Annotated in this window: 54 protein-coding genes; 25 read left to right on the top strand and 29 right to left on the bottom strand. The window is 49.3% G+C overall.

Annotated elements, in window-relative coordinates; genetic code table 11:
* Positions 1 to 115: 115 nt before the first annotated feature.
* A complete protein-coding gene (locus tag NZM05_11565; GenBank protein ID MCS7014251.1) occupies positions 116 to 997 on the top strand; it encodes a UbiA family prenyltransferase in 882 nt (293 codons plus the stop codon).
* Positions 998 to 1017: 20 nt separating this feature from the next.
* Here the strand turns inward: NZM05_11565 and NZM05_11560 are convergent, their stop codons facing one another.
* The 6 genes from NZM05_11560 to rpsA form a co-directional block, all read right to left on the bottom strand.
* Positions 1018 to 3081: a tetratricopeptide repeat-containing sensor histidine kinase gene (locus NZM05_11560; protein MCS7014250.1), complete on the bottom strand. Its 2064-nt coding sequence runs from the start codon at positions 3079 to 3081 to the stop codon at positions 1018 to 1020.
* 56 nt (positions 3082 to 3137) lie between these two features.
* Entirely contained in the window at positions 3138 to 3998 is an 861-nt protein-coding gene (locus NZM05_11555; GenBank protein ID MCS7014249.1) for an ion transporter, read from the bottom strand.
* On the bottom strand, positions 3998 to 5674 hold the full coding sequence (locus NZM05_11550; GenBank protein MCS7014248.1) for a CTP synthase: 1677 nt from the start codon (positions 5672 to 5674) through the stop codon (positions 3998 to 4000). Before NZM05_11550 ends, NZM05_11555 begins: the two co-directional genes overlap by 1 nt.
* Positions 5675 to 5834: 160 nt before the next feature.
* Positions 5835 to 7040, bottom strand: coding sequence for an ArsA family ATPase (locus NZM05_11545; GenBank protein ID MCS7014247.1), 1206 nt, complete (start codon positions 7038 to 7040; stop codon positions 5835 to 5837).
* 289 nt (positions 7041 to 7329) lie between these two features.
* A complete protein-coding gene (locus tag NZM05_11540; protein ID MCS7014246.1) occupies positions 7330 to 8619 on the bottom strand; it encodes a Glu/Leu/Phe/Val dehydrogenase in 1290 nt (429 codons plus the stop codon).
* A gap of 286 nt (positions 8620 to 8905) precedes the next feature.
* Entirely contained in the window at positions 8906 to 10732 is a 1827-nt protein-coding gene (gene rpsA, locus NZM05_11535; protein ID MCS7014245.1) for a 30S ribosomal protein S1, read from the bottom strand.
* A 292-nt stretch (positions 10733 to 11024) separates the two neighbouring features.
* Here rpsA and NZM05_11530 point away from each other — a divergent pair, with 292 nt between their 5' ends.
* The 5 genes from NZM05_11530 (at position 11025) to NZM05_11510 (ending at position 16779) form a co-directional block, all read left to right on the top strand.
* A complete protein-coding gene (locus NZM05_11530) occupies positions 11025 to 11306 on the top strand; it encodes a DUF427 domain-containing protein (GenBank protein ID MCS7014244.1) in 282 nt (93 codons plus the stop codon).
* Positions 11307 to 11411: 105 nt separating this feature from the next.
* Positions 11412 to 13325 (top strand): ABC transporter ATP-binding protein/permease, encoded by a 1914-nt coding sequence (locus NZM05_11525; GenBank protein ID MCS7014243.1) that lies wholly within the window; start codon positions 11412 to 11414, stop codon positions 13323 to 13325.
* On the top strand, positions 13315 to 14397 hold the full coding sequence (locus NZM05_11520; protein MCS7014242.1) for a glycosyltransferase family 9 protein: 1083 nt from the start codon (positions 13315 to 13317) through the stop codon (positions 14395 to 14397). The genes NZM05_11525 and NZM05_11520 overlap by 11 nt, the downstream gene beginning before the upstream one ends.
* Positions 14390 to 15763, top strand: a complete 1374-nt coding sequence (locus NZM05_11515) for a hypothetical protein (GenBank protein MCS7014241.1) — start codon at positions 14390 to 14392, stop codon at positions 15761 to 15763. The genes NZM05_11520 and NZM05_11515 overlap by 8 nt, the downstream gene beginning before the upstream one ends.
* A 2-nt stretch (positions 15764 to 15765) precedes the next feature.
* On the top strand, positions 15766 to 16779 hold the full coding sequence (locus NZM05_11510) for a glycosyltransferase family 9 protein (protein ID MCS7014240.1): 1014 nt from the start codon (positions 15766 to 15768) through the stop codon (positions 16777 to 16779).
* On the opposite strand, the gene NZM05_11505 is transcribed toward NZM05_11510, so the two are convergent.
* From NZM05_11505 to NZM05_11460, 10 genes are all read right to left on the bottom strand, one after another.
* Positions 16776 to 18299 carry an ATP-binding protein gene (locus NZM05_11505; GenBank protein ID MCS7014239.1) on the bottom strand — a complete coding sequence of 508 codons (1524 nt, stop codon included), beginning with the start codon at positions 18297 to 18299 and terminating at the stop codon, positions 16776 to 16778. The two genes, NZM05_11510 and NZM05_11505, sit on opposite strands and share 4 nt — an antisense overlap.
* Before the next feature lie 21 nt (positions 18300 to 18320).
* Positions 18321 to 18515 (bottom strand): hypothetical protein, encoded by a 195-nt coding sequence (locus NZM05_11500; protein MCS7014238.1) that lies wholly within the window; start codon positions 18513 to 18515, stop codon positions 18321 to 18323.
* 59 nt (positions 18516 to 18574) lie between these two features.
* Complete coding sequence (locus NZM05_11495; protein MCS7014237.1) at positions 18575 to 19441, bottom strand: hypothetical protein; 867 nt, start codon at positions 19439 to 19441, stop codon at positions 18575 to 18577.
* 13 nt (positions 19442 to 19454) lie between these two features.
* Complete coding sequence (locus tag NZM05_11490) at positions 19455 to 19907, bottom strand: helix-hairpin-helix domain-containing protein (protein ID MCS7014236.1); 453 nt, start codon at positions 19905 to 19907, stop codon at positions 19455 to 19457.
* A 107-nt stretch (positions 19908 to 20014) separates the two neighbouring features.
* The gene (locus NZM05_11485; GenBank protein MCS7014235.1) at positions 20015 to 21406 is read right to left on the bottom strand and encodes an aminopeptidase P N-terminal domain-containing protein; all 1392 of its coding nucleotides are present in this window, start codon (positions 21404 to 21406) and stop codon (positions 20015 to 20017) included.
* Positions 21407 to 21462: 56 nt separating this feature from the next.
* The gene (locus tag NZM05_11480; protein ID MCS7014234.1) at positions 21463 to 22365 is read right to left on the bottom strand and encodes a PhzF family phenazine biosynthesis protein; all 903 of its coding nucleotides are present in this window, start codon (positions 22363 to 22365) and stop codon (positions 21463 to 21465) included.
* A 188-nt stretch (positions 22366 to 22553) separates the two neighbouring features.
* Entirely contained in the window at positions 22554 to 23132 is a 579-nt protein-coding gene (locus NZM05_11475) for a hypothetical protein (protein ID MCS7014233.1), read from the bottom strand.
* Positions 23133 to 23153: 21 nt separating this feature from the next.
* Positions 23154 to 23780 carry a hypothetical protein gene (locus NZM05_11470; protein ID MCS7014232.1) on the bottom strand — a complete coding sequence of 209 codons (627 nt, stop codon included), beginning with the start codon at positions 23778 to 23780 and terminating at the stop codon, positions 23154 to 23156.
* A complete protein-coding gene (locus NZM05_11465) occupies positions 23777 to 24361 on the bottom strand; it encodes a sigma-70 family RNA polymerase sigma factor (GenBank protein ID MCS7014231.1) in 585 nt (194 codons plus the stop codon). Before NZM05_11465 ends, NZM05_11470 begins: the two co-directional genes overlap by 4 nt.
* Before the next feature lie 123 nt (positions 24362 to 24484).
* On the bottom strand, positions 24485 to 24760 hold the full coding sequence (locus NZM05_11460) for a hypothetical protein (GenBank protein MCS7014230.1): 276 nt from the start codon (positions 24758 to 24760) through the stop codon (positions 24485 to 24487).
* Between the two features lie 153 nt (positions 24761 to 24913).
* On the opposite strand from NZM05_11460, the gene NZM05_11455 reads away from it, so the two are divergent.
* The 7 genes from NZM05_11455 (at position 24914) to NZM05_11425 (ending at position 30087) form a co-directional block, all read left to right on the top strand.
* Entirely contained in the window at positions 24914 to 25360 is a 447-nt protein-coding gene (locus NZM05_11455) for a pyridoxamine 5'-phosphate oxidase family protein (protein ID MCS7014229.1), read from the top strand.
* 12 nt (positions 25361 to 25372) lie between these two features.
* Positions 25373 to 25738: a YciI family protein gene (locus tag NZM05_11450; GenBank protein ID MCS7014228.1), complete on the top strand. Its 366-nt coding sequence runs from the start codon at positions 25373 to 25375 to the stop codon at positions 25736 to 25738.
* Positions 25739 to 25952: 214 nt separating this feature from the next.
* Positions 25953 to 26180 (top strand): hypothetical protein, encoded by a 228-nt coding sequence (locus NZM05_11445; GenBank protein MCS7014227.1) that lies wholly within the window; start codon positions 25953 to 25955, stop codon positions 26178 to 26180.
* Positions 26181 to 26238: 58 nt separating this feature from the next.
* Positions 26239 to 26868, top strand: a complete 630-nt coding sequence (locus NZM05_11440) for an NADPH-dependent F420 reductase (protein ID MCS7014226.1) — start codon at positions 26239 to 26241, stop codon at positions 26866 to 26868.
* Between the two features lie 52 nt (positions 26869 to 26920).
* On the top strand, positions 26921 to 28270 hold the full coding sequence (locus tag NZM05_11435) for an amidohydrolase (GenBank protein ID MCS7014225.1): 1350 nt from the start codon (positions 26921 to 26923) through the stop codon (positions 28268 to 28270).
* Positions 28271 to 28294: 24 nt separating this feature from the next.
* The gene (locus NZM05_11430) at positions 28295 to 29272 is read left to right on the top strand and encodes an ROK family protein (protein ID MCS7014224.1); all 978 of its coding nucleotides are present in this window, start codon (positions 28295 to 28297) and stop codon (positions 29270 to 29272) included.
* 56 nt (positions 29273 to 29328) lie between these two features.
* On the top strand, positions 29329 to 30087 hold the full coding sequence (locus tag NZM05_11425; protein ID MCS7014223.1) for a class I SAM-dependent methyltransferase: 759 nt from the start codon (positions 29329 to 29331) through the stop codon (positions 30085 to 30087).
* Between the two features lie 5 nt (positions 30088 to 30092).
* Here NZM05_11425 and NZM05_11420 read toward each other — a convergent pair whose 3' ends face one another.
* Entirely contained in the window at positions 30093 to 31016 is a 924-nt protein-coding gene (locus tag NZM05_11420) for a Ppx/GppA family phosphatase (GenBank protein MCS7014222.1), read from the bottom strand.
* Positions 31013 to 31879 (bottom strand): 50S ribosomal protein L11 methyltransferase, encoded by an 867-nt coding sequence (gene prmA / locus NZM05_11415; GenBank protein MCS7014221.1) that lies wholly within the window; start codon positions 31877 to 31879, stop codon positions 31013 to 31015. Before prmA ends, NZM05_11420 begins: the two co-directional genes overlap by 4 nt.
* Positions 31880 to 31909: 30 nt before the next feature.
* On the opposite strand from prmA, the gene rsfS reads away from it, so the two are divergent.
* Positions 31910 to 32479, top strand: a complete 570-nt coding sequence (gene rsfS / locus NZM05_11410) for a ribosome silencing factor (GenBank protein ID MCS7014220.1) — start codon at positions 31910 to 31912, stop codon at positions 32477 to 32479.
* Here rsfS and NZM05_11405 read toward each other — a convergent pair.
* From NZM05_11405 to rsmG, 4 genes are all read right to left on the bottom strand, one after another.
* Positions 32476 to 33534, bottom strand: a complete 1059-nt coding sequence (locus NZM05_11405; GenBank protein MCS7014219.1) for a ferrochelatase — start codon at positions 33532 to 33534, stop codon at positions 32476 to 32478. The two genes, rsfS and NZM05_11405, sit on opposite strands and share 4 nt — an antisense overlap.
* A 143-nt stretch (positions 33535 to 33677) precedes the next feature.
* A complete protein-coding gene (locus tag NZM05_11400) occupies positions 33678 to 34076 on the bottom strand; it encodes a 6-carboxytetrahydropterin synthase (protein ID MCS7014218.1) in 399 nt (132 codons plus the stop codon).
* A 38-nt stretch (positions 34077 to 34114) separates the two neighbouring features.
* Entirely contained in the window at positions 34115 to 35041 is a 927-nt protein-coding gene (gene murQ, locus NZM05_11395; GenBank protein ID MCS7014217.1) for an N-acetylmuramic acid 6-phosphate etherase, read from the bottom strand.
* 10 nt (positions 35042 to 35051) lie between these two features.
* Positions 35052 to 35702, bottom strand: a complete 651-nt coding sequence (gene rsmG, locus NZM05_11390; GenBank protein ID MCS7014216.1) for a 16S rRNA (guanine(527)-N(7))-methyltransferase RsmG — start codon at positions 35700 to 35702, stop codon at positions 35052 to 35054.
* 79 nt (positions 35703 to 35781) lie between these two features.
* Between rsmG and NZM05_11385 the strand changes: the two genes are divergently transcribed.
* The 4 genes from NZM05_11385 (at position 35782) to arsS (ending at position 40616) form a co-directional block, all read left to right on the top strand.
* Positions 35782 to 36939 carry a sugar phosphate nucleotidyltransferase gene (locus NZM05_11385; protein ID MCS7014215.1) on the top strand — a complete coding sequence of 386 codons (1158 nt, stop codon included), beginning with the start codon at positions 35782 to 35784 and terminating at the stop codon, positions 36937 to 36939.
* A gap of 183 nt (positions 36940 to 37122) precedes the next feature.
* Entirely contained in the window at positions 37123 to 39030 is a 1908-nt protein-coding gene (locus NZM05_11380; GenBank protein ID MCS7014214.1) for a GGDEF domain-containing protein, read from the top strand.
* 191 nt (positions 39031 to 39221) lie between these two features.
* Entirely contained in the window at positions 39222 to 39554 is a 333-nt protein-coding gene (locus NZM05_11375) for an arsenosugar biosynthesis-associated peroxidase-like protein (GenBank protein ID MCS7014213.1), read from the top strand.
* Positions 39555 to 39572: 18 nt separating this feature from the next.
* Positions 39573 to 40616 (top strand): arsenosugar biosynthesis radical SAM protein ArsS, encoded by a 1044-nt coding sequence (arsS, locus tag NZM05_11370; GenBank protein ID MCS7014212.1) that lies wholly within the window; start codon positions 39573 to 39575, stop codon positions 40614 to 40616.
* A 91-nt stretch (positions 40617 to 40707) separates the two neighbouring features.
* Here arsS and recA read toward each other — a convergent pair whose 3' ends face one another.
* The 3 genes from recA to NZM05_11355 all read right to left on the bottom strand — a co-directional run bounded on the left by recA (position 40708) and on the right by NZM05_11355 (position 44589).
* Positions 40708 to 41814: a recombinase RecA gene (gene recA, locus NZM05_11365; protein ID MCS7014211.1), complete on the bottom strand. Its 1107-nt coding sequence runs from the start codon at positions 41812 to 41814 to the stop codon at positions 40708 to 40710.
* A 246-nt stretch (positions 41815 to 42060) separates the two neighbouring features.
* Entirely contained in the window at positions 42061 to 42762 is a 702-nt protein-coding gene (locus NZM05_11360) for a TrkA family potassium uptake protein (GenBank protein MCS7014210.1), read from the bottom strand.
* A gap of 3 nt (positions 42763 to 42765) precedes the next feature.
* Positions 42766 to 44589, bottom strand: coding sequence for an ATPase (locus tag NZM05_11355; GenBank protein ID MCS7014209.1), 1824 nt, complete (start codon positions 44587 to 44589; stop codon positions 42766 to 42768).
* A gap of 160 nt (positions 44590 to 44749) precedes the next feature.
* Here NZM05_11355 and NZM05_11350 point away from each other — a divergent pair, with 160 nt between their 5' ends.
* The 5 genes from NZM05_11350 to NZM05_11330 are packed head-to-tail and all read left to right on the top strand — an operon-like array spanning position 44750 to position 48889.
* A complete protein-coding gene (locus NZM05_11350) occupies positions 44750 to 45970 on the top strand; it encodes a hypothetical protein (GenBank protein MCS7014208.1) in 1221 nt (406 codons plus the stop codon).
* A 5-nt stretch (positions 45971 to 45975) separates the two neighbouring features.
* Positions 45976 to 46152, top strand: coding sequence for a hypothetical protein (locus tag NZM05_11345; GenBank protein MCS7014207.1), 177 nt, complete (start codon positions 45976 to 45978; stop codon positions 46150 to 46152).
* A 40-nt stretch (positions 46153 to 46192) separates the two neighbouring features.
* Positions 46193 to 46462, top strand: coding sequence for a membrane protein insertion efficiency factor YidD (gene yidD, locus NZM05_11340; protein ID MCS7014206.1), 270 nt, complete (start codon positions 46193 to 46195; stop codon positions 46460 to 46462).
* Between the two features lie 12 nt (positions 46463 to 46474).
* Positions 46475 to 48253, top strand: coding sequence for a membrane protein insertase YidC (gene yidC / locus NZM05_11335; GenBank protein ID MCS7014205.1), 1779 nt, complete (start codon positions 46475 to 46477; stop codon positions 48251 to 48253).
* A gap of 15 nt (positions 48254 to 48268) precedes the next feature.
* Positions 48269 to 48889, top strand: a complete 621-nt coding sequence (locus tag NZM05_11330) for a phosphatase PAP2 family protein (protein MCS7014204.1) — start codon at positions 48269 to 48271, stop codon at positions 48887 to 48889.
* A gap of 146 nt (positions 48890 to 49035) precedes the next feature.
* On the opposite strand, the gene NZM05_11325 is transcribed toward NZM05_11330, so the two are convergent.
* Complete coding sequence (locus NZM05_11325; GenBank protein MCS7014203.1) at positions 49036 to 51864, bottom strand: outer membrane beta-barrel protein; 2829 nt, start codon at positions 51862 to 51864, stop codon at positions 49036 to 49038.
* Between the two features lie 231 nt (positions 51865 to 52095).
* On the opposite strand from NZM05_11325, the gene asnB reads away from it, so the two are divergent.
* Complete coding sequence (gene asnB, locus NZM05_11320; protein ID MCS7014202.1) at positions 52096 to 54081, top strand: asparagine synthase (glutamine-hydrolyzing); 1986 nt, start codon at positions 52096 to 52098, stop codon at positions 54079 to 54081.
* A gap of 396 nt (positions 54082 to 54477) precedes the next feature.
* On the opposite strand, the gene NZM05_11315 is transcribed toward asnB, so the two are convergent.
* A complete protein-coding gene (locus tag NZM05_11315) occupies positions 54478 to 55617 on the bottom strand; it encodes a glycosyltransferase family 4 protein (GenBank protein MCS7014201.1) in 1140 nt (379 codons plus the stop codon).
* Positions 55610 to 56017 (bottom strand): hypothetical protein, encoded by a 408-nt coding sequence (locus NZM05_11310; protein MCS7014200.1) that lies wholly within the window; start codon positions 56015 to 56017, stop codon positions 55610 to 55612. Before NZM05_11310 ends, NZM05_11315 begins: the two co-directional genes overlap by 8 nt.
* Positions 56018 to 56183: 166 nt before the next feature.
* Between NZM05_11310 and NZM05_11305 the strand changes: the two genes are divergently transcribed.
* Entirely contained in the window at positions 56184 to 56900 is a 717-nt protein-coding gene (locus NZM05_11305) for a TetR/AcrR family transcriptional regulator (protein ID MCS7014199.1), read from the top strand.
* A 47-nt stretch (positions 56901 to 56947) separates the two neighbouring features.
* Here the strand turns inward: NZM05_11305 and NZM05_11300 are convergent.
* A partial coding sequence (locus NZM05_11300; GenBank protein ID MCS7014198.1) for a site-specific DNA-methyltransferase occupies positions 56948 to 57671 on the bottom strand: 724 nt, incomplete at its 5' end.

The raw sequence follows: 57671 nt of genomic DNA, 5'->3' as shown, positions 1-57671 counted from the left end.
CCTCAGTGACCGCCATCTCTAATCCGCTGCGCTTGCTTTCGTCGTTAGAATTGGCTATTCTTCGGCGCATCTATGAGAAACACTTTGCCTCTGGAGGCTCTAAAAAACTGGCTCTATGCGCACGGTGCTCCAATTCATTTTCCGAAACAAACTGCATCTGGCGACGCTTGCCGCATTAGGTGCTGCAACATGGGCGATTTACTTCGGTGTGCCTATTATCTGGCAGTGCCTTCTAACAGTCTTCTTGCTCACGCTCTCAATTTACCAATACAATCGATTGACAGATGTGGCGGAAGATTTACATAACCAGCCAGAGAACCTCCGTGCAGCGCAGCGGCAATCATTTTTCATCACATACTGCTTGTTCTATGCAGCCACACTGGTTAGCTTAGTGCTTGCAGCGCAGTTTGGCTGGCAGACTTTTCTCATCACATTTCTCCTTGCAGCAATCGGTTTTCTTTATAATCAAAAATGTTTTCCCGAAGCGCTCTCCCAAGCAGTGGGTGGTGCAAAGCGACTCAAAGACCTTTACATCATCAAAAACCTTGTGCCCCCGATTGACTGGGCGACTGCAATGATTGTGTTGCCACTGGCTTTTGCCAATCAACCAATTTCCTTGCGAGCATGGGTTTGCTGGGTGTATCTCTTTACATGTGCCTTTTTCATTGAAGTAATGTGGGATATCCGAGACCGGCACGGCGACATGCTCTCAGGTATCAAGACGATTGCAAACACGCTTTCGCTCTGCAGCACGAAAGTATTTCTTGTGGTATCCAGTTCGCTGTCAGGGTTGGGGCTATTTTTAGCAACTTACTTTGGTGTCTTGCCGCAAGTGAGTTACTTTTTGCTCTCCAACAACGTGGCGGTGATGGTCATTGCCAGCTCCTACCGTGACGATGCACCAAATGCAGCGCGTTGGCTTAGCGATATGACAATTTTGCTTGCAATGCTGCTATTTGCCTCTTTCGGAACAATTGCACTTCTAACTCGAGCTTAAAAAACATAGCGCCGCACCCACTAACTAAGTGGGTTGGATGTCTCTTCAGGGAGTAACTTCGGTAACTCCACAAAAAAGGTAGCACCTTTGCCTTTCCCCTCTGACTCTGCCCAGACTCTGCCGCCATGCAGTTCAACCAGCTGCTTAACGATAGATAGACCCAAACCCGTTGAGCTTTCACCACCCGTAGGACGAGAGGAAAGTTTCTGAAAACGTCCGAAGAGTTTGGTCATATCCTCTTCTGACAGACCTTGACCTTCGTCTTTTACAACATAGCGAATGCTTTGCCCTAAATTCACTGTGGAGATGAAAACACTTTTACCCTCAGGTGAGTATTTGATAGCGTTGCTAACCAAGTTATCCATCACTTCTTGCAATCGACTACGGTCGCCGAGCACAAGCGCTTCACCAGCTAAGTGCAGGTGCAGAGTAATACGCTTACGCGTTGCATTAGGTTGATTATGTTCGGCAATAACTTGCACCAAGTCATTAAGATTGAGCCGTTCTTTATGGAGTTCTAACTTACCTGACTCTATGGCGGCAGTATCAAGCAATTCCTTAATAAGGTGCAGCATACGCTTAGAGGCACTTTCAATCCGCTCAATCATCAGAACCTCGTGCTCGGTAGCAATTTTCTCTTTGAGCAGTGATGCAAAACCGATAATCGTTTGAAGAGGATTTTTGAGGTCGTGCGAAGCAATCGCAAGTAGGTCGTTCTTTAACTGATTCGCAGCGGCTAATTCATCACGCTGGGTTTCTACAAGCGCCTTTTGTGCTGCAATAAGACAGTTTTTCTCTTCCAGCAGCTTTTGATTTTTCTGCTTGATATAGAGTGCAATGCTGACTACACCAGCGGTCAAGGCCAAAAGTCCTGTAATCGCTAAGAAGATATCGCGTTGGCGTTCTCGGTTAAGGCGTTCCAGGGCACGCTCTTTCTCCAAGAGAGCAATTTCCTGTTCTTTCTTGTCAGTTTCGTATTGCTCACGCAGCTCTGCAGTACGCCGCTGTTCTTCGAGCGTGAGCAATGAATCTTTAATTTGCTGAGCGTGCTTGTAGGAAAGAAGTGCTTGCGTTGGATAGCCAGCAGACTCATAGATGTCTGAGAGCGTAAAAAGTGCATTCTTCAGCAGCGTTCTGTTTCCAATACTCTTTGCAATCTCGCGGCTCTCTACTGCACAGGCAAGCGCTTCACTAAGCTGTCGTTGAGCGAGTAGAATATCCGCAATCTCTCGCAAGATATTAGCCTGAGCATAGCGCTCTTGCATCTCTTGATAGATGGCTAAAGCTCGGCGCTTATGCTCCAGTGCCAAAGCCAAGCGACTTTCCTGCATATACAAGTCACCGAGAGCGGTCATCGCATCGGCAATCAAGAGAACATTGCCAAATTCATTTGCTTTCTCAAGAGAGCGTTTCAGCGAGTCTAAAGCTAGCTTGGTATAACCAACTTGTCGAAGCATATCGCCAATACTAATCATTGTGCTAATTGCTTTCATCGTGTCGCCAATGGCTTCAAAGAGAAGGTGAGCACGCTGGTAGCATCTTAGTGCATCGTGGTATGCGCTTCGGTCAGCATATAGAGTAGCAAGATTGTTAAGAGTAATCGCAATGCCTGCTTTGTCGTTAAATTGCTCGTAGCCTCTCAGTGCATCAAAGTAGTGGGCAAATGATTTTCCGTAGAAACCTTTGCTATGGTAGAGCAGCGCAAGACTTCCTTGTGTCATCGCTTGAAGGTGAGCGTCGCCTAAGGTATCAGCTATGGCAAGCACGCGCTTCTGAATGGTAATGGCAGTATCGTATTCATCAAGGTTACGCTTCACAATGCCAATTTGGCGCAAGGCATGTGCTTGTAGGCGAAGGTGTGGTAGGCGTTCAGCAATGTGGAAGGCAAGCAGAGCAAGGCTATCTGCTCGGTAGAAATTGCGCTGCTCAAACGCAAAGCGCGCCTGCTCTAACAGTCGCTGTACTGCGGCTGTATCAAACATAGGAGAAATAGGCGCTCCGCTATGGCGCAACTGTGCCTGCACAAGCACGGGCATAGCACAAAGCCCACTTACAAACAAAGCTAAGCCGCACCACCACCTCATTGCCCCGACCAATCAAGTTTCTGAATATGCCCAGCACTTACAGCTGCAACGAATCTCTACGATGTGCGCGATGACAAGTGCAACTCAATCTCTTTACCGCAGTGTGGGCATCGGCACTGCAGCGCCTCAGGAGTAGAAGCACCCATTTTTGCTTTTTTCAGCCTCTCGCGATATGCACGCAGTTCCTCCACAAAGCCGACGCTGATGATACCAGTTGGCAACGCAACGAACCCAATCCCTAAGACGGCAATAAGCCCGCCGATGAACTTGCCAAGCATCGTTACAGGAAACACATCACCATAGCCAATTGTCGTGAGCGTAATCACTGCCCACCACATCGCCGATGGAATGTCGCTAAACTTATCGGGCTGCGCATCTTTTTCTGCAAAATACATCAGTGTTGCAGCAATTGTGAGCACAACCAGCAACAGAAGTACCGTTACGCCTAATTCTGCGCGTCGAGAACGAAAGGTTTCTTTCAGCAAGACCAGTGCTGTGGCATATCGCGTGAGTTTCAATAGGCGAAACAGCCGAATAAATCGCAGCAGTCGCAGAATGCGTAGGTCAATAACAAGGAACGAGAGATAAAATGGCAGAACGGAGATAAGATCGACAATGGAATCAAAGGTCAGCGCAAAGCGTAGCCTGCCAATAATCGGGTGGGCATACTTTTCGACGACCACACACGACCACAAGCGTCCAACATACTCCAGCGTAAAAATCAAGATTGAAAAGACCTCGAAATAGTGTAGCCACACGCCATACTTTACTTCAATTGACTCGACCGTGCCCAAGATAACTGCAAAAGCATTAAGCAAAATCAGCGTGAGCATAAAAGCGCTCTCGAGCTGACTAAGTCGATCGCCTTCTGGCGCAACATCTAAGATGTCCCATACACGCTTTTGCAGCACAGGCATCACTTCGGCACGGTTTGCATTGCCTCACTGATTTCTTCACTAAGGCGCTCATCACGGAAGGCTTTAGCTTCCGCTACAAATGCGTTAAAAAGCGGATGCACTTTGTGCACGCGTGATTTTAACTCTGGATGAAACTGCACGCCCACAAACCAGCGATGCGAAGGCAGCTCAATAATCTCCACCAGTTCATTGTCAGGCGAAACCCCTGCCAGCACCATACCTTTTGACTGAAACAGCTCACGAAATTGATTGTTAAACTCATATCGATGTCGATGCCGCTCCGTAATAAGCTGCTTTCCATATGCTTTGAACGACTTAGTGCCCTCCTCCAGAACACACGGATAACTGCCTAGGCGCATCGTGCCCCCTTTCTCTGTAATGTGCTTCTGCGTCTCCATTAAATCAATCACGGGGTATTTTGTCTTTTTCTGGAACTCCGTAGAATTTGCACCCTCCAAGCCACAAACATTGCGAGCAAATTCAATAACCGCGCATTGCATACCGAGACAGATGCCGAAGAATGGAATGTTGCGCTCTCGCACATGGCGGATTACCTCAATTTTGCCTTCAATGCCGCGACTGCCAAAGCCAGGGGCAACCAAGACACCTGAAACGTCACGAAGCGCCTCATCAATCGTGATTTTCCCGTCCTCAATGTCTTCGGAGCGTAGTAGCTTGACCAACACTTTGACATCGTTTGCCGCACCAGCGTGCACAAAGGCTTCAAAAATAGACTTGTATGCATCAGGATACTCCGTGTATTTGCCGACGAGCGCCACACGCACTGTGCCATCTTTGGGAAACTTAACCTTGTGCGAAAAAGCCGCCCAATCACTGAGGTCGCACTCGGTTTGGCTGCGCACGCCGAGCTTTTTTAACACGAGGCTGTCTAAGCCCTCCTCGTGCAAAATGAGAGGCACTTCGTAAATTGTCTCTGCATCGCGCAAGCTAATGACATCAGCGTCAGAGAGATTGCAGAAAAGACCGATTTTGTGCTTAATGTCTTTAGAAAGCGATTTTTCACTGCGGCAAACGAGAATATCGGGCTGCACGCCAGATTCCAAAAGCATTCTGACGCTATGCTGCGTCGGCTTGGTTTTTAGCTCCATAGCCGATTTGATGAATGGCACAAGCGTCAGATGAATGTTGATAAGGTTGCGAGCCCCGAGCTGCAGTTTGAGTTGTCGCATTGCTTCCAGAAAAGGAGAGGCTTCAATATCGCCGACCGTCCCACCTACTTCGGTGATGATAATATCATACTTGCCAGTATGAGCTAATTCCAACATTCTGCGCTTGATTTCATCAATCACGTGAGGCACAACTTGCACTGTTACACCCAAGTAATCACCTCGCCGCTCTTTATCAATTACGTCTTTGTAAATGCGCCCCATTGTGACGTTGTTCGCTTGCGAGGTTACAACATCGAGAAAGCGCTCGTAGTAGCCTAAATCCAAGTCCGTCTCTGCGCCGTCGTCCGTTACATAGACCTCGCCGTGTTGGTAGGGCGACATAGTTCCGGGATCTACATTAATGTAGGGGTCATATTTCTGAATTGTAACGCGCAGACCGCGAGCTTTAAGCAAAGCACCAAGCGAGGCAGACATAATGCCTTTACCTAACGATGAAACCACACCACCCGTTACAAATATGTGCTTGACTGTTTTAGCGCGAGACATAACTGAAAAAATTTGCGTTAGAGACCCGAGTGAAGACTTTGGCAAAGTTAATCCACACCGCCAAAACTTCCGCATCAAAAACATAGGCGGCGCTGTGGCACTACAAAAGTAGTGAGCAACGTGGTGTAATATGCTTGCTTTGAAGCGGCGTACTTAGGGGTTATCTTGCTGATGGAGCTTCAGCCAGCGCAGGCTGCACGAACTTAATTTCCAGATACCCATCTTGAAGCATGAGGGCTTCTTGTGGCTCTAAGCCTGCTAGTGAGTCAGGCAGCACAATGTCGCGGTATCGTGTGCCAACACGCAAAGTGAGCGTTGCACCCAAGCGTGAGAGCTGAATCTTGTCAGTCGGAGCAAAAGGGAGTTTTAAGCGCAGCACGGCGCCATGTTCCTCTTGACGAATTGCAATCGGCTTTTCTTCATAGAGCAGTTTTGCAGGGTCAACATCGCCATAAAGTTTCTCTGCAAGAAGCCGAAGGCGGTCAATACCTGTAACTTCGCTCTTAAATAAGGGCACTCTAAAAATAGGCATCGGTGAAAAGTCATTCTCAATAATCTCTAAGTATCTCTTTTGCGACGCATACCACTCGGCATAGTAGCCGTCTTTGGCTTCTTCGGGGATAACACGGTTTACAATAGCGGCATCGACATGCATACCGTAGAGGTTAAGATAAGTCATTGCACGCTGCGATTCGGCAATAACCATCTTTTCAGGGTTCATGACAAGGCGGGCGGAAGTAACGGCTTTTTTGTCCATAATCTCGCGAATGTCTTTCAAGCGGTCTAAAGAGCGGTCCCACATCATCGCAACGTGCTCAGGGGCGACAATTTTGTCAAGACCGGGAGTGACTTTCGAGATAGGACGAAGCACTGGCGCCATAATGTATTTTTCAATGACACGCGTAACCTTCAGCAGCCAAGCCAAGACTTCGGGCAGTGAAAGCAGACGCAAAGTTTCGCCCGTTGGCGCCATATCTACGACAACGACATCATACTGCCCTTTGCTGTAAAAATCACGCAAGCGCAATAAGCTAAACAGTTCGGCCATTCCAGGGATAGAAGCAAGTTCGCCAGCGATGCTTTCTTCAGCGCCGAGCGTGATGAGAAGGCTTGCCACGAAATCGCGAATCGCACCCCAGTTTTCATTCAATTCAACATAAGGATCGACCTCGACAGCATCAAGCCGTGGCAGAACAGTTTGCACCTTTCCAGAAAGCGGCACGCCAAGTGAATCAGCTAAGCTATGGGCTGGGTCAGTAGACATCACAACCGTATTGTAGCCAAGCTCTGCACAGCGTAGAGCCGTAGCAGCTGCTGAGCTGGTCTTTCCAACCCCACCTTTCCCTGTAAAGAAAATAATTCGCATAGTGTACAGCGATTGCGTCAGGTTACGCTTGCCTTCGATTGACGGCAAATTTACAATTATTCTGCCAGAGATTGGGGGAAATTTCGGAAAAAATTAAAGGCATACTGGTTGCCCAGTATGCCCCCCCTCATCACCCAAAACAAAAACACGGAGATAACTTGCGTTATCTCTACCAGTGCTAACATCCAAAACCGTGCCAAACTTTTCCCTGCAAAATCTTGCTGAATTTGCACACTTCAAGAAAGAGTTGTTACAAAAAGTAATTGCCTGAAGCTACTTTTCGTAATGTTTAGGCATAAATGCCACGCAGCTTGAGTGTCTTGGCGACCTTATCAATAGCTAAAATGTATGCCCCGATGCGCAAGGTTTGCTTGTATGCTTGGGCTGTTTGATAGACAGCTTCAAAGGCATTACGCATGGCGCGTTCCAAGCGGCGGTTGACGCGCTCAAGCGACCAGAAGTAACCTTGCCTATCTTGCACCCACTCGAAGTACGAAACCGTGACACCACCCGCATTCGCTAAGATATCGGGCACGGTGTGAATGCCTCTATCGGAAACAATCGGCTCAGCATCAGCTGTCATCGGTCCATTAGCGCCCTCCACAATCAGGCGGCAGCGAAGTTTGTGAGCATTACGCGCCGTGATTTGGTCTTCGCGCGCAGCAGGCACCAGCACATCGCATGGTAGCTCCAGAAGCTCTTCATTCGTAATAGGGTCGCCTTCCGTATACCCAGCCAGCGATTTATTCTTCTGCACATACTCAATCACTTTGGGTATATCAAACCCATTTGGGTTGTAGTAGCCACCCGTGATGTCACTAATTCCTACGATTTTGCAACCTTGTTCGTAGAGCAATTTTGCCGAAACGGAGCCAACATTGCCAAAGCCTTGCACCACGACGGTAGAACTTGTGGGCGACATACCCAGCTTATCCATTGCCGCTAAGGTGCAAATCATCACCCCACGACCTGTGGCTTCCTTGCGACCCAAAGACCCGCCCAGAATAATCGGCTTGCCAGTAACAACTGCATTTTCCGTGCGCTGCACATGCATAGAGTAGGTATCCATAATCCAAGCCATCGTCTGTTCATTTGTATTGAGGTCAGGGGCAGGAATGTCTTTATCAGGTCCGAAGACAGACATAAGATTGGCTGTGTAGCGGCGCGTAATTTTTTCAATTTCCACTTGCGTGAGCTTGGAGGGATCACACTTCACCGCACCTTTTGCGCCGCCAAAGGGTAGGTTCAAGATAGCACATTTCCAAGTCATCCATGCGGCTAAGGCTTTAACTTCATCTAAAGTTACATCAGGCGCATATCGAATCCCTCCTTTCGACGGTCCAAGCGTATCGTTGTGAATGACGCGATAGCCCTCAAAGACTTCAATCTTGCCACTATCCATCTGAATTGGGATAGAGACGATGATTTGCTTGACGGGAGTTTTGAGATACTCATAGACCCCTTCTTCGAGGTTCAAAATTTGTGCCGCAACCTCGAAGCGCGCCATCATGGACTCAAAGGGATTCTCTTTATCCTTGATCGGTGCAGGTTCCTTATAGAGACTTTGCTGAATTGTCATAGTTAAATACTGGAAGTATGTTTGAAGAAAGGAAACTCCCTGCTCAGGAGGGTGATGTGAGTGAGTATCACAAGGCTTACCTCAATTGCCATTTTGTGTAGTAAAATTGGGCTGTGAAGTTACAAAAAGCCGCAGCAAAACAAAATTGAGAAAGCCTTGCTAAACAGAGAGTATTAAGAGGAATGTAGTCTGTGATGCGCAGCAGTTGCGTGAGCCTATTGGTCTTTCTGCCGGCTAACTTGAAACAAGAAGGGCGGACTGAGAGTCCGCCCGAGACTGTGCTACGCTACTCAGGTTGCTCAGGCTTAGTTGGTGCAGACTCTGCCGCGGGCGGCACATCAAGTGCTGCCGAGGCTTCTTGAATCTTTTGTTTTTCGTTAGGATGCGCACGCATATACTCCTCGATTTCCTCTTTGCTTTTGCCTTTGAAATACTCCAAAGCAGAGAGAATAATGCGGCGATTTTCTTTGTCAAATTCAATGACTTTCAGAGGCAGTTCATCATTGATTCTGAATGAAGAGTGAATGTCGCGTACGCCACCTTGCAAAAGATGGGAAGCGGGCACGAAGCCATCCACGCCCAGAGGCAGCTCGACAACCACCCCTTTCTCAATGATTTGAGTAATCTTGCCTTTGGTCTCAGTGCCAACGGTATAAGCAGCCTCAAAGGTAGGCCAGGGGTCTTCTGTGATTTGCTTGTGTCCCAGTGCAATACGTCGTGCCTTGACATCTACTTTAAGCACCTTGACCATGATTTCATCATTCTTCTTAACCAACTCGCCGGGGTGACGGATTTTCTTTGTCCAAGAAAGATCTGAGATATGCACAAGACCGTCAACGCCGGGCTCGAGTTCTACAAAGACCCCAAAATCCGTAAGGTTGCGCACGATGCCTTTGTGAATTGTGTCAGGGGCATATTTCTCAGCCAGCTTCAGCCATGGGTCAGCCTCCACTTGCTTCATTGAAAGCGAGAGTTTGGTATTCTCCTTGTCAATGTTCAAAATGACGCACTCGACTTCCTGCCCCATAGAGACGAACTGGTTGGGGTGCTTGATGTGCTGAGTCCAGCTCATCTCGCTAATGTGCACAAGCCCCTCAATGCCCTTCTCAATTTCAACAAATACGCCGTAATCCGTAATTGAGACCACCTTGCCTTTCACTTTCATACCGACTTGATACTTGGCGTCAATATTCTCCCACGGATGCGGCGTCAGTTGCTTCATTCCCAGCGAGACGCGCTGCTTTTCTTCGTCGTAGCCGATTACTACAACCTTGATTGGGTCATCAAGCTTAACGGCTTCGGAGGGATGTGTAATGCGCCCCCAAGTAATATCCGTGATGTGCACAAGGCCGTCTAATCCACCCAAATCGACGAAAATGCCAAAGTCGGTGATGTTTTTCACAGTGCCTTCAAGCACCATACCCACCTTGATGTTAGCCAGCATTTCTTTGCGGCGGGCTTCATACTCTGCTTCGAGGATAACCTTGTGGCTGACGACAATGTTTTGCGTAAGAGGATTAATCTTGACGACCCGAAACTCCATTGTTTGTCCCACCAGCGCATCGAAATCACGCACAGGCTTGACATCGATTTGCGACCCGGGCAAAAAGGCCTCGACGCCACTAAGTGAGACGGTCATACCGCCTTTGACGCGTGCAACAATTTTGCCCATAATGGTCGTGCCCTTCTCGAGCGACTCGTAGATTTTCTCCCAAATCCGTAACGCGTCCGCTTTGCGCTTAGAGAGAATAAGCTGCCCTGACTTGTCTTCAATGCTTTCCAGATAGACTTCAATTTCATCGCCTACTTTAAGCTCGCTGGGGTCACGGAATTCAATGAGAGGAATGATGCCCTCAGACTTGAAGCCGACATCGACAGAGACATCCTTGTCGGAGATATGCACCACCCGTCCCTTTACAATCTCGCCCTCAGTGAGTTCGCTGAGCGTCTCAGAATACATTGATTCCAGCCGCTTCAATTCTTCATCTTGATAGTCAGCAAAGAATCGAACACGGGTGGGCTTCTTTGTCTTCACCGTATCGCTTGCTGCTGCAGTGCTGCCATTTGCTTTATCGTGTTGAGCCGTTGCTTCAGCGACTTGCGTTTCTGCCATTCAGATTATCCTTTCTCTCTTGTTTTTCGCCGGTGCTGTTCCCAGAGAGGAGGAACGCCGGGTTTTATGGTTAACGAAATCTGCTCAAAACTGTCTTTCCCTGAACAATTGCCCTCGGGGAAAGGGCTGCAATAATAGGAAAAAACTCTGGCTTCACAAAGCGCAAAAGTAATAAAAGTTAGAGAGAACTGAGCAGGAGATGCGAACACAACAAAAAACGCTAAGAAGCGTAGCAGCGTTGTGGCAAAGCGAAACTGGTTTTTGCTGCAGCAGTCAAACTTGCACTTCAGCGATGAAAGCAATTTGGAAAAATCAGGTGCTTGCAGAAAGCGACCAAACGATTGAGCTGGAGGGAAACCACTACTTTCCGCCAGAGTCCGTCCGAAAAGAATTTCTTAGGGAGAGCGACTTAAAAACAGTCTGCAGCTGGAAAGGCGTAGCGAGCTACTACGATGTAGTGGTGGATGGTGAGGTCAACAAAGATGCCGCATGGTATTACCCCGACCCAAAGGAGCATGCGAAGCGAATCAAAGGATATGTGGCATTCTGGCGTGGCGTCAAAGTGGTGCCGTGATGCGATAGGCGAAAAGCAAATAGGCGAAGCGTACAGCGGCGAGTGTGTCGCCTGTCTTTTGCTGCCGCTATCAAAAAGATTGTGTGAAAATTGAGATATTGCGGTATGGCTAAACCTGCAAAAGCGAGTAACACACGGCTCTACTTACGCGTGCTGCGCTATCTTGCGCCCGACGGGCGACACCTTATTCTTGCCGTTGTGTTGGGGCTACTCACCTCACTTTTCAGCGTGGTATCCATCTATACGATTCTGCCGTTGTTAGATGCCGTATTTAGCACAAACAAAGCCGGCGCTAGCGTTGCTACAATGCCTGAACAGATCACAGCGACGGCAAGCATATCGCCAACTGCGCTAAGCGCGCTGGACTCACAGCGCCTAAAAGAACAAGTTCTCGCTTACCTAAAAGCCTTGCTTTACAGTGACACGCAAGAAAACACGCTGCGCAATATCTGTCTATTTCTTGTCATTACATTTCTGCTCAAAAACTTTTTTCTCTACTTAAACAATCGCTTGATGGTCTATGTCGAGACCAAGAGCGCAAACAAGCTGCGTAACCACGTCTTTGAGAAAATTCTCTCACTTGGTTTGGACTACTTTCATCGGCATCGGGTTGGAATGCTAATGCAGCGCGTCGGTAGCGATATTTACCTCATTCAAACACAAGTAAGTGGTAGCTTGATGAACCTGCTCCGCAATGGGATTTTGGCCGTGTGCTACCTTGCCGTGCTGATAATTGTAAGCTGGAAACTCACACTTTTTGCCTTCGGCGTTTCGCTTCTAAGCCTTGCGGCAATTCGCTTTATTAGCCAAGTCATTCGAAGGCAAGCTGATGTAATTCAAGACCGATCAGGCGAGATGAATGCCCGTGCGCAGGAAGTCTTCAGCGGCATTAAACTGGTCAAAGCGATGGTTACAGAAGCCTTCGAGGCGAAACGCTTTGCCACCCTGACAGACTTGTATCGTCGAGCCACGCTAAAAATCTACAGTCTACGCGGTGCGCTTAGCCCACTGAATGAAACGCTGGGCATTTCGGCGATTGCAGGTGTGCTCTGGTTTGGTGGATTGCAAGTGTTTCAAGGCGAGATGACCTCATCAGAGTTAGTTTTCTTTGCCTTTGGGCTTTACTCGATAATGAGTCCGATTAAGGTGATTGCCGAAACCAATGCACGCGTTCAAGAAGGAATGAGTGCCGCAGCCCAGCTTTTCGAAATCTTGGATACTGAACCCAAGATTCAAAGTGGCAAGCGCCGCATCTCCAGAATTGAAAAAGGTATCACATTTGAAAAAGTCTGGTTCCGTTATGGAGAGCAGTATGTGCTAAGAGATGTGTCGTTTGAAATTCGTGTGGGTGAAGTGGTCGCGTTGGTCGGACCGTCCGGCTCTGGCAAGTCAACGATTGTAGATTTGCTCTTGCGCTTCTACGATGTCGAGCGAGGTGCTATTCTGATTGATGGCATCAATATCAAGGAGTTTGACTTGCAAGACTTAAGGCGGCTCTTTGGCGTAGTGAGCCAAGAGGTTGTGCTTTTCAATGACACCGTCGCAAACAACATTCGCTATGGTGCGGGGCGAGAAGTCAGTGAAGCTGAAATTGTGGCAGCTGCTAAAATTGCCAATGCGCATCACTTCATTATGGAATTGCCTGAGCAGTATCAAACTGTAATTGGCGAGCGCGGCGTGCGTCTCTCGGGCGGTCAGCGTCAGCGTCTCTCAATTGCGCGGGCTATGCTCAAGAATCCGCCAATGCTCATCTTTGATGAGGCCACCAGCGCCCTTGACAATGAATCTGAGAAACTGGTGCAAGACGCCATAGATCAAGCTATGCAGCAGCGCACAGCGCTTGTGATTGCGCATCGTCTCTCAACCATTAAGAATGCGAACACAATTCTTGTTTTGGAGCGCGGTGAAATTCGTGAGCGTGGTAACCACTTCTCGCTTTTGCAACAAGATGGGCTGTATAAGCGCTTCTACGAAATGCAGTTTGCATTAGAACAATCAAGTGAAACCAATGCCACTTAAATCCCTCGAGCGCTATCTGCGGAACTGGCTGGTGCGTTCAGGAAATAGACTACCTGTCTATGTTCGCGTGCCCGTGCCACTCTTTGCGCCAAATAGCCGCATTTTGCTATTGCGCCACGACAAATTAGGCGACGCAATTATCTCACTCCCCTTGCTGCGCGTGCTGAGAACGCATTTCCCAGAGATGCAAATTGATGTCTTGCTGAGCAAGCATAACTTCGCCTTAGCACCACACGTGCGGCGCTACGCAAACCAATGTTGGCAGTATGAAAAGTCAGCACTAAAAAGTCTATGGCTGGTTCGCCAATTGCGTGCAGCACGCTACCATGCTGTAGTCGACTTAATGGATAATGCCTCCGCTACCTCATCGGTGCTGATCAAGCTGCTTGATGTGTCCGCAGTAGGCATTGAAAAATCAAATGCAGCCAGCTACACCTACCTTGTGCCGATGCTCGACCGCAACTGCACGCACATTGTTGAGCGTCTGGCACAGCTGCTGCTGCCATTCGGCATTGACCCAAACCAAGAGTCGCTGGAGTTGGAGTATCCACTGTCGCCGCATTTGCTGGAGCATGCTCGTCAGCGATTGGGTGAGAAGTTGGCACGCTATCGCTTTGGAATTAACATTTCAGCTGGCGACCGATGGCGGTATTGGGGCAAAGACAATTTCATCAGGTTTATCAGCGCATTTAAGGCGCAGCATAGTGAAGTCGAAGTAGTCGTGTTTGCGCATCACTTGGATAGGCAGGAAGCTGAGCAGATTGCTGCGGCCACCAATAGCCGCCTTGCCCCGATTGTGCCAACGCTCGACGAATTTGCAGCAATGCTGGTGCAGTGTGATGCACTGCTTTCGCCCGATACCGCAATTGTGCATATTGCAGCTGCATGGAAAGTGCCGCAAGTGGTGCTATACTCTCGTGCAGAAGGCCTACCGATGGTCTGGCTACCATACCGCGCACCGCATCGTGCTTTGGAAACCCGTGCCGACTCAATCCAAGCTATCGGCGTTGAAGCCGTGCTAGAAGCAACCGAATCACTCTGGCAAGAACAGATGCAGTCCGTCTATGGTTGATGTGCCAATTTTTACACGCCGCAATCACCCTGCCTTTAATCCACGCTACTCCTTTTTGGACTACCAGCGCTATGCGCGTTGGGATATTGCAGAGTGGCAAGCAGCCAACCGAGCAAGGCCGCGCAATGTGCCAGATACGCCCTCCGACCGCCTACGCCATCTCTTTTTTGCACTGCTGAGCGGAAAATGGCACTGGCAACCACCTACTGAGAAAATAAACGGCGCAGACCTGAGACGCATTCTGGTTTTTCGATACGACAAAATTGGCGACTACATCTGCGCAACACCCATCTTGCGCTGGCTGAAAGCAGCCTTGCCACATATTGAGATTGATATGATTAGCTCTCATGCCAATCACTCACTTGCGTGCAGCGATGTGCAAGTGCGTGCAGCCTTCCCAATTCACCCTGACAAGAGTTTTGACTGGCCTTCATGGCGCAAGGCAATTCAGTGCGCACGCCAAAACCAATACGATGTGATTGTGGCTACGGGGCATATTCGCTCCGCAAAAGCTGCTGTGCTTGCTACACTGATTTCAAGAGAAGCAAAAAAAATTGCTATTGAGCACGACAAACGTGCAGCGATTTATGGGCTGGTGTTCGATTACCAAACGCCGATGATTGCCTTCGAGGAACATTGGGGACGCACGATGCTGCGCGCCGTGATGAATGCAATTGAACCAGTTAGGCCAACCCATGAAGCGGATACACAGACCTACCTGTCGCTAAACGAATGCGATTTTGATGCGATAGATGAAATTGCCCACCGTGAGGGCTTAGAGTTTATGCCGCCGAAAGAGAATCTTTTTCTAAAGACAGGCTCGCTGGAAAATCTGCCCAGACACGCTGGCAACCCATATTGCGTGGTCAATGTGGCTGCTTCTCGCTTCAAGCCCGACTGTGCTTGGGCAAAAGAGCGCGTCGTAGAAGCCTGTCAAATGCTGCTGCGTCGATTTCCAGACTGGTTTGTGTTCGTAACAGGTGCGCCTGCTGAAAAGCAAGTGGTGCAAACTGTTGTTGAAACCGTGCGGAATGCACGCTGCCAAGCACTAATGCTGCCACTGCTCTCGGCTGCGGCGGCAATCTCAGGTGCGAAGTTTGTGCTGACGCCTGATACGGCAACTGTCCACATTGCGTCGGCTGCAGGTGTACCTGTTGTTGGACTGTATGCAACGCTGCGCAGCATTGCAGAGTGGTATCCGTATCAATCACCGTTTGCCCTGCTGCTCAGTCCTAACGAAGGCAGCATTAACCAAATCCCAATTGTGCGCGTCTCAGACGCTATTGAGAAGCTCTGCGAGGAAACACAGCTCTGCAAAAAGCAGGCGCGAAGGCTCGAGACGCAAGACATACAGCCAATCTTGTAGAAATGAATGCGCCGAAGAAAATTTTGGTGCGCACGCCCAACTGGCTGGGCGATTTGGTAATGAGCCTTGGCTTTTTGCACAAGCTGCCTGAAGTCTTCCCTGAAGCGCGCATTGAAGCGATTGCGAAGGCAGAAATTGCAGATTTGCTGGAGCTTGTGCCAGCTATCTCACAGATTCATCGCTTCTCCAAGCAAACCTATCGTGGGGTGCGGGGTCTATACCGCTTTGCATCTGGCTTTCACGATGTCGATGTGTATTTCTCGCTCCCTGATTCATTCTCGGCAGCCTTGATGGGGGTCTTCAGCCGCGCAAAGCGTCGCGTAGGGTTTTGTGCCAATCAACGCAGGGCGCTACTAACCGATGCGCTCCGCAAGCCTACCAATAAGCACCGCAGCGAAGAGTATGCACATCTGCTGTCGCCGTTTGTAAGTAAGCCGATTGAGCCGCTCTGCGTAAAGCTGGTGCCACCCAGCGATACCTTGCTGACTGAATTTGCACTGAAGCCGAAGATTGCGCTCAATCTCAATTCAGAAAGTCCATCGAAAGTAGTGCCAATAGAGAAAGGGGTAGAGATTGCAACAGAACTTTTGCGACAATTGCCAGAAGCGGTATTGGTCTTAACGGGCTCGCCGAAAGAACAGACTTACACAGAAAAATTTTGCCAGCAACTTCCTGAGCCGAAGCGTGTGGTAAATTTGGCAGGACGGACATCAGTCAAAACATTAGCAGGCGTTTTAGCCGCCGTAAGTCTTGTCATTTCAACGGACTCAGGCACAGCGCATTTAGCAAATGCAGTGGGCACGCCTACTGTGGTGCTCTATGGAGCAGGTAATGAACGCAACACCGCACCGTATCATCAAGAAGGAGCGGTAGGGGTGCGAGTGCAAGGCTTACCGTGTGCGCCATGCATCTCAACCACATGCAAATTTGGCGTGCCAAAGTGTCTGGCGCTGATGCCAGCCGCCGAAATCGTAGAGAAAGCTGTATCGCTAATCCGCTACACTACTCGCATTTAGGGCTGAACTGCCTCTACAACTGGCGATTGCTCAAAGGTAGTTTTGAAGACCAATGGCAACTTTACCGACACAATCGCTCCGCCTTCTGCAGAATTGCTCACTTCAATGCGACCGCCGTGTTCACTGACAATTTTGAAACAAATCGCTAACCCAAGTCCTGTGCCATTTGGCTTTGTAGTGAAAAATGGGTCAAAAATTTTGGCAAGCACGGATTCTGGCACGCCTGGACCTGAGTCGTGAAATTGGATGTCTAAGTAGCGCACCGTATCGCTGCCTTGTTTAAGCATAGTGGGGCGAACTGTAATGTGAATCCAGCGCTTCCCAATAGGGCTTTGCTCAGTAGCCTCAATTGCATTGAGCATAATGTTCAAAAACACCTGCCGAATTTGCTCAGGGTCGATGCGCAGGGTGGGCAAGTCTTCGGCATAATCGCGAATCACCTCAATTTGTGAGCGCTTGCAATTTTCAGCAAGCAGTGAAATCACCGATTCTAAAATTTCAGTAATAGAGCTGCGAATGATGCGTGGACGGCGATGACGAGCAAACGCAAAGGTGTTTTCAATGAAGTGATTGATGCGATCGACTTCTTGTGAGATGCGCTTGAGGTATTGATAGGGCTCAGAGTCAGGGTCTAAGTCAAGCATTACGGCTTGCACCATTGACTTAATGCCTGCCAGTGGATTTTTCACCTCGTGTGAAATTGCTGCAGCAATCTCGCCAAGCGTCTGCATTTTCTCAGCTTTTTCAGCCTGCTGACGACGGCGGCGGTCTTCGGTAATATCCTTGAAAATCATTACAGCGCCATCTAATTCTCCATTATCCATCACACGTGGCGAAATGGAGTAGCCCATCGTTTTGGTTTCATCGCCGTGCTGCACCAGCATTTCGCTTCGAAAACTGTGACCAGCAAGGATTCTTTCACGCTCTTCAGGGGAGATGCTAAAGAAAAGCGACAGATCTTTGCCAATGGCGTTCTTCTCGTCAAGTCCAATGAGATCTTCAGCGCCGTGATTCATAGAAAGAATCGCAAGGTGCTTATCAAGCACAATTATAGGTTGTGGCAGTTGGTAGATAAAGCCATGTGGGCGCAATGTGGAAGGGCGAACCAGCTCCTTAGCAGAAGAAGTAGCCAGTAGGGACTGGCGCAGAAGCAATTTCTGACGAAGGCGCAGCGCACGATGCAATGAATCCGCTGTCTCAATGCTATCTTTGGCTACATCGTTTGAAAAAATGAGCATATCGCTTGCGCCAGCCCGAAATACTTTAATCGCAAAGTCAATGCGAGAGTGATTGGAGAATCCCACAATTGGTGTGGCCCAGAACTTGTCGTGCAGCAGTTCAATAAGAGAAAGCCCTGTTTCATCATCAAGCACCTCTACATACAGCAAATCAATGTCTTGGTCAATTGCATCAATAAAATCGGGTGTAAAAAGCTCGGCTTTCATCGACTGCGAGCCAATAATACGCATCAAGAATGAGACGCGTGGTGACAGGTGCGCAACAATTCCAATTGTAGGCATAGCCTAAAAATAACCTCGACTTCAAAAAAGCACGAACTGGCTGAATTTACTTGCCCCCTCAGAAAGGAAAAAGAATGTAAGGTGTGTGCGGTTTAATTCAATCGCCACTTCAACCGCACTGAGGTAGTGCTGACAAATTCGTCGGCACGTCGGCTTAATGCAATGTTTCAGCACTTGTGTAGTCTCGCTAGCCTCACCGTCTGATTCCGACCGCATCGGAATTGTTTCCCTCTCCTTTGCAAAGAGAAGGTGAAGAGTAACAAGGGGCAACGCGCCTAAGATGGTAAACTCATGGCTTTTACTGCGCAGCTAATTGCTTTCAGATACGTTTCAGGCTCGCCGACTTGTGCACTCACTACAAAATTTTTAGGCAAACTGGCGTGCAAGATGGTTAAACCAGTTGCTTGGGCAATGAATGAAATTGTCTCTTGAGTGGCGGCGCTCCCAACCACGCTAATCGGGCAGGGTGAGGGCAGTTGCTGAATCGCTGAAAGCGCAAAATAAGCAAGGTCTGTATCGGCGTTCAGCGGAGTGAAAGAAAAGGTCTCGAAATTCGGCATGAGCATTGTGCTAAGCGCCACATAATTCGGCTCCAGTTCAAGAATCGCAGCACGCGTTTGAGGATTAAGCTGCAAGTGATGCAACGAGATGTGAGCTACATCAATCAGGTTGATGGCTTTGCGCGTAGGCAACAGCAAGACCTTCAGGCGAGTTAAGTACCGTGCGGGCATAAATAGCAGCACATAGCGATCGAAGCGATCGGGCTGCGCACTGCTAACTTGCACAGATTGCCAAACATAGTTGTCAGGCTCACGCAGAAAGAGCGCAGCTTCGTGGCGGCACTCTTCTTCAAAAATCTCAGCATCTAACTGCTTTTCTAACTGGATGGGTAGGGCTTTGATGCCAGTCAGATTTAAGCAAACTGCAACTTTCTGGGGCGAGAGTTTGGTTAAAAGTTGCGTGAGTTTCTGCGTAACCTCAGAGACCAACTTGGGGTGACCTTTGTCAAGTAGGTCTGCATAAAGGTCGGCGTTGAATGCTAATTCACTACACTCCTGCACATGATACCACCCACTCTCGCCACGATTGACGAGTGCAAGGCAAATTGCCGTTTTCTCGAAGGAAATTCCAATTTGGGACATTGAACAATTGGCTTTATTCCAGAGTTAAGTGCGCTTTAAGCGTGCGCAGTCGAGCAGGTGTAATGCCTTTCACCTCCAAAAGCTCATCGAGCGAATGCAATTTGCCACCCTTGTATGCACGAAAACGTATGAGCCGATCTGCGAGCACAGCACCAATATCTGGCAAGGCTTCCAACTCTTCCTGAGTCGCTGTGTTGAAGTTGAGCTTTCTTTGGGGCGCTGCATGTCGGACCGTATCTGTCTGGCTTTGCTCGTAAAGCTGCGCCTCAGCGGCTAACAAGCTATCAGGTTCATTGCCAAGCAAGAGTTCCGTTTGTGCTTTCTCAACCAGTTCTGCTCGCTCTGCGTAGCCCCAAAAAAATTTGAGCGTTACTCCTGCTATGAAAAGCAGCAACGCTCCGCTCACCATCAAGACCTCGGCACGCAGTAACCCTAATCGTGTGGAGAGACGATTCAGCCAATCCATCTTCGCTCTTCATCGCAATAACCCCTAAGTGCTATGGGCTGAGCCTAATATCGCAAAAATTCTGGTGCTGCCAATCGGGGGATAGCAGCGTGGCAAGCTGCCAAGCACTAAGGCGAAGTAGGCAGCGCAAGATTACCCAAACCTCTCTGTTGCATCAAGGTTTCAATCGCATCGGGGTTTTTGGGCAATGCTGCCGAAAGCACACGCGGCCCATCTTTGGTAATAAGTACGACATCTTCAATGCGCACACCGATATTCCACCACTTCCTATCGCAGAGCGACCCCTCCGCAATGTAGATGCCCGGTTCTACGGTGATAACTTGATTTTCACCGAGCGTGCCGAAACTGGGGTCATGCACATCTAAGCCAACATGGTGACTGGAACCGTGCATAAAGTAACGCCTGTAGTCTCTGCGGTCTTGAATGATGCCCAGTTTCAATAAACCGTCTGCAATCACCTCAACGGCTTTAAGATGCGGCGCATGAAAAGGGTTGCCTGCTCTGCATTCTGCAATAGCCGCCTCTTGCGCCTTCAAAACCAACTCATAGATGGCACGCTGTTCAGGACTGAACTTGCCGCTGACAGGAATAGTGCGCGTCACATCTGATGCATAACCTTCATATTCACCAGCCATATCCATCACCACGAGTTCGCCGCTCCGCATTTTTTTGCGCACCGCATCGTAATGCAAAATCACGCTGTTTTCGCCAGAACCAACGATGCTTGGATAGGCCGTGTAAGCACAGCCCATCCTTTTGAAGACGTACTCGGCGACTGCAGCCAGCTCATACTCATACATATCAGGTTCGCACGACATGATCGCTTGCAGGTGTGCCGCAACCGTGATATCCGTAGCTTTCTGAATGAGGCGTATTTCTTCGGGCGATTTGGTAACGCGCATCTTGGCTAAAATCGGCAAAGCACTCTGCACAATAAACCCGGCCTGCTTGAAAAGCTGCTCAGTCGAAAGCTGTGCAGTAGGAATGGCAGAGCGGTTACGCAGGTGAGTATTTGGAAAGAGCACAGTCGTAAATGCCGTGCGCTGCTCCTTTGCAAAGCGTGTCAAAAATTCCTCGAGTTTATCTATCGTCTCCGTCACCTCAACTTGAAGGGTCTGGCGAGCCCCTGCTGCACCAAGTCGGCGCCCTGTCCAGATTTCCTCGCTGGGGTCGCGTGGTTGCACGAAGAGCACCTCACGCGTCATTTGCTGCCCGACCACGACAGGTGATTTGAAAAGAATGAGCACTGAAAATGGCTCTGGGCAACCAGAGAGGTAGAATAGCGCATTGTCTTGCCGGTAGGGGTAGTAGGTGTCATTGATACGTGTCTTAGGTTCAGCAGCAAAAAACAGTGCCAGAGAGCTATCTGGCATTTGCGCAATAAAGTGCAATCGCCGTTGCTTATAAAGTTCTGGCGAAATAGCAAGCTGAGTTTGTGCAAAAATCAACTCTGTGCAGCCTGCCGCCACAATGCCAAGCAAAATAATGCACCTACGCATAGTGCATACACTTAATAGATGATTAGGTCACACCTTGCACTGGAGAAAAGCTGGGTTTAGATGTAGAGTTCCCCATTCATTACGGTAACGGCGTAGCCACTAATCCAGAGCTGCTGGACAGCACCGTTCTCGACCTCAATTTCTGCCCAGACACGTCCGCCGCGACCCATTTCATAGCCTTGTTCTAAGGTTACGGGAATGCGTCCTTCACCCTTGATGCGACCGTTTTGATAAAGATAGACTGCCAGTGGACCTTGTGCTGAGCCAGTAACGGGGTCTTCATTGATGCCAAGAGCGGGCGCAAAAAAGCGTGAGTGTGCAGCGCTGGTTGCATACTTTGTGTCGGTCGTAAAGACACAGAAACCCGTGATATTATGCTTTTGCGAGAGGTTTCTAAGGTCAGTAAAGCTGGGTTTCATCTTCAGGAGTGGCTCGCGGTTCACGAAAGGAATGAAGATATAACCATTGTTAGCAAGCCAAACAGGCAGAGAGTGGTCAAGTAGTTCAGTGGGTACAGAAAAGGCTTGGCAAAGCTCAAACTTTTGACCTTTGTAAGGTGTGAAAGTGGGCAAAGGCAAGCCCATTGTAACGCGCACGGTGCCGTTCTGCTGCTGCACGCGAATGGGGAGAATGCCGCTGCGGGTTTTCACACGCAAGGTGCGTTCGCCTTCATGCCCTAAATCGTAGAGTTTTACTTCTGCCAAGGCGTGAAAGGCAGCGACCGTAGCATGGCCGCATAAGTCTACTTCGGTAGTAGGGGTCATCCAGCGCAGTTCTAAGTCGTAGGAGCCATCTTTAGGTGGAATCACGAAAGCCGTCTCAGAGAGATTGAGTTCGCGCGCCAGCAGATGCATCTCTTCGTCTGTGAGCCCTTCGGCATGCATAATCACTGCGGCAGGGTTGCCTGTGTAGGCACGGTCAGTGAAAGCGTCAATGTGTTTGAACTTGTAGGTTCTCATTGTCATCTTGGAATTGCGATGAATGTCTGACGACTGTTAGCTGCAAAGGTAAGCATCTTTAGCGTAGGCGAAAAGTGCTGTGGGGGCGTCGCTGCACTGATAGCCCTGTCACTGAAAAGGTGCAGAGGAAGGTCAGGAGGGATCACTTTGCGCCAAACGATTCACTTGCAGGATGATGAGGCCTCTGCCTAACGAACCATTGGTCGTGTGGTGTCAGGGCGCTCTCGGCGCATTAAGCGATTCAGGTCATCCAAAAAGTCGCGCTCAAAGAGCATAAGTTCGGCAAGCTGCTGAGCGGTCAGCACCTCACGAAATTCTTTGGCATATTTGGAGAAAAGCCCGCTCATTTCGGTACGTGTTGCAAGGATTTTCTCAACCTGCTTATCAAGCTCACTATCAGGTGCTTTTTTGGCTTCCAGTTCACGAAGTTCACGCATCTGTGCGTGTAATTGCTCAACTTTGGCAAAATACTCGTCTTGATAACGGTTGTATTTGGGAAAAAAGCGTATAGACTGCTCTTCGGTCATTTTCAGGCGGTCAGTCAGTTTCCAGATACGCAGTTGCCGCAAGCGAGCAATGAACTGCGCACGCCGTTCAGGAGACATTTGCTCGGGTGAGCTGGGTGGCTCAATGCGCGGTCGACTATGACCTTCACGCCATCGTTCTCGCTCTCTGGGTGGCGCAGCGGGAACAGGCTGTGCCATAAGTTCAGCAGCATCTGCCCACAGTAAGAACCCTATCAGGAAAAGAAGACATCTCACCTTCATTGTTAGAATGCTGGATAAGGGTTACAGTATTTTCAAAAGTGCTTCAACCTCTTGCTTGGAAAGCGTTTTGAATTCTGTGTCGTCGGCAAAATCATATTCGATTGCTTCAATGAGATATGAAGCGTCCTCTTCGCTGAGGCTGATGAGCAAAGCCTCAGGGCTGTAGTATGCAGCGTATTGGATTGTCGTGGTAAGTGCCACCGTAGCATCTGTTTGTGTGGATGAAGCAGATGGCACGGGTAGACGCGCAACCTGCTGGTCTAACCGCCAAATCGACAGGACAAGAAGCAAGCCAATCGCAACACCCGTCAGAGCACCAGCAAGTTCATAGCGGCGTTCTGTCAAGAAAAAGTCTTTCAGCCAAGCACTGAGGCGTAACCAAAGTGGCTGCTGCCTTGCTCGAAGTCGTGCGGCGACCTTATCGGCAAAGGTCTCAAAGTAGAAAGGGGGAATGGTTTTCTGAGACTCTGCCAGCTTTGACTGTGAATACGCTTGAACTTTCAACCACACCACACGCAGCGCCTCGTATTCCTTGCGGAACTCGGCATCTGATGCAAGAAGCTGTTGCAGTTCTTCTGAAATGTGGTGCGGGGTTTTCCCTGCGATGAAATCAGGTAAATAATGTCGCAAGTGTTCCTTCGAAGTCATCGTTTGTCCTCCGTTACCGTTCTTGTGGCGCGAAGCCGCGCTTTGAGATACGATTCAATTTTCCGAAAGGCATGAAAGTAATTTGCCTTCAGTCCGCCGACACTTGTGCCTAAAATGTCGGCGATTTCTTCATATGACAGCTCATCGTAGTAGCGCATCATAAAAACTTGCTTTTGCTTTTCGGGCAGAGCCGCAATAGCTTCGGCAATAAGCTCCTTTTCCTCATTTTGCTCTACGATATAGGTTGGCTCAGCCTCCGCTGAAGCAGGCTTTTCTAAAATCTCATCTATGGAGACGGCTTTGCGGACTTGGCGAGCGCGTAAAAAGTTGATGGTTTCGTTCATCGCAATTCGATAGAGCCACGTGTAAAACTCTGCATCGCCCTTGAAGTCGCTGAGGCCGTCATAGACCTTTAAAAAGACATTTTGCGCCACATCATCGGCATCTTCGTGCGAATCCAGCATGCGCCGACATATCCAGTAGACCTTCTCTTGATATCGACGCACCAGCTCTGTAAAAGCTTTTTCGCTTGCTGCACCGCCTTGCTTAAAAAGAGCAATCAGTTCGGCATCGGACTTCATGGGTCGTCTGCGGTACAGTTTCAATTAACATTAGCGCACAAAGATGCGTCATTTTGGGTGTGCTTAACTTTTCCAAATTGTCAGACAAGCAGGAAGGGAATCAGGTTTAATCTCTATTGACAGCTACTGCGGTGGGTCGTCCTCACGCACCCCGCCGTGCAAGCGAATGTGCGGATACTGCTCAAAACTGCGTTCAAGCCACAGCGAGCCATCATTTTGAGCTTCATTGCGCAGAACCGTTAGGCGATTTTTGGCCATCGCAATCACTTCTTCAGCAAAAGCCAGATTAACTCTGTCGACTTGCAAAGCCGTATCGTCGTGAAGCTTAGAACGCAGGCTGTGAACTTTTTCGAGCAAAACCTCGCCAATGAACTGCAAAAGTTGAAGGTCGTATTCCATAGCGCATGAAGTTACGCTACAAAGATACACAAGCAGCAAACCATCGCTAAGTTGCTGATGGCGACGCCAATGAAACGAAATAACCACAGGAATTGTATTGCTAACCGACCGACGGGTCGGTCAATTGTTTCAACCACAAAAACACATCGTTCAATGGTCTCTCAAACGGAAATCAAGCAAGTGATTCTGGATATTCTCCAAAGCAACAATGCTATTACGATTGCCACGACAGGTGGCGAATACTCACCGTGGGTGTTAGGCGCATACTTTGCGTCTAATGACCTAACGATTTACCTAATGCTGGAAGTAGCGGGCAAAACCATGGCAAACTTACGCAAGAACCAGAGCGTAGCGATTCAAATTTCGCAGAACGATGCAATGAAAGATTTTCTGCAAGCCTACGGCACGGCCACTGTTTTGCCAGAGTCGGAGCGGGAGAAAGTGATGGGAATGCTCCAAACCAAAATGCCATGGTATCAACTCTACACACCTTGCTTGCCAGTGCGCTTGGATATGAAGAAGTGGTTTGTAACATCGCTGTCGCGCCAGTGGCTACCTGCACGAGTGTTAGAAGCTGAAACTGTAACCGCTGAACCCTAAACCTCTTTCCCAATGAAGTATTTTGTTGTTCAGATGACCTGCAATGAAGGTCGCGCTCCAGATGTGATGAAGTATGCAGGCGAGCACATTAAGTGGATGCTGGAAAACATTCCAAAGAAAGTTTTTGTGGTCGCCGGCCCTTTCGTCAATGAAAAGGGTGAGTTTGACGATGGACTTTGCATTATGAAAGCCGAAAGCAAAGAAGCGCTGGAGGCGCTCCTAAAAACCGATCCCTTCTACACGCGAGGCATTCGCAGTTTCACGATTCGACAGTGGGACTACCACGTGGATGAAGGGGGTTACCGTATTGACTTCCCGCCACATCTGGCAGAGGCGTGGGGCGTGACGGCAACACCAACTCAGCTGCGGATTGCCTAAGGCAGAATCTGGCATATGTTCTTTGGCTTGCCTTGCATTCTTCCATGCCGCTAAGTAAGCTTAGCGGCATTTTTATTGCGTGAGAGTAGACCGAAGCGCAGGCATACAGCTTTAAGTTGCTGGAAAAAAGCGCCAGAGCCTTTTGCCAAATGATTGACTGGCCTTCGTGAATCGGCGAGAACTGCGTAACTTTGTGTTAATAAATGCCGCATCAATGAAGCCAGTGTATAGACCCAATTTTGAGAAATTTCTTGACACCCTCACGCCAGAGCAAATGATGTTTTTAGGCTCACTAATTGAGCAAGACATACAAGCCCAAGACTACGCCAATATGGATTACCTTGCTGATTTGATTTACGAGCGCACGCGTCATCTAAATCACCAAGAGCTGCAGCAAGCGGCACTGGAGCGATTCTTCGATAAATTCTTCCCGCTCACCTAAGAGAGTGGGAACGCAGCCCGAAGCGGGTTTGAACCAAGACAGCAAGCACAATTTGCCGATGAAAATAGGAATTCTGGGCACAGGGAATATGAGCAGCCGACTGGGGAAAATCTGGTTGGCAAAGGGGCATAGTGTCTTCTTTGGCACGCGCTCTATTGAGAAAGCCGCACAGCTTAGGATTGATATGGGAGAACGCGCCGAAGCAGGCCGGTATGAAGATGCAGCGATGTATGCAGAAGTAGCGTTTCTGGGTGTGCCATGGAGTGCTGCAGAGGAGACCGTGCACTTAGTGCGTCATGCGCTGCGTGGCAAGGTTTTGATTGACTGTACTAACCCGCTGTCGCCAGACTTCTCGTCGCTGGTTGTGCCAGCTCATACATCTGCCGCGGAGATGATTCAAAGCTGGCTGCCTGAAACAAGTGTAGTAAAAGCCTACAACACAATTGGCGCAAAAGTGCTGGCGCAACCTCTCTACGATGGAATAGCTGCAACGGGGTTTTACTGCGGCAATGACGCTGAGGCAAAAGCCAAAGTAGCGATACTCATTCAGGATAGCGGCTTCGACCCAGTGGATTGTGGGACACTGTCGCAAGCACGCCACTTGGAGACGATGACGCTACTTTTCCTCAATTTGGCATTCAAGCAAAAGATGGGCAGCGAGATTGCGTTTAAGCTCCTCAGACGCTAACTTGCTGCAAACTTTGCAAATGCAAACAGGAGAGCAAACACTGAAACGAGCAATGCATAAACGGTGCATAAGCATACTTGGGGCAACGCTGATGCTGGCGCTGAGTGCTGTGCAGAGCATCGCGCAAACGGTGACTTATTCGGCTGCTCTATCTCCACTGCCACCTGCTGAAGCGCGCCAAAAGCTCATTGAGCAAAAGGTGTTGGCGATTGAGCCAAAGGTAATTGCATGGCGGCGTGACCTGCATCAAAATCCAGAGCTATCTAATCGAGAATTTCGCACAGCAAAAGTTGTGGCGGAACATCTGCGAAGTCTTGGGTTAGAAGTTAAAACAGGCGTGGCACACACTGGCGTGGTGGCAGTGCTGAGAGGCGCAAAGCCCGGCAAAGTAGTTGCCCTGCGTGCAGATATGGACGCCTTGCCTGTAACTGAAGAAACAGGGTTGCCTTTTGCCTCCAAAGCTAAAGCAATTTACAACGGTCAGGAAGTAGGCGTGATGCATGCTTGCGGCCATGACTGCCACACGGCAATTTTAATGGGCGTAGCAGAAATTCTTGCAGGAATGAAAGATGAACTGCGTGGCACGGTGAAATTCATCTTCCAGCCGGCTGAAGAAGGTGCGCCAGAAGGTGAAGAAGGTGGTGCAGAGCTAATGATTAAGCAAGGCGTGCTGGAAAACCCAAAGCCTGAAGCCATTTTCGGCTTGCACGTCTTTGCAGGGTTAGAGTCGGGCAAAATTGCGTTTCGCCCAGGTCCGACGATGGCAGCGGTAGATAACCTTGAAATTACCATCAAAGGACGACAAACACACGGCGCTAAGCCGTGGGCTGGCATTGACCCCATTGTAGTCGCATCACAGGTTATCTTGGGCCTGCAAACTATCGCCAGCCGCCAAGTTGATGTGACGGCAGAACCCTCCATCATCACAGTTGGCAGTATTCGTGGGGGCATTCGATACAACATCATTCCCGATAGTGTGCATATGCTGGGCACCATTCGCACCTTTAACGAAGAGATGCAAAATGACATTCACGAGCGCATTCGTCGCACTGCAGATATGATTGCAAAGAGCGCAGGTGCGCACGCTCGAGTAACCATTCGCAAGCTCTACCCTACCACGCATAACGACGAAGCCCTCACAGCAAAGATGATTCCCAGCCTTGAGCGGGCAGTAGGCAAAGAAAATGTAGTGCTGAGTGCAAAGCTCACGGGTTCTGAAGATTTTTCCTTCTATCAGAAAAAAATTCCGGGCTTTTTCTTCTTTGTGGGTATTACGCCCAAGCAGGACTTGAAGACTGCTGCCTCAAACCATTCGCCACGCTTCTACGTTGATGAGTCAGCGTTGAAGGTCGGCGTCAAAGCAATGCTGCAGGTAGCGCTGGATTACCTTGAGTTACCGTAATGCAGTGATAGATAAACTCCCTCTATGGAGCCATTTGCAATTGGGGTGGATTTGGGCGGCACAGCTATTAAGGTGGCTTCTGTCTCCCAAAGCGGAAACCTGCTCTGCAGTAAGGAACTTCCAACCGAAGCAGAAAAAGGGCCAGAGGTTGTGATAGAAAATATGCTCGAGGGCCTCACGACGGTGCTAAGGGAGACACTCAAAGCCCAACCGCTGAGTAGCTTAAAAGGTGTAGGCGTCGGCGTGCCCGGCGTCGTCAGCTTGGACGGTGGCACGATTAGCTATCCACCAAACCTGCCCGGCTGGACCGTCGTACGGCTGGGCGAAAGGCTGCAGACCGAGCTTAAGCGACGAGAAGGCTTGCAGCTACCTGTCTTTGTAGAAAATGATGCAAATGTCGCCGCACTGGGTGAGTCCGCATTTGGTGCAGGGAGGTTGCTCAATGATTTCGTAATGATTACACTGGGCACGGGCGTGGGAGGCGGTATTATCCTGAACAAGAAAATTTATCGCGGCACGACGGGAGCAGCAGGCGAATTAGGGCACATCACCGTTGACTACCGCAGCGAGCGTATCCACGCGGGGATTCGTGGCTCAATCGAAGGCTTGATTGGGCAGAGACGCATCGTTGAGTATGCCCTGTCGCAGCTATCGCAAACTCCCTCTCCCATTTTGCACGAACTCTGCGCTGGAAATTGGGAAAACTTGACCCCCAAGCTGCTATGCCTTGCTGCAGAACGAGGCGACAAAGTGGCACTGGACACTTGGCAGTTCGTAGGGGAAGTCTTAGGTGCAGGCTTGGGCACAATTGTCTCTATTTTGGATATCCGCAAGTTTGTTGTCGGAGGCGGTGTATCAGGCGCAGGTGAACTGATTCTGGCACCCACGCGCGCCCAGCTGTATCGCTTTACCTTGCACACAATGCATGAGGGACTTGAAGTGAGACTGGCTAAGCTCGGCAACCGTGCAGGAGTGATGGGTGCCGCAGCACTCTGTTTCTGATGTAACGCAGATTTGCATCACTTGGTTGTATCTTCGCATCTGCAAAGCATAAGGCTATGACGGACACCGCTTCAGCATCCATAGCACCTGAACTCACTCAGCTCTATCGACACTACGGCACCTTTGAGCAAGCTCTGCATGCGTTGAACACCCACTTAGGGCCGCTCATTGGCCTAACAGTACTGGAAGCGGGCTGTGGGTCGGCATCGCATCTTGCGCTGCAGCAGTGCATCGTGACAGGGATTGATATTTCACCGTATCAACTTGAGCGAAATCAACATCTCTCGGAACGCATCTGTGCAGACCTGCATCAATACGACAATCCGCAGTGGTTGGGCGCATTTGACCTAATTGTGTGTTGGGACGTCGTAGAGCATCTGCAAAATCCCAAAGCAGTCATTGCAAAGTTCTTTAAGTGGGTTAAGCCTACAGGCAAAGTCGTATTGGCGTATCCAAATCCGCAAATTTGGAAAGGGGTGGTTACCAAATACTCGCCCTACTTTGTGCATCAGTGGTTTTATCGCCTTGCATCAGGCACGCCGCTAAGTGCAAGCAAGACAGACCAAGGTCCGTTCCGCACCGTATTTGCTACGGATATTAAGCTCAAGCCGCTGCTACATCTCGCCGCACAGTACCAACACAAGGTAGAATTTTTCATCAGCTACGAGTCGTATCAAAATCGATTTGTTAAGCGATTTTTACCGCATCGGTTTGTAGATGCGATGAATTGGCTCTTTTTGGGAGAGCTAAGAACGGTGCTGGATATTTCTGCCACCGATTTTATCATCGTGCTTTCGCCTTGCAGCATAGGCTAAGTATGTCAGGCTACCTTGCGCCACTCTCGCAGTGCAACGCCGTAGCGCAGCCCTTGTGTGCTGACTGTAATTGCCTTCGCACCGAAAAGCCGCATAAATTGATGCAAAATGAGCGTGCCAGCTAAAATTACGTCGGCTCTGCCCTGCTCGACGCCCATCTGGATGATTTCTTCGGTAGAGGTCTGCGCAAAGAGTTGCTGCAAGCGATGTATGTCCGCATATTGCATCACCGTGCCGTGTATCTCAGGTGAGAAGTGCCTAAGTCCCTTGCAGAGCTGACCGAGTGTTACAATTGTGCCTGCAACGCCCACAACCATCTCGCGTCCCTCAATGAATTTCGCCAGTTCTGAGGCAAGCACTTCAGTAATAAAACGCTTTGCTGATTGTAGTTCATCAGGCTGAGGTGGAAGATGTCGAAAGAAGCGCTCGGTGATACGCACAGAACCGATGTCAAGGCTAATCTCTGCTTCAATGCCTGTGTGCGACCCAATCACCAGTTCTGTGCTGCCACCGCCAATATCAATCACCATAAATGGTTCAGGAAGGTGCGTCCAGCCTGCGACAGCGCCGAGAAACGTCAGTTCCGCTTCTTCTTCGCCAGAAAGCACTTCAATCTGCAGACCTGTTCTACGCAAAACACTTGCTATCACATCAGTGCGGTTGTGGGCGTCGCGCATTGCGCTGGTCGCAACCGCCACAGTTTTTTCTGCATGGTGCTGAGCAATAACCGCTTTGTATTGCAAGAGGCAATCAATGAGCCGTTCAATTGCGTCAGCTTGAATAGTGTTCTGGCTATCGACGCCTTTGCCTAAGCGAATAATTTCTTGCCGATTCAGTAAAGTATGCAAGCTACCTGTGCCTGCGTCACGCTCAGCGATAAGCAAAAGAGCTGTGTTTGTGCCAATATCAATAGTTGCAATGCGGTTCATTGTGTAAGTGGTTGAAGTAGGGCGCAAAGCCATTCGCCCTCTGTTGTAAGATGTGCGATTGAGTAAGGTGTATTGCGTAATCTCTGTTGCAGCCAGCTATGGTCGTATTTCAAAATGCCTGAGACAATAAGGCGAGCCTGCGGCACAACTTGTGCGAGTAAAGTCAATAGCGTATCCAAAACTGTGCGGTTCAGGTTTGCTAAAATAAGTGTGTAGCGTGTTTCAGCACATAAATGCGGGAGTGCAGTCAGTGCGTCCAGCTGGCGCACTTCGATATTTGCACATCGGTTGACGGCGATGTTTTCACGAGCATTTTCGACTGCCCACTCGTCATTGTCTACTGCAAGGATTGGCAAAGTGTTACCCAGCTTGCGTGCAGCAATTGCCAGCACACCTGTGCCTGTGCCAATGTCAAGCACACGGTCGTTGGGCAAAAGTGAGCGCTCAAGTTCGCGAAGCACAAGTCGTGTGGTTTCGTGGTAGCCTGTACCAAACGACATCTTGGGATTAATCTCTATAATCAATTGTCCATCTTGGACAGGAAGCGTTTTTCCGGATTGAACAATCGCAAGTCGCTGAGAGACGACAATCGGTTGCAGTGAGGCTTCCCACTCAGCATTCCAGTTTCGGTCTTCAAGGTAGCGGATACGTAGCTCAGCAGGACGCTGAGTAAGGTGCTCGAGCACTTTTTGCGTGGCAATCTCTTTTTCCGCATTCCACTGTTCGCTTAGCAAGTAGGCATAAAGCGTATCCTCTTCTTCGCGAAACGCATCATAGCCGAGAGAATGTAAAAGCCCAACAGCCGTCTCAAGATGCTCTTGACCGATTACGCTGGAAACTTCTACAAATACCTTTTTTTGCATACCGCAGGTAGAGTATATTTCGGAAAAAGTTTGAAATCTAACTTTACTCGCTTGGCAAAGAAATCTGCATCGACAAAGTCGGCTCATCTTTCTGCGTCGTCTTCACAAGCAGCGTCAGCACGCGCCTTGAAAAAAATGGAGGCTGGACAGCGTGCATCGTCTCCAAGGCGTCCCGCAGCTCGCACAAAGTCCAAAGTCAGAGCAGCTGAGCCGACCCCTACGGTCATTGAAATTAGCGACTCAGAGCGCTTAGCCCGTCGCATTGCCGAACTGGCACTTACTAAGAAAGCTACTGACATTACGCTTTTAGACGTGCGCACGCTGTCAGACGCTATAGACTTTTTCGTAATCTGCTCAGCCGATTCAGATCGACAGGCTAAGGCAATTTGCGATGCAATCTACGAAGGCTTGCTGAAAGACGGTGAGAAACCGAACCACCTCGAGCTACGTGAGCTGACTTGGATTGTAATGGACTACATCACTGTGGTTGTGCACATCTTTCTTAGAGAGCGACGCGCATTCTATGCCCTTGAAAAGCTCTGGGGTGATGCCCGATTCATTCATATCAAAGATGAAGCAGACCTGATACCAAAACCTTAGGTTATAAACGCAGGATTCGGTGCAGGCGAGCGCTCTGACAAAATCTGTATGAATGCTTGAGTGTCCAAAAGCTGCGTGCTGGTGAGGCGCACACGCGCCGCCAGCCAGTTAATAAAATCAGGTGAATCGTTTAGGCAAGGCACATATTGCATAGGGTAACCAGCAGCTTGCACTTGCAAAATTGCTTCCAAGTCTGCTTCGCTGTTGTCGGCAAGAAAGCCAAACGGAAAGATAACCACTTCGTCAATCTGCTCTGCTTTGAATTCTTCTAAGGCGCGTTCCAGCGTCTCAGGCATCCAGGTGCCCCCAAGTCGGTGATTTAACGCACCTAATTTGATGCTACTAAACCGATTTCGGCTGTCACATTCAATCGCTGCCTTGAGCCTTTCGAAGAAAGCAAGTGTTTCTCTGTAGCCTGTGTTGAATTTTGGTATCTCCCCATTGCGGTCTCTCACCAGCGTGCCGTGTGCGACCAGTGCCAACCCGACTTTCTTTGCCGTGCTGGGCTGCCAGTGCTCGAAGAGATGATTCAGTGAAAGCTGAATAAAGTCGGAGTTGTTCCAAAGGTGCTTGATGACACGTACTTTGGAAAAAGCGGTATCGCCCAGGTGCTCCAGAGTGAGGTAACAGCCAACGCCGCAAGCGAAATCTGACTCAATAGGGATCATTGGTAGTAGCACGATACCATCGCAAGCCGTGTGAAGTGCCGTGAGCACATCTTCGAAATAGGGTTCTGTGAAGTAGTATGCATCTTTAACGATAAATTCCACGTCTGTTTGACCGACTTGCATACCCGTCTGCAGAGCCTGCGCTAAAGCTTGTGCCTGTGCACGGTTGATAGCTGAGAGCTTTGAGCGGTAGCGATGTTTGGTCCATTCTCGCTTTCGCTTGAGACTGCGCATCAGCGCAATGAAGGCTTTGAGCGGAAAGGGCAAATTGGCAATGCGAGAGGTGATAAGGTCTAAAATGCGCCATGAGTTCGGAAGCAGAGTGCGAAGCGAAAGCTGCTCAACTTCGCCAAAAGTGGTAACTAGAACGCCAATTTTTTTCTTCATTTTTCACGACCTCCGACTGCAAGCAAGCTGCAGTCGCTGTGTTGACGAGACAGACGATGCTCTCTAAACGACGTGTCTGGTTAGAGAGTTTGAGATAGCAAAATTTTTTTGACCAAAACAATTTTCTGTGGCCGATGAAACGCTTATGCCTGCGGCGCTATAAGACTGCGCGTGCGTCGCACAGAGCCCCACTCGAATCCATCTGGCTCGCAAATCGCAACCTCGACCGAAGCCAGCTGCAGCGTCGGGTTATGTGGCAAGAACTCCGCTTGCAAACAAGCATCAAATGCAGAAAAAAGGTAGTCACTGAGCGTCTCGCAAGTCGGAGCAGCTTGTGCTACTGCAGGGAGTGCTGCATTTTCATTCAGGAACGTGTTGTGCAGCGGCAAAAGAATTGCGTCGAAGGCACTGCGAATTTGCTGCAAATTAACAATCATGCCATTTTGCGGCTCACCGGAAATGCTCACATCAACCCGCCAAAGATGCGGATGCGGTTCTTCCCGCACCGTCAGTGAATGTGACGCTATGAACTTAAATTTCATACAGAGTTCAGTTCTCACAGCTTGCCTCAAAGAATGAATCACTTGGTTTGCTCCGCCAGTTTCAAAGCTTTCTTGATAAAGCCATCTGCCTTTTGCAGCGTGGCTTTGGCTTGCGTGTATGGAAGTCCTGAAAGCCGCATTAAGATAGCAAGTTTTAGGCTGCCTTTGGCTTTGGCAAGGTAGGTTTCAGCGCTTTCGTAGCTATCGCCTGTGGCAAGCATAAAAATGCGCTTGGTGCGCTCCTGCAGCTTGCGGTTGGTTTGCTGCAAGTCCACCATTAGGTTCCCATATGTTTTGCCCAAGCAAATCATGGCACCAGTAGAAATCATATTGAGCACCATTTTGTGTGAGGTGCCAGCTTTCATTCGCGTCGAGCCCATAATCACCTCAGGTCCGACAAGCGTGCGAATGACAACCGTAGCTTTCTGCTTTACATCGGGGTTCGATGTCAGGAAAATTGTTTTCGCGCCTAATGAGCGTGCGTAGTTCAAAGCACCGATCACAAAAGGGGTGCGCTTGGAGGCGCTAATTCCGCAGAGCACATCACGCCGAGAAAAGTGAATCTTTTTCAAAGCCTCTATGCCAGCATCGGCATCGTCTTCGGCGCCTTCGACGGAACGAAAAACGGCTTTTCTACCGCCTGCAATGATGCCTTGCACCATTGTGGGAGGAACGCCAAATGTAGGCGGACACTCTGATGCGTCTAAGATGCCTAAGCGTCCTGAAGTGCCGGCGCCAATGTAAATTAGTCGCCCGCCTTGTTTGAAAGCCTTGACCACAATTTCAATCGCTCGGGCCACCTCAGGCAAAGCAGCCTCGACGGCTGACGCAACTGTCTTGTCTTCTTCGTTGATAAGTCGCACGATTTCCAGCGGAGAAAGTTCATCAATGTTGAGCGTGCGTGGGTTTTGCTGCTCTGTGAGTAGCTGGGATAGTTCTTTGAAGAGCGATAGAGAGGATTTCATAATCATTTGATTATTCCGCAATGACAACAACTTTTTCAGCAAACCTTTCGCCTAAGAAGTCAATCGGGTGCTGTTCAATGCGTTCTGGAAATGTAAGGTGCTCTGCGCCGTAGAGAAGTGCTTCGGCAATTTCGGCTTCAATATCACCCCCTTTAAGCGAAATGAGCTTGCCGCCCTTCCTAAGCAGTGGAGCAGCCCACTTGCAGAGTTCTGGCATTGCGGCAACCTGACGGCTCACGATGGTGTCAAACTTGACACCTTTGAGTTCATCGCTACGCTTTTTTTGCGCAACTACATTTTTTAAGCCCAGTTGTGCAATCATATCCTGACAAGCGGTGATTTTTTTGCCGATGGCGTCAATGAGCAAAAAAAGTGTGTTGGGGAAAGCAATTGCAAGTGGAATACCAGGCAAACCGCCCCCTGTGCCCAAATCCAAAACACGCTCGCCTTTTTTGAACGAGTGAAAGAGTGCGATGGAAAGCGAGTGAAGAATATGCTTGGTGAGCACATTATGCTCGTCTTTGCGACTGACAAGATTGACTTTTTTGTTCCAAGCCAGCAAAAGTTCGGCGTAGCGCCAGAGTTGCTCCTGCTGAACACTGGATAGTGTAAGCGATGGCGACAGCTGCTTGACTATGTTATCCAGTTCGCTGCGTGTCAAGCGGCGCAGGTGTTTGGCATTGAGAAATGGCGCTAAGATACTTAACTTCGCTCTCCATTACAATCAAAGTAGCAACGGTATGAGCGATATCGCATCTCTCAATACGCTGCCCTACCTCAATGCACATGAACAAAATGAGCCCAGTGAGCGTGTCTATGCAGTCGTGATGGCAGGTGGCGTAGGCTCACGGCTCTGGCCCCTCTCCCGCAAAAAAATGCCAAAACAATTTCTGGACTTCTTTGGCGACGGCACAATGATTGTTAAAACAATTGCGCGCCTGCAAGGTATTGTGAAGCCTGAAAACACGCTTATTGTAACGAATAAGTCCGGGAAGGTTTTAGCAAAAAAACAACTGCCACATATTCCTAGCAAAAACATCATTGTTGAACCAGCGGCGCGCAATACTGCACCGTGTATTGCTTTGGCTACAGCTTACATCACCAAACGCAACCCTGATGCAATTGTATGTGTCTTGCCTGCCGACCATCTTATCTCGGATGTGGGACTGTTCCAGCAAACGCTGCGTGCTGCTATCGAGATTGCAGACCGCACCGATGCACTGGTAACGATTGGCATCAAGCCAGACCGTCCCGAAACAGGATACGGATACATTCAAGCCGATACAGCTCATACAGACCTGACCACTTCCATTAAAGTGCGCTTTGGCGTAACGGCTCATAAGGTGATTACCTTTGCAGAAAAGCCTGACCTTGAAACGGCAAAAGGTTTTCTGGCCAGCGGCGACTTTCTCTGGAATAGTGGAGTGTTTGTGTGGCACTTACGCAGCATCACCAAAGAGTTTCAGCGCTGCCTGCCGCACCTTTATCTGGATATGCAGCATATTATTGAAGCAATCGGCACGCGCCGTGAAAAGAAAACCATTGAGAATGTCTATAGCTGGGTACACCCCATCTCAATTGACTACGGCGTAATGGAAAAGGCTGAATCGGTCTATGTGCTGGAAGGGCAATTTGGCTGGTCAGATGCGGGTAGCTGGGACGAAATTTTCCGATACCTGCGAGAAGAGCACATTATGGACGAAGCGATTGTGCTAAATGAAGCACACAATGTTTTGGCAATTAAACCGAAAGGCAAGAGCATCGCTGTAGTCGGCATTGATGATGTGCTAATTGTGGATACAAAAGATGCACTGCTGATTTGCAAACGTGGTCGCTCGCAAGAGGTAAAAACGGTGGTTGATGCCCTAAAGCGTCGTCAGCTCGAGGAGTTTATGTAAAGGTCTCAGTGCATCTCCAGAGGGGAGAGCGTGGTGCTAGACGAAGCAAAGCACTCGCTCTTGGGATAGCGGTCGGCTGGTCCGCTAAGAATCCCGCTTTGTTCCTAATTCGCACGGCTACTTATACCGTTAGACCGCATTGCCTAAAAAAGCGTATCTTTGGCTCATTTTCAATGCACAACTATGGCGATGCGAACACTGGAAGAAAAATGGGCTGCGATTGTATTTGACATCGTCGACTATGCCTTCGAACCGATTATCAATGTCCATACAGGTGCTGCATTTGGCTTTGAGGCCCTGCTGCGCAACTATCAAGCAGTGGGGTTCGACACCATTCAGGAGTTTTTTGATGCGGCGTATCGTGAAAAGGTGCTCTTCAAGGTAGAGCTATTCCTGCGAGAAAAAGCAATTCAAAAGTTCATTGCAGCAGGACTGCACGAAAAAGCCAAGCTCTTCTTCAATGTGGATGCTCGCATTATCGATATGCCTGACTATCAACAGGGGCATACGGCGAGAATTTTAGCACGCTATGGCTTAAAGCCGCACAGTATGACGTTTGAAATCACAGAGCGGCAGCGGCTGGAAAACACCGAGCGAGTCTTGCAAATTTTAAGAATCACGCAAGCGCAGTCTTACAACATCGCAATTGATGACTTCGGGGTCGGTTATTCGGGTTTGCAACTGCTCTACACGCTTGAGCCTGACTTTATCAAAATTGATCGCTTCTTCATTTCAAACCTCGCCACTGATTCCAAGAAGCGCTTCTTTGTAACCAGCATTGTGAATATGGCACATCTGCTTGGCATCACCGTCATCGCTGAGGGAATTGAGACCGAGCAGGAGTACTATGTGTGCCGCGATTTAGGCTGCGACTTTGTGCAAGGCTATCTCTTTCAAGCTCCTACCACCGATATCACCCAGCTACAGCTAAAATATGAATATGTCGAGCGACTGGCTCGTTTAGACCGACGTAAAAGCGTAAGTGACCAGCAACTCATCTATGACAAAGCTGAATATATTCCTCAGCTTTCCATTGACGCCGATATGGAGGAAGTCTTCAACTACTTTCTGGAAAACAAACACATTAGCTTTTGCCCGATTACCACTCCAAACAATGAACCAGTCGGGATTGTACGTGAGCGTGACATCAAGGCCTTTGCTTACTCGCTCTACGGGCGGCAACTGCTCAAGAATAAATCTGCCGCTAAGTCACTGAAAGACTTCATCGTGCGCTGCCCAATTGTCGACATCAACACCAGAGCGGAGCAGATGCTGGAAATTTTCTCAATGGAGGATGATGCGGAAGGTATTATTATCGTAGAGGATATGCAATATATCGGCTTTCTGAGCACCAAGTCGCTGTTACGCATCATCAATGAAAAGAATGTAGCGGCAGCGCGCGACCAAAATCCACTGACCAAGCTGCCAGGCAATACAGTTATTCACGCATATGTGTCCGAAGGACTTGAGCAAAAAGTCGATCACTACGCTTTGGTTTATTACGACTTCGATAATTTCAAGCCATACAACGACAAGTATGGCTTCAGACGAGGCGACAAGGCCATCTTGCTCTTTGCCGATATTTTGCGCCGGCGCTTTACGCAAGAAAATTGCCTTGTTGGGCATATCGGAGGCGATGACTTCTTTTTGGGCTTCAAAAATGTGCCTTTCGAAGATGCCTACCGCCAAGCAAAAGAAGCAATTGTGGAGTTTACGGAGAGCGTGAAGGAACTCTACGATGAAAAGGACCGCTTAAATGGCTACTTGGAGGCAAAAGACCGTGAAGGAAACCTCAAGCGTTTCCCCTTGCTGACAGTGAGTGCTGCGATGCTGGTTATTGCAGGTGAAAAAAGTTCGTGCTCAATGGAAGAGGTCAGTATGATTTTGGCAGAAATGAAAAAGATGTCCAAGTCTAATAGCGAGAAAATTACAGCAGCGACTGTCTACCGTCGCCTTACTGACCCTGTGTCCAACAGTGTTGTTGCTTCCTCAGAGAGCCAGACGCTCAAACAAAACCATCTGGCGGTCTCAGCGGCTGGTGTGATTGCCCATAGCGGCGCTGCGGCACTGCCTGAAAAGCCCAATAACTAATTAGTCATTTTACCTCCCAACCGCTGGAAGCAGAAGACAAACCCACATCAGTTCGACCCACTTTACTGCAGCGAAAAAGATGCGCATCTCGGCTCTAAATGAAGCGCAAAAAAATTTTACATTGCAATAAGGCAATGCTAAACACAAAGCAACGAACACTCCTTCAACAAACCTAAACTCAGTAGAACGATATGGAGACCTACTACAACCCAGCAGACCTTGCCAAGTTTGCATCAGTAGGAGAAGGTAATAAGAAGCTAATGGATAAGTTTTTCTCGTGGTATAACGAAGTATTCGCTGCAGGGGCACTCTCAGAGCGGGAGAAAGCGCTCATTGCATTGGCGGTAGCGCATGCAGTCCAGTGTCCATATTGCATTGATGCATACACGCAAAGCTCATTGGAGAAAGGTGCCACGCTTGAGCAGATGACAGAGGCAATTCATGTGGCTGCAGCGATTCGCGGCGGTGCAAGCCTTGTGCACGGCGTGCAGATGAAAAATGTCTACCAGAAACTTTCTATGTAACACAAAACTGATGCAACAATGGTGCGACACAAAAGTATGCAGGCTTTCGGTGAGGCGTTAGCAAACGCTGAAACGCAGCTCGAGATTATTCAGAATCGCTGCACTCTGCCGCCATTTGATGAAACATACCAATCAATAGGGGAAGGACCACTCACTGCGACAGGCATTGAGGTATTTCAAGTCAATGTAGGCAAACTCTGCAATCAAGTTTGTCGGCACTGCCATGTCGATGCAGGGCCAGACCGACGTGAGATTATGAGCCGAGAAACGATGCAACTGTGCTTAGAGGCACTGGCAAAGACAGATGTGCCGAAGGTCGATATTACAGGCGGTGCTCCCGAAATGAATCCAAATTTTCGCTGGTTTGTGAGCGAAGTAAAAAAGTTAGGGCGACATGTGATGGTGCGCTCGAACCTGACGATTTTGCTCGCAAAAGGCTACGAGGACTTACCTGAATTTTTTGCCGCACACGGCGTAGAGGTTATCTCATCGCTGCCTCACTACACGGCTACGAACACCGATAAGCAGCGCGGAGAGGGGGTCTTCGAGCGCTCTATTGAGGCAATCCGACGCTTGAATCATCTAGGCTATGGTCAGGAGGAGTCAGGGCTTATCTTGAATTTGGTCTATAACCCTGTTGGAGCATTTTTGCCGCCCAATCAAGCAGGCTTGGAAGCCGATTACAAGCGTGTGCTAAATGTCGAGTATGGGGTGCAGTTTAACCATCTCTACACCATCACGAATATGCCCATCGGTCGCTTTCTGGACTACTTAATAGCGTCGGGCAACTACGAATCATATATGCAAAGGCTGGTGTCGCTGTTTAATCCTGCAGCGGCGCGCAATGTAATGTGCCGCACGACGCTCTCTATTGGCTGGGACGGCACGCTCTACGATTGTGATTTCAATCAGATGTTAGAGCTGAAAGTGGGCTTTGGTGCACCGATGCATATTAAGGATTTCGACTTTGCACAACTTCGCACACGCAGGATTGTAACCAAGCAACATTGCTATGGTTGCACGGCAGGAGCAGGCTCCAGCTGCGGCGGAGCAATTGCTTAGAGCAGGGAATCATCGCAGAGAGCAATAAAGGGTGGGCTAAGAAATTAACCCACCCTGAAAATTAAATAGCATGCACCGCGCTGAAAATGCTCTACTCTTCCACTTCAGCTTCGGTAAGTTGATTATCCGCCTCCTCTTCAGGAGTAGGTGCCACGCTAAGGTCGACACGCTCATTGATTAAGCCATCGCGCACTTGCGCATAGATTTTGTCAAAAAAGTCCTTGTTCGTCTTTAACATCTCTCGCACGGCTTCACGACCTTGACCAATTTTTTCGCCCTCGTAACTGAACCACGCTCCAGACTTCTTGATAATACCCATCTCAACGGCAAGGTCAATTAGCTCACCCGTTTTAGAAATACCCTCGCCGTAGATGATATCGAACTCCACTTCTTTAAATGGAGGAGCCACTTTGTTTTTCACGACCTTGACTTTGGTGCGATTGCCAATAACGTCTGTGCCTTCCTTAATAGCTCCGATGCGGCGCACGTCAAGTCGGACTGAAGCATAGAATTTGAGTGCACGACCGCCCGTTGTGGTAGTAGGGTCGCCGTAGCTAACCGTGCCAATCTTTTCACGCAGTTGGTTGATAAAAATTGCAATGCAGCTCGAGCGAGAGATGGCGCCAGTTAGTTTGCGCAGTGCCTGAGACATTAAGCGTGCTTGCAAGCCGACTTGCGCATCACCCATTTCACCTTCCAACTCTGCTTGTGGCACAAGTGCAGCCACAGAGTCTACCACGACAATATCGACGGCACCACTGCGCACCAATGTTTCTACAATCGTAAGCGCTTGCTCACCAGATTCAGGCTGGCTAAACAGCAGTGACTTGACATCGACGCCAACGCGCTTTGCGTAGTTGGGGTCGAAGGCGTGCTCAGCATCGACAAATGCAGCCACGCCGCCCTCCTTCTGACACTCAGCGATAGCATGCAGCGCAATCGTTGTCTTACCAGATGACTCGGGGCCGAAAATTTCAATAATTCTTCCTTTGGGCAAGCCGCCAACGCCCAGTGCAAAATCCAGTGTGATGGAGCCTGTCGACACAACGGGAATCTGGGTATTAACCTCGTCCCCCAGCGTCATAATCGTGCCTTTACCAAACTGCTTTTCTAGCGAGTCAATCGCAAGCTCAAGTTGCTTACGCTTTTCGGCATTGATTTTGTCTAATGCTTTCTCGGCGGCTTTCTCTTTTGGCATAGCTAAGTCGGTCTTAGTTGTTTGAAGTAGTTCGCAATGAAATTAGAAAACTTGCAACAAAAACTTGTGGCAGCAAAAATCTACGAAGCAACATCGCACGTGCAGAAAAAGCTGAGCACCACTGTGTAAAAGAGCCTCGCCTCGCTCGCTTTTGCTGAACCTGCACTACGCTTTGAATTACGCCAAAGCGTGAACAGCGCTCTCCGAAGAAGCGCAAGCTGTGCTGCCGAAAGGCTACATGTGCTGTTAGTCGGCGCTGCCGTTACACATCTTATTAATTGCGGGCTTTTTCGCAAAGAGCACCAGAATATCGTTTTTTTGCACGACCATATCTGGGGTAGGAATACCCATAATTTTCTCAATCGTGCGCGAGCGCAGACCCAACAGGCGAGGCTCTTGCTCAATGCGTTTAATGGTGATGAGATTGACATCGAAATTTTCGCGCAGGTTGAGTTCAGCAAGTGTCTTACCGACAAACGAGGGCGGTGCACTGACTTCTACAATAGAGTATTCAGAAGACAGCTCCAGCGAATCAATCACGCCGCGATACATTAGGCTATCTGCCAAGCGTTCAGCCGCCTCTACAGCGGGTGAAATCACTTCGCTGATGCCTAAGTGTCGCAAGATGCGCTCGTGGGTTTGCGTGGTCGCACGTGCGATAATGCGCTGCACACCGATATTTTGCAGGGCGGCTACCGTCAGCAGCGTTGCCTCAAAATCGTCGCCGATGGCTACAATTACCACATCAAATTCTGTGATGGCTTGCTCACGCAGGGCTTTTTCTTCTGTGGAGTCCAAGCGCACAGTGTAAGTAACTTTGTCTTTGATGTCCTCTAAGCGCTCCATTGAAGAATCAATCGCTAAAACTTCTGCACCCTGTGCAGCCAGTGTCGTGGCTAGATGCGACCCAAAGTTTCCGATACCGATAACTGCAATTTTCTTTGCCATAATTCAGGACACGATAACGGTTTCTTCTGCGTAGTCGTAGCTGCTGTGTATGCGTGGGCGAGTCAGTGCAATGATGATGTTTAAAAACCCCACGCGTCCAATCAGCATTGACACTGTAAGCACCAGTTTGCCCGCATCACTAAGTTGCGAAGTAATGCCAGTCGATAAGCCGACCGTGCTAACGGCTGAGACCACTTCAAACAGCAAGGCTTCAAAGCGAAAAGATTTCTCTTGTTCGGTGAGCAGGAGCACAAAAAGCGCTGCCACGATGTAGAGCAGCGATAGCAGTGCCGTGCTAAATGCGCGCGTGATAACGCGGTCAGGCACACGGCGGCGGAAAAGCTCTATTTTGTTTCTGCCTGAGGCAATTGCAACGATGTTCATCAATGCCAGAGCCGCTGTTGTCGTCTTGATACCGCCGCCCGTAGAGCTAGGTGAAGCACCAATCCACATTAGTGCAACGAGGAAAAAAAGTGTGGGCGTGGTAAACTGCCCCACATTCAGCGTGTTAAACCCTGCTGTGCGTGCGATAATGGAGTGAAATAGCGAATCTAAAAGCTGGCTGCTCAGTGTAGCATCACGAAGCGTATTGGCATGCTCTAAACAGAAGAATCCAACTGTGCCAATCACGATAAGCAGGCTGGATGTAATGAAGACAAGCTTTGCGTGAAGCGATAGGCGGGCTTGTGGCAAACGCCTAAGAAGTGCTTGAACATAGTGAGAGAGGCTTGAAAGTGCGGGAAAGCCTAATCCGCCAATCGTGACCAAACTCATCACTACAAAAAGAAACGCTGCGTTCTGATGACAGGGCGGCGCTGCAAAGTTCTCCGAAAGCAAGCTGAACCCCGCATTGCAAAACGCAGAGATGGAATGAAACGCAGCAAAAAACATCGGGGAGTGGTGCAGCGGTGCGTCATCTAAGTCCAAAGTGTAGTAAATCGCTATGGCACCCATCGCCTCTATCACGAAAGTGTAGAAGCCAATTTGGAAAAGAAGCGAGCGAATCTGTCCTAAACTCTCCTCGCCTAAGAGGTCTCGCAAAGCAATGTATTCTTTAAGGCGCGTGCCAGCACCACCTACAACAGCAAAGAAAGTAGTGAGCGTCATAATGCCTAATCCGCCAACCTGAATCAGCACAAGTAAAATCCAGTGCCCAGTGTGTGAAAAGGTTGTGGCGGTATCAACGGTTGTAAGACCTGTTACACAAACTGCACTGGTTGCCATAAACAATGCATCAACGATTGTCAGTGAGGATTGAGCAGTCGCTTTGGGCAGCATTAGAAAGCCTGCACCGCCTATGGCTAGTGCAAGAAAGCTGATAAGCAAAATTGTAGCGGGCTGCACGTTGGCAGTCATCACGCGACTGCTGTAGCGCAGTGTGGCTGGCAAAAGCGCCAGCACCACGAAAAACTGCGTGATAACAAGATACACACTCGTGATGTTTTCAGGCGTCAGCTGGGGGTTAAGCGACATAAGCAATCGTTCAATAGCAAGAGGTGAGAAAAGGTAGAGCAAGATAACGGAGAAGATGATGAGTTCAAGCCAGCGCATACGAAGATGCGCCCGCTTGTTAGGAGCTAACGCAAGTTTCAGAAACGCCTGCAACGCAAAAACATACAGAATCGCTTGCTCTAGCAACTCTACCACTTGCTCTTGGTCTGGGGTCAGAAAGAAGCCGATACGCACAATGAGTGAGACCACCGCAATCGTGCCAAGCACAATCAGCGCACCATTTATGACCCGCAGAATAAGAGAACGGTGCGACTCAAGCCAACTTGATATTGCTTGAAATTGAACAGCTTTTTGCAGAGAAAAGCGTAATGGCATACTGACACAAAAGTTAAGCAAAACCATCCAGCCACATAAGCCTCAAAAAATACAATCTAAATGCGCAAAGCTGGGCATTCTCCTATGTAAGTGTTATTTTCAAGGCTTGTCTTCACTCAGGAAAGTGGTCAAGAGCGGGAAAATAGACACGGTAGCGCGATTGGAGTCGTGGGTTGCAGCACGAAAGCAGCCTTTTACGCTAAACGATGCCGCTGCAGGCACAGGCATTGCACTCAATGAGCTGACACACGCTTTCGAGACCCTCATCAGCAAGTACAACTGCCGTGTGCAAGCGACTGCGCAAGGCGATGTGATTTATGACTTTGGACGCACGCTTCGACGCCGAAATGCCAAAACCGCAGCAGAAATTCTGCTCGAGGTGCTTACTTGGCTCTGGAGAGGCTTTCAGCTTATCTACAAGGCCTGCATTGCGCTGGTGATGGTGGTCTATTTCATTGTGTTTGTCGTCATTCTCCTTGTGGCTATCATCTTAGCTGCATCTGCAGCCTCAGGGAGCAAAGAAGACAAAAAAGGCAGCGCAAAAGGCTCTATAGACCTCCGCGTCATCGGCGACCTTTTTATGATGATTTTCCGATTTGCGCAGGTGACGGACACGGTGATGTATGTAACTGATGCGCAAGGCTACCGCTATCGCCAGTATCAACCTGCAGCGGGTGCCTTGAACAAGGCAAAAAAAGGCTTCATTGCATCGGTCTATGATTTTGTGTTTGGGCCACCACGCGTGGAAATCGACCCACTGGCTAATGAAAAAGAGCTGGCTGCTTTCCTACGCAAAAACAAAGGCGTGCTGGTCGGCGCAGAGTTGCAAGCGCTAACGGGCTGGAGCACCGATGAAATGGAGAACTTCCTTGCAGAGTATGTGGCAAAATTTCGCGGACAATTGAAAGTAACCGAAGACGGTGTGCTATATGCAGAGTTTGATGAACTCTTGCGGGGCAAAGTAGCTGCCGAAGAAAGTGCAATCGTCTACTACTGGGATGAATACGAACCTGAATATGTCTGGACCGGTAATGACTTTGGACGTAACCTTGTAATTGTGCTGATGAATAGCTTTAATCTGTTTTTCTCTTACTTCGTGCTAACAGCGGAGCAGACAATTCTCGGGCTAATTGCTATCACACCTACTGTGCGACTGGTCTTGGGCTGGTTCCCGTTTGTCTATTCCGTGCTATTTTTCCTCATTCCGCTGGTTCGGGGTATTTGGATAGTGGTCAAGCAGCAGGAGCGGCATCATGCCAATATTCGCCGACGCATACTGAAAGCCGTGTTTGCAGACCTTGCACGTCCAAAAACACGTGACGAACTCTGGCAACTGGTCAATCAGGAAAAAACCTTGAAAAAATCTCAAAAGAGGTGCTGAAAGAAATGATGGAGAAACTGGTGGTAGAACTGCGTGGCAAACTGGATGTAGATGCGACAAGCGGCACTGCGCACTATGCATTTGAGCAGATTCATCACGAACTATCAGCTATTCGCCGGATTCGAGCCGCGCGCACGGTCAGCCGTGATTTGGGCGATGTGATTCTGGATTCTGGAACTTAATTGCACCAAGAGTATGCAAAGTGCAACGAACCAACACACAGTGCCAAAGTTACATTGGATTTGGCGCATCACGAACTTTCTGCCGATTCTGCTCATTCGCCTCTACAAGGCGATGCTATCGCCTTATCTGGGAGGCAGTTGTCGCTTTCAACCCACCTGTTCCAGTTACGGCTTGGAAGCCTTTCAAACGCATAACTTCTTTGCAGCGTTTTGGCTAACGCTATGGCGAATTTTGCGGTGTCATCCGTTTGCCAAAGGCGGCTATGACCCCGTGCCGAGACCACAAGGGCATCAACATCAAGACCATTAACTCATTTGCACAATGGACAGAAATACACTCATTGGATTTCTGCTTATCGGACTCATTTTCATTGTGTGGTTTCAGCTCCTTACACCTTCTCCGCAGCCAAAGCCACCAAAACCAAAGACCTTAGACTCCGCAGCACTGGCATATGCCGACTCCGTGCAACGCGCACTGGCAGCGCAGCAGAAAACCGCACCAGCAGGTGAGCTGGCTCCATATATGCAAGGCACAGCCGATACCATCACGATTGAAACCGATCTCTTTACCGCAAAATTGTCATCGAAAGGCGCAACGCTGATTTCATTTGTGCAAAAGAAATACCTTGACTGGGAGCGCAAGCCCTTCGACCTAATCACGGCAAAAGATGGTGCACTGTCATTGCTCTTTGAAGGCAAAGATCCTCGCCAAGCAATTGTGAACACAAATGACTTATTCTTTACGCCCAAAACCGATGCCCGCCTAATTAAGCTCACTGGGAACCAGACGGCAACTGTGCCATTTGAGTTGTCACTGACGGAGGGGCGACGCATTCAAATCACCTACACTTTCGTGGGCGATAAGTATCAAATTCGGTATCAGACAGGTTTGTATGGCATTAGTGAACTGGTGCGTGGTGCAACTTATCAAGTTGTCTGGAACGGAGGACTGGCACACTCGGAGAAAGATGAACTCGAGGAAGCAAATAATTCCTACGCCCACGCTTATCTCAATGGCTCACTGGAAAAGTTAGATGCAGATAGCAAAGACAGAGACTTCAAACTTCAACCAGATGGCGCAACAAAATGGGTGTCGGTGCAAAGCAAGTATTTCCTTGCTGCCATCATTGCTGATGAAGACGCCGAAGGTGCATACCTACAAGGCAAACGCACTGCCAAAGATGATAAGCATGTATTTGAAGATTACACCGTAGCCTTAAAGCAACGCCTACCGTTCAACCAAAATGTGGTGCAAAACGGCTTTACACTCTATGTCGGCCCACTGGACTATGTGCTGGTGCGTGAGGCAGGCTCCAGCCTTGAAAAGACAATGGACTTCGGTTGGGAGTGGCTAACACGTCCATTTGCTGAGTGGATTATTCTACCTGTCTTTAACTTGCTCGAGCGCTTCATTCCAAACTACGGCATTATCATCATTATCTTTGCCTTGCTCATCAAGCTGGTAACCTATCCGCTGACGGTGGCTTCCACCAACTCAATGAAAAAAATGGCACAGCTGCAACCGCAAATTCAAGAAATTCAGAAAAAATATGCGAATGATGCCGTCAAGATGCAAAATGAACTGGGGAAGCTCTATCGGGAAGCTGGTGTCAATCCCCTAAGCGGTTGCTTGCCAATTCTCTTGCAGATGCCGTTGCTCTTTGCAATGTTTTATGTGATTCGCTCCTCAATTCAACTGCGTCAGGAAAGTTTTCTATGGGCAAAAGACCTTTCAACCGCCGATGCCATCATTACCTTTCCATTTACCATTCCGCTCTACGGCTCCCACATTGCCGTCTTCCCAATCCTAATGGCAATTACGACCTACCTTCAGCAAAAGATTACACCAAGCAGTGCGCCACCTGAACAAACCAAAGTCTTTAACGTCGTCTTGCCCATAATGCTGCTGCTCTTTTTCAACAATCTTCCCTCAGGACTGGGGCTATACTACTTGATGTTCAATGTGTTCAGCATTGTGCAGCAGCTCTATGTCAACTGGCAGGCGAAGCGTAACCCTGCACCAGTAGGCTCAACGCTGGCAAAACCGAAGGCAAAAGATGGGGTAGAGAAACCGTCGCAAAAGAAAAAGGCAAAGGTCTGATGGAGTAGAAATGCAATGGAACTGCTCTACCAGTTTGATGTATGGCTTTTTCGGTGTGTCAATGAGGGCTTCGGTCAGCCCTACCTTGACAGCGTGATGCTCTTTGTAACAGATTTTAAGCGCTCATGGGTGATTGCAGCGCTGGCAGCAGGTTACCTAATTGTAACGCGAAAAAGAGAAAGTGTACTGCCGATTGTGCTCTCAATGCTCGCTGTTGCAATAGCTGACCAAACGGCATCGGGCTTGCTCAAGCCGTTGGTGCAACGCGCTCGTCCTTGCTTTGAGCTGGAAAATGTGCGCTTGCTGCTCGACCAGACACGCTCATTTTCATTTGCTTCCTCTCATGCAGCTAATGCTGCGGCAGTAGCCACAGTTGCATGGCTATTTTGTGCCAACTCAGGACGGGTCGACAGGCTGTTTGCATTTGCATTGATTGGCTTTGCCTTCCTGTCGGGCTACTCACGGGTGTATGTCGGCGTGCACTACCCACTCGATGTGCTGGCAGGCTGGGGCATCGGTGTGGCATCAGGTGCACTGGTGTATCTCAGTGTGTCGTTTGTCTGGAAAAATTATCTCTGGTCTAAAAAGCAATTGCAAGCTGCAGGAAAACCCGCCTCACCTCATAAGCAGTTATAGAAGTTGCAAAAAAGCAGCACTGGCATAGCAAAAAGAGCATGGTATCTCAGTGCTGCACGTACTGCCTTGTCCCTCTCCCACAGGGGGAGAGGAGCAAGGCAAGTTGGGTGTAGCATAGATGTGCCGCGCGGTGTGTGGTGTGCCACTTAGTTCTGGCGCAAGTTATAGGTAAAGGTAAGAATTGCGTAGCGCTGCAGAATATCGGTGCGTGTGTCTTCAATGAATGTTTCGGTGATGTTGCGCTGAATGCTATTGTTCTGGTTGAGAATGTCGAACACAGTCAACCGCACTTCGGCGCGTCCATCAAAGAACTTTTTGCCAATACTAGCGCTCCAGAGCACGAAATTCTGATTGAAGTCTTGTGATAGACCCGAGAAGTATTGATGCGTCAGGTCGGTTTGAAACACAAAGTCATCACCAAAAACCCAGTTGAATTTGATACGGCTTTGCTGGTTGAAAAATTGACCATTGAGCTGTGGCTGCAGCGTGTTCTGTGTAGAGCCGTAGTTGCTAGTCGTAGAAATGGTAAAGTCCAGTTTCTCGCTTATGTTGCTGCTAAGCGTGATACCAGCATTGAGCGAGGGAGTAGTGGCGATGTTCATTTCGCCGTTTAGCAATGCAGGGGTGCGTGTGAGGTTTGCGCCAAGACTAAGGTTAAGATTGGTTTGCACCAGTGGCAATGGAACGCCGTAGGTAACAAGGCTGCGCAAGCTGTAATAGCCGTCGAGATTGACGGGCTGCGTAAGCTGAGCACCAGCGCGCAAGCGAATGCGGCTCTGCACCAGTGTATCACGCGCGGCAATCAAGGTGCTGTTGCCAATGTAGTCTTGGCGGAAGTTAGCATTGAGAAGCACGAAAAACGAGCTGGCGGCTCCTACATCAACCGATGAATAGCGGAAAATCAAGTTGTGATGAAACTCTTGGTTAAGCGACTGATTGCCGATTGAAAGCAAAAGTGGATTATTGTTGTTGAGTACCTCTTGCAACTGCACTACGGTTGGCTCGACCGTGCTGGTGCGGTAAGCAAAGAAAAGATTTTGGTTATCGGAAAATCGCACGCGCAAGAAAGCAGAGGGCAACAGGTTCTGGAAGCGACGCTGAATCGCAAAAGCAAACGGGAATTCTTGCGTGCTTTGAAGATCCGCCCACTGATAGCCCAAGTTGAGTGAAAGAATTACATCGCGCGTAAAGTAGCGATAGCCTGCGCTGGCGGATTGTGTCAGATAAGCACTTTCAATGCGGTTGCTGAGCAGCGTATCGAGCCGAAAATCCGTGCTGAGAGGTGGGCGGCTGAAAGTTTGATTATCCGACGAATTGGGGCGGTAGTTTGCAATGTAAGTGAATTGCAGAAAATGATTAAGTGAAAGTGGCTCTGTATAGGTCACATTGCCTGTCCAGCCCCAACCACGCTGGCGCGTGTTGGAGAATTGGTTTAGCGAATCCGAGCGGAAAAAAAGCTGCCCAAGTGTCTCATCGGGGAAGAACTGATTCAGTGCCACGAGGTTACTTTCGCCATCACTTTGGTTATAGGTGGTATTAAGTGAAAGTGAGACAGTGCGCCCCGTGTCGAAGCGATGACGGAACAAAAGCAAGTTGGAAAAGCGCGCAGCAGTGAGGTCAGAGGCAAAGTCATTGCGGGTGTTGCCCAGTGTCGTGTTGGCACGTGACGTGATGCCATCAAGGTCGTTGCGACCACGGTTGTGTTGCCAAGTGAGGCGCGGCACGAGTAGGATTGAGGTAAAGTCACTGAACTTGTGATCAATGCGCAAATTAAGACGATGGTTGCCGTTTCGTGTGTCAGCAAGGTTGGTCTCTGAGTAAGTTTGCCCTGCTTGCGATGGCAAGATGAACTGCCGAAAGAGCGAGGTCGAGGCCAGATTGTCGCTCAGGTTGAAGAAGTAACTGCCTGACACTTCTGTGCTCTTGCCCCACTCGTCAATGTAGTTAATGCCAAGTGCATGAGTAGTAATAAGACCATTCTGCTGCGCAACAAGGAAATCCGCCGTAGGATTGGCGTTAAAGACCCCCGGTGGAGGCGGACCGCCAAAAACACCCATCATCATTCCACCACGGCCGCCGCCGAAACCACCGCGTCGCCCGCCGCCTTGTCCACTCGAACTGGCAACGCCTAAGAGATCTTCAGATGCAAAGTTTTGCTCATTCAGATTATTAGATTGCCCAATAATTGAAATGCGCTGCTGTTCGCTAAAAATGTTAAGATTGCCGCCTGCTTTGTAACTCTGGCGGTCGCCATAGCCTGCAAATGCTCGACCAAAGGTGCCATTGCGATATGCAGGCTTGGTAATGATGTTAATTGTCTTGATGGTGTTGCCGTCATCGACGCCTGAGAAGCGAGCTTGCTCGCTTTGCTGGTCAAAGACCTGAATTTTGTCAATCATTTCGGCGGGAAGATTCCTAAGCACGGCACTGGGGTCTTCACCAAAGAAAGGTTTGCCGTCGACCAAGACTTGCCGCACCTGTTCACCTTGGGCTTGCACGCGCCCACCTTGCAGCGAGATACCGGGCATTTTTGTAATCAGGTCTTCGGCTGTAGCGTCACGATTGGTCTTAAAGGCTCTGGCATTGAACTGCACTGTATCGCCCTGTTGCACCGCCGTAGGGAGGCGTTCTTCGACGACGATTTCATCAGAGACAAGTCCGCTTTCTTTCATTGCAATCGTGCCGAGATTGACCGATTCTTTTAGCTCGAATCGCCAGACATAGTCACGATAACCGATGTAACTGACGCGAAGCACATACTTTCCAGCGGGCAGATTTTGAATCACAAATGCGCCGCTTGCATTTGTAATGGCGCCGCTACGCACCGAGTCGGGCAGACGGGAGAGCGTAATTTTCGCTCCTATTAGCGGCGATTGGTCAGCTTCGGCAACAACTCGCCCCTGCACCGAGTAGCTTTGTGCAAATGCCAGTGTGGGCAGAGCGGTAAAAAATATCAGAGATAAAACTTTTCTCATAGTCAAGACAGTGTAAGTTTAGTACAATAGATGTTGTAACACGCAATTACAGAAAGCGAACATCGCCCTCCTGTTAGACAAGCAATTCGCCTGAAAGTTTAAAGAGCGAGCAGCTTGCAAGAGGCGAGCAGTTGCTCTGATGTGTTGCTATTTTGATAACTTAGAGAGAAAGAACCGAACCGCAGGCTTCAAAAGTAACGAAGGAAATAAGCGGAATGTTTCAAAAATTTTATGTGTGGCATTGCAGGGACTGTAGGGTTCTATGACCAAGAGCTGCTGGAGCAGATGTCAGGTGTGATGGTGCATCGTGGGCCTGACGACAGCGGCATAAAAATGCTCTCGACCGACGCGCTCAAGGTAGGCTTGGCGTTTCGCCGCCTTGCAATTATTGACCTTTCACCTCTGGGACATCAGCCAATGAGCACGCCTGATGAGCGTGTCTGGATTATCTTCAACGGCGAGATTTACAACTACCTTGAGCTGCGCCAAGTGTTGCAAGCAAAAGGCTACATCTTTCGCTCACGAACCGATACGGAGGTGATTCTCAATGCTTACTTGGAGTGGGGCACGGCTTGTGTGGAGCGGCTCAATGGAATGTGGGCGTTTGCATTGGTCGACACGCAGCGCAACTTGGTCATGCTCTCACGTGACCGAGTAGGCGAAAAACCCCTCTACTACGCACAACTGTCATCCGAGCGACTCATTTTCGCCTCTGAAATTAAATCGCTGTTGCAATGTGAAGAGCTGCCAAGTGAAGCCAATCCTGAAGGCGTGCTGTCGACGCTCTTTTTTCTCTGGACACCAGAGCCACGCACAGCATTCAAAGGCATTGAAAAATTGCCTGCTGGCTGTAACCTCTTGATTCAAAACGGTCGTGCCACACTTCAGCCTTATTGGGATATTGATTTCAAGGGCTACGGCGATGACCGAGGCGAGCAGCACTATCTTGACGAGCTTGATGCCCTGCTGCAAGACACCGTGCGCCGACAGATGATTGCAGATGTCAAGGTCAGCGCATTTCTTTCAGGCGGACTGGATTCTTCACTCATTGCGGCGCTGATGACCCAGCAGAAAGGTGAGCCAATTACGACCTACACTATTGCCTTCACCGAAGCCGATAAGAAATTCGAGGCAATGCCTGACGACCAGAAATATGCCAAAATCGTTGCAAAGCATATCGGGGCAGATTATCGCGAAATTGTCATCAAGCCTAATGTGGTTGAACTTCTGCCAAAACTGGTCTATCACCTCGATGAGCCAATTGCCGACCCTGCGAGCATTAACACTTACCTTATTTGCAAGGCAGCAAAAGAAAGTGGGACAACTGTCCTGCTCTCTGGGATGGGGGCAGATGAACTGTTCTCAGGCTATCGCAAGCACTTGGCAGTGAAGATGGCAAGTCTCTACAAGCGCTTGCCTCAGGCGCTGCGCCGCTATGCAATTGAACCGCTGATAAATGCATTGCCAGTTGCCAGTAAGAAAGGGGGACTAAGGCTCTTTCGCTGGGCGAAACGCTTTGTGCGCTCGGCATCGCTTCCTGATTTTGACGCCTTTATCGGCAGCTACGCATACTACAACGAAACTGAGCTTCGAAATTTGCTCACGCCAGAGTTTCAAGAAGTGGCGATGCCTGATTATCGAGCATCGTATCCAATTCGTCGCCACTTGGAGATTCGTGAAGCGCTCTTATCGCGCCAGCCGCAGTTAGACCTTGTAACAATGATGTGCGCGCTGGATACGAAAATGTTTCTTGCAAGCTTAAACTTGACCTACTCCGATAAATCCTCTATGGCAGCCAGCGTCGAGGAGCGCGTGCCATTTGTGGATTACCGCATCGTGGAGTTTGCGCATCGCTTGCCTGCAAAGTATAAAATGGGTGGAAATCTGCTTACAGGCTACAAGCAAAAAGCCTTGCTGAAGAAGGTGGCAGAGCGCTACTTGCCAAAAGAAATTGTGTATCGACCAAAAGCCCCATTTGGGGCACCGCTGCGGGCATGGGTGCGCAATGACTTAGATGAGATGATTGATGACCTGCTTTCACCCGAGCGACTTAGGCGACGCGGTATTTTTCGACCCGCAGCCATCACCGAAATGCTGCGGCGGCATAAGTCGGGAGAAGAAGACAGTGCACATCGCATCTGGGCACTGCTGACACTGGAACTCTGGTTCAGCGAGTTTATTGATAAGCGCGTAAAAGTTGGCTCACCTTTCCCATAGTTACTAAACAGAAAGCAAAGAGCGCTGCCCTAACGCATTGCCCAGCAAAGCGCCTGCATGTGGAAGACGGCAAACGGGCAATCAATTCTCTGTGACCGTTTCTTTGATGGTTTAGACTCTACTTTTGGTGGCAGTGATTGCAAAAAAACCTAAGTTTTTTAGCTTTCTATTAAGAAAACTTTAAATTTTTTAGTCTTTTTGCAATTTTAAGCAAAACATTTGGCAGAATCGAAAATTTTGCTTACTAATTGTGCAGTGTTCTTTCTGTTCTTTACTTCTCATTGTCATAGTTAATTGGAAGAGCGCCGTTTTGCAGCCCTGCATACGGCGCTTTTATTTTTTCGGCAAAGCAAGGTAGCGTTTTCGCAAAGCTAGTTTTAAAGTCTTATTAAAGTCTTAGGCAAGGTGAAGGCGCTGCAAGAGCGCGTGATAACACTCTATCACTAAGGATTCATCAAACTCCTTTAGCATTTTTAGGCGACCACGGCGCCCCATTTCGGCACGCGCCTCAGGCGACATTGTAAGAATGCGCTCCAGCTTCTCTACCAAATCCTTCAAATTATTAGGCTGAACCAGAAAGCCTGTTACACCATCTTCTACAACATGGCGGCAACCCACCTGATTGGTGGTCACGATGGGCTTTTCGAGGCTGGCTGCCTCAAGCAAAGTGCGCGGGGTGCCTTCACGATACGAGGAAGGTAAAACCACGCAATCCGCAGCAGAGAGATAAGGCAGGACATTCTGCGTGTCGCCTAAATACTGCACATATTCTTTCCAGCTCTCTACCTCAGCTTTGGACACGAAAGCAGGGTTGCCTTCCGATAAAAAACCAAGAAGTTGAAACTCGGCATTGGGATACTTCGGCTTCAGACACCGTGCCGCTTGTGCATAGAGTTCTACGCCCTTTTCGCGCAGAAGACGAGCGCTCATTAGGAAAATAACTTTGTCAGAAGAGCTTGGTGGAAGGTGAGCCAGAGCAGACTGGGGAGAAAAATGCGCGGTGTCAATGCCTTCACCGGGCACAAGGTAGGTTTTCTCTGGCAAGACCAACTGCTCTGCAAGAAACAGTGCGCGGTCATCAGGATTAACAAACCAGACTTCAGTCGCAAAGCGCAGGGCTATTTTCAGCAACCGCTTCACGATGCGATTAAGCCAATCTTGCTTTGCAAATGCCCGCCCTGCGCCGCTAAAGACGGCAACAGAAGGAAGACGCAAGAGACCCGCTGCAAGAGAGCCATACACATTGGGTTTGATTGTATAGTGAATTACCAGTGCAGGCTGCTCGGCTGCGTAGAGCGCATAGAGTCGCCAAAGTAAGTATAGGTCGCTCAGTGGGTTGGTGCTATGCGGCAAAAGCGGCAAATCAACCCAGCGACAACCGTATCCTTGAAGCTGATGGGAAAAATTATCCTTTGGTGAGACAGCAACAACCTCAAATTGTTGAGCCTGAAAGTAGCGAATGACACCGATGCGAAAGTTGCACAAATACCATGAAGTATTGGCAACGAGCAGAACTTTTTTCCGCGACCTAACCATTTAGGTTGCGAATCCAGCGCGACAGTGTCCGTTGAAGGCTCCGCATGAGGCGACGAAGGGAGAAACGGTATGGGATTTCATCATCGGAGCTTTCAATGAAGCGCTCGCAATACTCTTTGAGGTTCATCTGCATACGGAGCTGAAGACGGCGATAGCGCATTTCTCCGAAGTGCAACGCAATCTCTCGCTCATTGGCGCGGCGCATTCGCATCTGTGATTCAGGGTCGCAGTTTTCTCGCACGCGCCGCATCTCATCTAACCGCTCGCGTAAATAGGCAATCTCACTGCGCGTTAGCTCACCTGAGTAGATATAAAGCTCAGGGATTTCCAGAAAGTCAAAATTATCAAGGTGAATGTTGGCGAGGAGCTTTTCATTGCGCTTGTCAACTTTGCCAGTCATCTTACTACCTCCTTACAGCAGATTGAGATGGGACAAATGAACGCTAAAAATTTCACAAACTTCCTTGTGATTTCAAAACGAACTAGCGTAGAGAAGTAAAAAGCACCAGCGTATCTTTCCGCCGTGTGTGTATCTTCAAAAGCAACACTGCATCGTGGTATCTGCAATGAAAACAAAATCGCTAACACGCTCTCTGGGCGACGAAGCCCGAGAAGCCAAACGCCAAACCTTGCTCCAAGCGGCAATTGCGACCTTTGCGCAAAAAGGCTTTCACGAGACAAAAATGCAAGATATTGCCGATGCTGCAGGCGTAGGCAAAGGCACGCTTTACGAATACTTCGAGACCAAAGAAGAACTTTTCCTTGCGGTCTATGAATCGTGGATTTCAGAGTATGAAACTGAAATGACGCGCCAAGCCGAAGCCTATCTCGAGCCATTGGCTAAGGCAGATGCGCTAATTGAAACGACCGTTGCGTTCTATGAAAAGCATGCCTCGCATGCCAGCATTCTGCTCGAGTTTTGGGCACATGCGATTCGCTCACAAAACCCACGTTTTCTAAATCGCATTCGTGAAATGAAAGCGCATCTGGCTGAATTAGGAGGACAGATTGCAAAAGAGTTAATGAAGCTCAAACTCTTTGTAGAGGTAGATGTCGAGTCCTTCACGCGCTTGGAGCTGGCAATGTCAGATGGCGTGTTTCTGCAATGGATACTCGATGGACAAACTTACTCTCTGCGCGAAGCCTACAAGTTCCGCCAAGCCTTAATTGGTTCGGGACTCATGACTACAGGACTGCGAAAGATACTTTTGCCCAAAACCGAAAAGCGCCTTCGGCAGGGCTTTCTGTGCACCGAGCCACGCAACGGAAAGCGGAGAACATAGAGCGAAAGGCAACGCAGGCTTGGTGCAGAATCTGTGCTGAAAAGCGGTCAAATTTGATGCGTGTCATAAACCTTCACCACTTCATCGCCATAGTGATTGATGACCTTGACGGCGATTTTGCCCGTCTTGGGCTTCTCAAACGGCATTGAGACCGTGCGGTAGAGCTGCGCCCACTTTTCTTCGGAAATCTCTGCCTTTAAGGCACGCTTCAAACGCTCGTAAGGATTGCCCGCGCCCGTAAAATACGCCTGCCGCACAAAGAAACTCTCCCCATTGTAGTTGGTATCCACAAACCAACAGGCAATTTCATCGGTCGTGCTGCTGCGCACTTCGCCCGTCGTGGGGTCGTAGATATCGACGCCGCGCACCTCGACTTCTAACTTGCCATCGGCTAACCGCCTCAACTCAATGTCAGGTTCGCCAAAGACCACAAACAAATTCCCCGACCCCGTCTTTTTCAGCAAGCCTTCGCCAATCTGCAACTCTGGACTCATCTTGGCTTTCAAGACCATTAGCCGACCCAGCGCTTTCGTCTCTTCGCCCACCTGCGGCTCAAAGGCAAACCCACACACTACCAACAGGTCAAAATGCTTTACCGCTTCTTTTGCCGCCTCGCGCACCAACTCCGCCGAGACCGTCCCAAACTCTGGACCAATGCACACGGCGACGCGCTTCGTCTTGCCTTGTTCCACATACTCCCCTTCGGCGTGAATGAACTTGCCCGAATACGGCTCCAAGCGCTCAAACTTCAAGCGCTCGTTCTTGATGGTG

Source organism: Chloroherpetonaceae bacterium, assembly GCA_025056565.1.
In the GTDB taxonomy this organism is placed as follows: Bacteria; Bacteroidota; Chlorobiia; order Chlorobiales; family Thermochlorobacteraceae; genus Thermochlorobacter.
This window is presented reverse-complemented; position numbering and strand designations above follow the sequence as displayed.

Bases quoted from the DNA above. Each gene is read 5' to 3' on its own strand.
- NZM05_11565 (MCS7014251.1), top strand. From the start codon at position 116: ATGCGCACGGTGCTCCAATTCATTTTCCGAAACAAACTGCATCTGGCG.
- NZM05_11560 (MCS7014250.1), bottom strand. From the start codon at position 3,081: ATGAGGTGGTGGTGCGGCTTAGCTTTGTTTGTAAGTGGGCTTTGTGCT.
- NZM05_11555 (MCS7014249.1), bottom strand. From the start codon at position 3,998: ATGCCTGTGCTGCAAAAGCGTGTATGGGACATCTTAGATGTTGCGCCA.
- NZM05_11550 (MCS7014248.1), bottom strand. From the start codon at position 5,674: ATGTCTCGCGCTAAAACAGTCAAGCACATATTTGTAACGGGTGGTGTG.
- NZM05_11545 (MCS7014247.1), bottom strand. From the start codon at position 7,040: ATGCGAATTATTTTCTTTACAGGGAAAGGTGGGGTTGGAAAGACCAGC.
- NZM05_11540 (MCS7014246.1), bottom strand. From the start codon at position 8,619: ATGACAATTCAGCAAAGTCTCTATAAGGAACCTGCACCGATCAAGGAT.
- rpsA (MCS7014245.1), bottom strand. From the start codon at position 10,732: ATGGCAGAAACGCAAGTCGCTGAAGCAACGGCTCAACACGATAAAGCA.
- NZM05_11530 (MCS7014244.1), top strand. From the start codon at position 11,025: ATGAAAGCAATTTGGAAAAATCAGGTGCTTGCAGAAAGCGACCAAACG.
- NZM05_11525 (MCS7014243.1), top strand. From the start codon at position 11,412: ATGGCTAAACCTGCAAAAGCGAGTAACACACGGCTCTACTTACGCGTG.
- NZM05_11520 (MCS7014242.1), top strand. From the start codon at position 13,315: ATGCCACTTAAATCCCTCGAGCGCTATCTGCGGAACTGGCTGGTGCGT.
- NZM05_11515 (MCS7014241.1), top strand. From the start codon at position 14,390: ATGGTTGATGTGCCAATTTTTACACGCCGCAATCACCCTGCCTTTAAT.
- NZM05_11510 (MCS7014240.1), top strand. From the start codon at position 15,766: ATGAATGCGCCGAAGAAAATTTTGGTGCGCACGCCCAACTGGCTGGGC.
- NZM05_11505 (MCS7014239.1), bottom strand. From the start codon at position 18,299: ATGCCTACAATTGGAATTGTTGCGCACCTGTCACCACGCGTCTCATTC.
- NZM05_11500 (MCS7014238.1), bottom strand. From the start codon at position 18,515: ATGCGGTCGGAATCAGACGGTGAGGCTAGCGAGACTACACAAGTGCTG.
- NZM05_11495 (MCS7014237.1), bottom strand. From the start codon at position 19,441: ATGTCCCAAATTGGAATTTCCTTCGAGAAAACGGCAATTTGCCTTGCA.
- NZM05_11490 (MCS7014236.1), bottom strand. From the start codon at position 19,907: ATGGATTGGCTGAATCGTCTCTCCACACGATTAGGGTTACTGCGTGCC.
- NZM05_11485 (MCS7014235.1), bottom strand. From the start codon at position 21,406: ATGCGTAGGTGCATTATTTTGCTTGGCATTGTGGCGGCAGGCTGCACA.
- NZM05_11480 (MCS7014234.1), bottom strand. From the start codon at position 22,365: ATGAGAACCTACAAGTTCAAACACATTGACGCTTTCACTGACCGTGCC.
- NZM05_11475 (MCS7014233.1), bottom strand. From the start codon at position 23,132: ATGAAGGTGAGATGTCTTCTTTTCCTGATAGGGTTCTTACTGTGGGCA.
- NZM05_11470 (MCS7014232.1), bottom strand. From the start codon at position 23,780: ATGACTTCGAAGGAACACTTGCGACATTATTTACCTGATTTCATCGCA.
- NZM05_11465 (MCS7014231.1), bottom strand. From the start codon at position 24,361: ATGAAGTCCGATGCCGAACTGATTGCTCTTTTTAAGCAAGGCGGTGCA.
- NZM05_11460 (MCS7014230.1), bottom strand. From the start codon at position 24,760: ATGGAATACGACCTTCAACTTTTGCAGTTCATTGGCGAGGTTTTGCTC.
- NZM05_11455 (MCS7014229.1), top strand. From the start codon at position 24,914: ATGGTCTCTCAAACGGAAATCAAGCAAGTGATTCTGGATATTCTCCAA.
- NZM05_11450 (MCS7014228.1), top strand. From the start codon at position 25,373: ATGAAGTATTTTGTTGTTCAGATGACCTGCAATGAAGGTCGCGCTCCA.
- NZM05_11445 (MCS7014227.1), top strand. From the start codon at position 25,953: ATGAAGCCAGTGTATAGACCCAATTTTGAGAAATTTCTTGACACCCTC.
- NZM05_11440 (MCS7014226.1), top strand. From the start codon at position 26,239: ATGAAAATAGGAATTCTGGGCACAGGGAATATGAGCAGCCGACTGGGG.
- NZM05_11435 (MCS7014225.1), top strand. From the start codon at position 26,921: ATGCATAAACGGTGCATAAGCATACTTGGGGCAACGCTGATGCTGGCG.
- NZM05_11430 (MCS7014224.1), top strand. From the start codon at position 28,295: ATGGAGCCATTTGCAATTGGGGTGGATTTGGGCGGCACAGCTATTAAG.
- NZM05_11425 (MCS7014223.1), top strand. From the start codon at position 29,329: ATGACGGACACCGCTTCAGCATCCATAGCACCTGAACTCACTCAGCTC.
- NZM05_11420 (MCS7014222.1), bottom strand. From the start codon at position 31,016: ATGAACCGCATTGCAACTATTGATATTGGCACAAACACAGCTCTTTTG.
- prmA (MCS7014221.1), bottom strand. From the start codon at position 31,879: ATGCAAAAAAAGGTATTTGTAGAAGTTTCCAGCGTAATCGGTCAAGAG.
- NZM05_11405 (MCS7014219.1), bottom strand. From the start codon at position 33,534: ATGAAGAAAAAAATTGGCGTTCTAGTTACCACTTTTGGCGAAGTTGAG.
- NZM05_11400 (MCS7014218.1), bottom strand. From the start codon at position 34,076: ATGAAATTTAAGTTCATAGCGTCACATTCACTGACGGTGCGGGAAGAA.
- murQ (MCS7014217.1), bottom strand. From the start codon at position 35,041: ATGAAATCCTCTCTATCGCTCTTCAAAGAACTATCCCAGCTACTCACA.
- NZM05_11385 (MCS7014215.1), top strand. From the start codon at position 35,782: ATGAGCGATATCGCATCTCTCAATACGCTGCCCTACCTCAATGCACAT.
- NZM05_11380 (MCS7014214.1), top strand. From the start codon at position 37,123: ATGGCGATGCGAACACTGGAAGAAAAATGGGCTGCGATTGTATTTGAC.
- NZM05_11375 (MCS7014213.1), top strand. From the start codon at position 39,222: ATGGAGACCTACTACAACCCAGCAGACCTTGCCAAGTTTGCATCAGTA.
- arsS (MCS7014212.1), top strand. From the start codon at position 39,573: ATGGTGCGACACAAAAGTATGCAGGCTTTCGGTGAGGCGTTAGCAAAC.
- recA (MCS7014211.1), bottom strand. From the start codon at position 41,814: ATGCCAAAAGAGAAAGCCGCCGAGAAAGCATTAGACAAAATCAATGCC.
- NZM05_11360 (MCS7014210.1), bottom strand. From the start codon at position 42,762: ATGGCAAAGAAAATTGCAGTTATCGGTATCGGAAACTTTGGGTCGCAT.
- NZM05_11355 (MCS7014209.1), bottom strand. From the start codon at position 44,589: ATGCCATTACGCTTTTCTCTGCAAAAAGCTGTTCAATTTCAAGCAATA.
- NZM05_11345 (MCS7014207.1), top strand. From the start codon at position 45,976: ATGATGGAGAAACTGGTGGTAGAACTGCGTGGCAAACTGGATGTAGAT.
- yidC (MCS7014205.1), top strand. From the start codon at position 46,475: ATGGACAGAAATACACTCATTGGATTTCTGCTTATCGGACTCATTTTC.
- NZM05_11330 (MCS7014204.1), top strand. From the start codon at position 48,269: ATGGAACTGCTCTACCAGTTTGATGTATGGCTTTTTCGGTGTGTCAAT.
- NZM05_11325 (MCS7014203.1), bottom strand. From the start codon at position 51,864: ATGAGAAAAGTTTTATCTCTGATATTTTTTACCGCTCTGCCCACACTG.
- asnB (MCS7014202.1), top strand. From the start codon at position 52,096: ATGTGTGGCATTGCAGGGACTGTAGGGTTCTATGACCAAGAGCTGCTG.
- NZM05_11315 (MCS7014201.1), bottom strand. From the start codon at position 55,617: ATGGTTAGGTCGCGGAAAAAAGTTCTGCTCGTTGCCAATACTTCATGG.
- NZM05_11310 (MCS7014200.1), bottom strand. From the start codon at position 56,017: ATGACTGGCAAAGTTGACAAGCGCAATGAAAAGCTCCTCGCCAACATT.
- NZM05_11305 (MCS7014199.1), top strand. From the start codon at position 56,184: ATGAAAACAAAATCGCTAACACGCTCTCTGGGCGACGAAGCCCGAGAA.